The organism is Xenorhabdus ishibashii (assembly GCF_002632755.1).
In the GTDB taxonomy this organism is placed as follows: domain Bacteria; phylum Pseudomonadota; class Gammaproteobacteria; order Enterobacterales; family Enterobacteriaceae; genus Xenorhabdus; species Xenorhabdus ishibashii.
This window is the reverse complement of the sequence record NZ_NJAK01000002.1, coordinates 31200-88870: the sequence shown is the minus strand read 5'-3', so window position 1 is coordinate 88870 and position 57671 is coordinate 31200. Positions and strand designations below refer to the sequence as shown.

General features: G+C 44.3%; 57 protein-coding genes and 3 pseudogenes (1 of these 60 only partly in view). 20 read left to right on the top strand and 40 right to left on the bottom strand.

The window, feature by feature from the left end; genetic code table 11:
- On the bottom strand, window positions 1-361 hold the 5' portion of the coding sequence (locus Xish_RS16070; protein ID WP_099118842.1) for a helix-turn-helix transcriptional regulator. It extends 326 nt beyond the left edge of the window; the window shows 361 of its 687 coding nt (coding positions 1-361); the start codon lies at window positions 359-361; the stop codon falls past the left edge of the window.
- 240 nt (window positions 362-601) lie between these two features.
- Here Xish_RS16070 and Xish_RS16065 point away from each other — a divergent pair, with 240 nt between their 5' ends.
- The 6 genes from Xish_RS16065 to Xish_RS16040 all read left to right on the top strand — a co-directional run bounded on the left by Xish_RS16065 (window position 602) and on the right by Xish_RS16040 (window position 7682).
- Entirely contained in the window at window positions 602-1225 is a 624-nt protein-coding gene (locus tag Xish_RS16065) for a CDP-alcohol phosphatidyltransferase family protein (protein WP_099118841.1), read from the top strand.
- Between the two features lie 9 nt (window positions 1226-1234).
- A complete protein-coding gene (locus Xish_RS16060) occupies window positions 1235-3043 on the top strand; it encodes a bifunctional alpha/beta hydrolase/class I SAM-dependent methyltransferase (RefSeq protein ID WP_099118840.1) in 1809 nt (602 codons plus the stop codon).
- Window positions 3044-3047: 4 nt separating this feature from the next.
- On the top strand, window positions 3048-4391 hold the full coding sequence (locus Xish_RS16055) for a phosphatase PAP2/dual specificity phosphatase family protein (RefSeq protein WP_099118839.1): 1344 nt from the start codon (window positions 3048-3050) through the stop codon (window positions 4389-4391).
- Between the two features lies 1 nt (window position 4392).
- Window positions 4393-4791 carry a hypothetical protein gene (locus Xish_RS16050; protein ID WP_099118838.1) on the top strand — a complete coding sequence of 133 codons (399 nt, stop codon included), beginning with the start codon at window positions 4393-4395 and terminating at the stop codon, window positions 4789-4791.
- A gap of 158 nt (window positions 4792-4949) precedes the next feature.
- A complete protein-coding gene (dauA, locus tag Xish_RS16045) occupies window positions 4950-6638 on the top strand; it encodes a C4-dicarboxylic acid transporter DauA (RefSeq protein ID WP_099118837.1) in 1689 nt (562 codons plus the stop codon).
- Between the two features lie 132 nt (window positions 6639-6770).
- Window positions 6771-7682, top strand: a complete 912-nt coding sequence (locus Xish_RS16040; protein ID WP_244186176.1) for a pepsin/retropepsin-like aspartic protease family protein — start codon at window positions 6771-6773, stop codon at window positions 7680-7682.
- A 67-nt stretch (window positions 7683-7749) separates the two neighbouring features.
- On the opposite strand, the gene kdsA is transcribed toward Xish_RS16040, so the two are convergent.
- The 5 genes from kdsA to hemA form a co-directional block, all read right to left on the bottom strand.
- On the bottom strand, window positions 7750-8604 hold the full coding sequence (gene kdsA / locus Xish_RS16035; RefSeq protein ID WP_099118836.1) for a 3-deoxy-8-phosphooctulonate synthase: 855 nt from the start codon (window positions 8602-8604) through the stop codon (window positions 7750-7752).
- 89 nt (window positions 8605-8693) lie between these two features.
- On the bottom strand, window positions 8694-9503 hold the full coding sequence (sirB1, locus tag Xish_RS16030) for an invasion regulator SirB1 (protein ID WP_099118835.1): 810 nt from the start codon (window positions 9501-9503) through the stop codon (window positions 8694-8696).
- A complete protein-coding gene (prmC, locus tag Xish_RS16025; protein ID WP_099118834.1) occupies window positions 9487-10347 on the bottom strand; it encodes a peptide chain release factor N(5)-glutamine methyltransferase in 861 nt (286 codons plus the stop codon). Before prmC ends, sirB1 begins: the two co-directional genes overlap by 17 nt.
- Entirely contained in the window at window positions 10347-11429 is a 1083-nt protein-coding gene (prfA, locus tag Xish_RS16020) for a peptide chain release factor 1 (RefSeq protein WP_099118833.1), read from the bottom strand. The genes prmC and prfA overlap by 1 nt, the downstream gene beginning before the upstream one ends.
- 35 nt (window positions 11430-11464) lie before the next feature.
- Window positions 11465-12727 (bottom strand): glutamyl-tRNA reductase, encoded by a 1263-nt coding sequence (hemA, locus tag Xish_RS16015; RefSeq protein WP_099118832.1) that lies wholly within the window; start codon window positions 12725-12727, stop codon window positions 11465-11467.
- Window positions 12728-13040: 313 nt separating this feature from the next.
- Here hemA and lolB point away from each other — a divergent pair, with 313 nt between their 5' ends.
- The 5 genes from lolB (at window position 13041) to Xish_RS15990 (ending at window position 20634) form a co-directional block, all read left to right on the top strand.
- Window positions 13041-13658, top strand: a complete 618-nt coding sequence (gene lolB / locus Xish_RS16010) for a lipoprotein insertase outer membrane protein LolB (protein WP_099118831.1) — start codon at window positions 13041-13043, stop codon at window positions 13656-13658.
- Window positions 13658-14554 carry a 4-(cytidine 5'-diphospho)-2-C-methyl-D-erythritol kinase gene (ispE, locus tag Xish_RS16005; RefSeq protein WP_099118830.1) on the top strand — a complete coding sequence of 299 codons (897 nt, stop codon included), beginning with the start codon at window positions 13658-13660 and terminating at the stop codon, window positions 14552-14554. The genes lolB and ispE overlap by 1 nt, the downstream gene beginning before the upstream one ends.
- Window positions 14555-14621: 67 nt before the next feature.
- Window positions 14622-15569, top strand: a complete 948-nt coding sequence (prs, locus tag Xish_RS16000) for a ribose-phosphate diphosphokinase (RefSeq protein WP_141554003.1) — start codon at window positions 14622-14624, stop codon at window positions 15567-15569.
- A gap of 774 nt (window positions 15570-16343) precedes the next feature.
- On the top strand, window positions 16344-18395 hold the full coding sequence (locus Xish_RS15995) for an autotransporter outer membrane beta-barrel domain-containing protein (protein ID WP_099118828.1): 2052 nt from the start codon (window positions 16344-16346) through the stop codon (window positions 18393-18395).
- A 256-nt stretch (window positions 18396-18651) separates the two neighbouring features.
- Window positions 18652-20634, top strand: a complete 1983-nt coding sequence (locus Xish_RS15990) for an autotransporter outer membrane beta-barrel domain-containing protein (RefSeq protein WP_099118827.1) — start codon at window positions 18652-18654, stop codon at window positions 20632-20634.
- 85 nt (window positions 20635-20719) lie between these two features.
- On the opposite strand, the gene ychH is transcribed toward Xish_RS15990, so the two are convergent.
- Entirely contained in the window at window positions 20720-20995 is a 276-nt protein-coding gene (gene ychH / locus Xish_RS15985) for a stress-induced protein YchH (protein ID WP_099118826.1), read from the bottom strand.
- A 262-nt stretch (window positions 20996-21257) separates the two neighbouring features.
- Here ychH and pth point away from each other — a divergent pair, with 262 nt between their 5' ends.
- The 6 genes from pth (at window position 21258) to Xish_RS18715 (ending at window position 25824) form a co-directional block, all read left to right on the top strand.
- Complete coding sequence (gene pth / locus Xish_RS15980) at window positions 21258-21848, top strand: aminoacyl-tRNA hydrolase (RefSeq protein ID WP_099118825.1); 591 nt, start codon at window positions 21258-21260, stop codon at window positions 21846-21848.
- Window positions 21849-21959: 111 nt separating this feature from the next.
- Complete coding sequence (ychF, locus tag Xish_RS15975) at window positions 21960-23051, top strand: redox-regulated ATPase YchF (RefSeq protein WP_099118824.1); 1092 nt, start codon at window positions 21960-21962, stop codon at window positions 23049-23051.
- A gap of 80 nt (window positions 23052-23131) precedes the next feature.
- The gene (locus tag Xish_RS15970) at window positions 23132-23458 is read left to right on the top strand and encodes a hypothetical protein (RefSeq protein ID WP_099118823.1); all 327 of its coding nucleotides are present in this window, start codon (window positions 23132-23134) and stop codon (window positions 23456-23458) included.
- Window positions 23459-23628: 170 nt separating this feature from the next.
- Window positions 23629-24594 (top strand): AraC family transcriptional regulator, encoded by a 966-nt coding sequence (locus tag Xish_RS15965; RefSeq protein WP_099118822.1) that lies wholly within the window; start codon window positions 23629-23631, stop codon window positions 24592-24594.
- 80 nt (window positions 24595-24674) lie between these two features.
- Entirely contained in the window at window positions 24675-25253 is a 579-nt protein-coding gene (locus Xish_RS15960; RefSeq protein WP_099118821.1) for an NAD(P)H-dependent oxidoreductase, read from the top strand.
- 403 nt (window positions 25254-25656) lie between these two features.
- Window positions 25657-25824 carry a hypothetical protein gene (locus tag Xish_RS18715; RefSeq protein WP_167383292.1) on the top strand — a complete coding sequence of 56 codons (168 nt, stop codon included), beginning with the start codon at window positions 25657-25659 and terminating at the stop codon, window positions 25822-25824.
- A 237-nt stretch (window positions 25825-26061) separates the two neighbouring features.
- Here the strand turns inward: Xish_RS18715 and Xish_RS15955 are convergent, their stop codons facing one another.
- Window positions 26062-26892 carry an alpha/beta fold hydrolase gene (locus Xish_RS15955; RefSeq protein WP_099118820.1) on the bottom strand — a complete coding sequence of 277 codons (831 nt, stop codon included), beginning with the start codon at window positions 26890-26892 and terminating at the stop codon, window positions 26062-26064.
- 353 nt (window positions 26893-27245) lie between these two features.
- Between Xish_RS15955 and Xish_RS15950 the strand changes: the two genes are divergently transcribed.
- The 3 genes from Xish_RS15950 (at window position 27246) to Xish_RS15940 (ending at window position 30352) form a co-directional block, all read left to right on the top strand.
- A complete protein-coding gene (locus Xish_RS15950) occupies window positions 27246-28184 on the top strand; it encodes a TAXI family TRAP transporter solute-binding subunit (protein WP_099119121.1) in 939 nt (312 codons plus the stop codon).
- A gap of 781 nt (window positions 28185-28965) precedes the next feature.
- The gene (locus Xish_RS15945) at window positions 28966-29817 is read left to right on the top strand and encodes a hypothetical protein (protein ID WP_099118819.1); all 852 of its coding nucleotides are present in this window, start codon (window positions 28966-28968) and stop codon (window positions 29815-29817) included.
- Window positions 29818-29854: 37 nt separating this feature from the next.
- Window positions 29855-30352 (top strand): hypothetical protein, encoded by a 498-nt coding sequence (locus Xish_RS15940; protein ID WP_099116368.1) that lies wholly within the window; start codon window positions 29855-29857, stop codon window positions 30350-30352.
- 104 nt (window positions 30353-30456) lie between these two features.
- Here Xish_RS15940 and Xish_RS15935 read toward each other — a convergent pair whose 3' ends face one another.
- The 32 genes and pseudogenes from Xish_RS15935 to Xish_RS15780 form a co-directional block, all read right to left on the bottom strand.
- Window positions 30457-31839 (bottom strand): phage tail fiber protein, encoded by a 1383-nt coding sequence (locus tag Xish_RS15935; RefSeq protein ID WP_099118818.1) that lies wholly within the window; start codon window positions 31837-31839, stop codon window positions 30457-30459.
- Between the two features lie 35 nt (window positions 31840-31874).
- Window positions 31875-32483 (bottom strand): hypothetical protein, encoded by a 609-nt coding sequence (locus tag Xish_RS15930; protein ID WP_099118817.1) that lies wholly within the window; start codon window positions 32481-32483, stop codon window positions 31875-31877.
- A gap of 1 nt (window position 32484) precedes the next feature.
- On the bottom strand, window positions 32485-32847 hold the full coding sequence (locus tag Xish_RS15925; protein WP_244186173.1) for a hypothetical protein: 363 nt from the start codon (window positions 32845-32847) through the stop codon (window positions 32485-32487).
- On the bottom strand, window positions 32847-36116 hold the full coding sequence (locus Xish_RS15920) for a TipJ family phage tail tip protein (RefSeq protein WP_099118815.1): 3270 nt from the start codon (window positions 36114-36116) through the stop codon (window positions 32847-32849). Before Xish_RS15920 ends, Xish_RS15925 begins: the two co-directional genes overlap by 1 nt.
- 54 nt (window positions 36117-36170) lie before the next feature.
- Window positions 36171-36746, bottom strand: coding sequence for a tail assembly protein (locus tag Xish_RS15915; protein ID WP_099118814.1), 576 nt, complete (start codon window positions 36744-36746; stop codon window positions 36171-36173).
- Window positions 36743-37453 carry a C40 family peptidase gene (locus Xish_RS15910; RefSeq protein WP_099118813.1) on the bottom strand — a complete coding sequence of 237 codons (711 nt, stop codon included), beginning with the start codon at window positions 37451-37453 and terminating at the stop codon, window positions 36743-36745. Before Xish_RS15910 ends, Xish_RS15915 begins: the two co-directional genes overlap by 4 nt.
- 69 nt (window positions 37454-37522) lie before the next feature.
- On the bottom strand, window positions 37523-38065 hold the full coding sequence (locus Xish_RS15905; RefSeq protein ID WP_099118812.1) for an Ail/Lom family outer membrane beta-barrel protein: 543 nt from the start codon (window positions 38063-38065) through the stop codon (window positions 37523-37525).
- Between the two features lie 100 nt (window positions 38066-38165).
- Window positions 38166-38906, bottom strand: coding sequence for a phage minor tail protein L (locus tag Xish_RS15900; protein ID WP_099118811.1), 741 nt, complete (start codon window positions 38904-38906; stop codon window positions 38166-38168).
- A gap of 11 nt (window positions 38907-38917) precedes the next feature.
- Complete coding sequence (locus tag Xish_RS15895) at window positions 38918-39250, bottom strand: phage tail protein (RefSeq protein WP_099118810.1); 333 nt, start codon at window positions 39248-39250, stop codon at window positions 38918-38920.
- Window positions 39247-42582, bottom strand: a complete 3336-nt coding sequence (locus Xish_RS15890) for a phage tail tape measure protein (protein ID WP_099118809.1) — start codon at window positions 42580-42582, stop codon at window positions 39247-39249. Before Xish_RS15890 ends, Xish_RS15895 begins: the two co-directional genes overlap by 4 nt.
- A 227-nt stretch (window positions 42583-42809) precedes the next feature.
- Entirely contained in the window at window positions 42810-43157 is a 348-nt protein-coding gene (locus tag Xish_RS15880; RefSeq protein WP_099118807.1) for a phage tail protein, read from the bottom strand.
- Window positions 43154-43621 carry a phage tail protein gene (locus Xish_RS15875; RefSeq protein ID WP_099118806.1) on the bottom strand — a complete coding sequence of 156 codons (468 nt, stop codon included), beginning with the start codon at window positions 43619-43621 and terminating at the stop codon, window positions 43154-43156. The genes Xish_RS15880 and Xish_RS15875 overlap by 4 nt, the downstream gene beginning before the upstream one ends.
- Window positions 43622-43635: 14 nt before the next feature.
- Window positions 43636-44037, bottom strand: a complete 402-nt coding sequence (locus Xish_RS15870) for an HK97-gp10 family putative phage morphogenesis protein (RefSeq protein WP_099118805.1) — start codon at window positions 44035-44037, stop codon at window positions 43636-43638.
- Window positions 44030-44419, bottom strand: coding sequence for a hypothetical protein (locus Xish_RS15865; protein ID WP_099118804.1), 390 nt, complete (start codon window positions 44417-44419; stop codon window positions 44030-44032). The genes Xish_RS15870 and Xish_RS15865 overlap by 8 nt, the downstream gene beginning before the upstream one ends.
- The gene (locus Xish_RS15860) at window positions 44406-44732 is read right to left on the bottom strand and encodes a phage head closure protein (RefSeq protein WP_099118803.1); all 327 of its coding nucleotides are present in this window, start codon (window positions 44730-44732) and stop codon (window positions 44406-44408) included. The genes Xish_RS15865 and Xish_RS15860 overlap by 14 nt, the downstream gene beginning before the upstream one ends.
- Before the next feature lie 9 nt (window positions 44733-44741).
- On the bottom strand, window positions 44742-45038 hold the full coding sequence (locus tag Xish_RS15855) for a head-tail connector protein (protein WP_099118802.1): 297 nt from the start codon (window positions 45036-45038) through the stop codon (window positions 44742-44744).
- Window positions 45039-45084: 46 nt separating this feature from the next.
- The gene (locus Xish_RS15850; RefSeq protein WP_099118801.1) at window positions 45085-46293 is read right to left on the bottom strand and encodes a phage major capsid protein; all 1209 of its coding nucleotides are present in this window, start codon (window positions 46291-46293) and stop codon (window positions 45085-45087) included.
- A gap of 14 nt (window positions 46294-46307) precedes the next feature.
- Window positions 46308-46961, bottom strand: a complete 654-nt coding sequence (locus Xish_RS15845; RefSeq protein WP_141554002.1) for an HK97 family phage prohead protease — start codon at window positions 46959-46961, stop codon at window positions 46308-46310.
- Window positions 46939-48165 carry a phage portal protein gene (locus Xish_RS15840; RefSeq protein WP_099118799.1) on the bottom strand — a complete coding sequence of 409 codons (1227 nt, stop codon included), beginning with the start codon at window positions 48163-48165 and terminating at the stop codon, window positions 46939-46941. Before Xish_RS15840 ends, Xish_RS15845 begins: the two co-directional genes overlap by 23 nt.
- On the bottom strand, window positions 48165-48341 hold the full coding sequence (locus Xish_RS18710; RefSeq protein ID WP_167383291.1) for a hypothetical protein: 177 nt from the start codon (window positions 48339-48341) through the stop codon (window positions 48165-48167). Before Xish_RS18710 ends, Xish_RS15840 begins: the two co-directional genes overlap by 1 nt.
- 7 nt (window positions 48342-48348) lie before the next feature.
- Window positions 48349-49092 (bottom strand): annotated as a pseudogene (locus tag Xish_RS15835) (terminase TerL endonuclease subunit); the annotation flags it as partial.
- Between the two features lie 182 nt (window positions 49093-49274).
- Complete coding sequence (locus Xish_RS15830) at window positions 49275-49556, bottom strand: hypothetical protein (protein ID WP_099118795.1); 282 nt, start codon at window positions 49554-49556, stop codon at window positions 49275-49277.
- 835 nt (window positions 49557-50391) lie between these two features.
- Window positions 50392-52053, bottom strand: a complete 1662-nt coding sequence (locus Xish_RS15825) for a terminase large subunit (protein ID WP_099118797.1) — start codon at window positions 52051-52053, stop codon at window positions 50392-50394.
- Between the two features lie 11 nt (window positions 52054-52064).
- Window positions 52065-52423, bottom strand: a pseudogene (locus tag Xish_RS15820) (phage terminase small subunit P27 family).
- Window positions 52424-52551: 128 nt separating this feature from the next.
- A complete protein-coding gene (locus Xish_RS18705; protein WP_167383186.1) occupies window positions 52552-52719 on the bottom strand; it encodes a hypothetical protein in 168 nt (55 codons plus the stop codon).
- Window positions 52697-53143: an HNH endonuclease gene (locus Xish_RS15810; RefSeq protein ID WP_099116158.1), complete on the bottom strand. Its 447-nt coding sequence runs from the start codon at window positions 53141-53143 to the stop codon at window positions 52697-52699. The genes Xish_RS18705 and Xish_RS15810 overlap by 23 nt, the downstream gene beginning before the upstream one ends.
- Entirely contained in the window at window positions 53143-53445 is a 303-nt protein-coding gene (locus tag Xish_RS15805) for a head-tail connector protein (RefSeq protein WP_099116159.1), read from the bottom strand. The genes Xish_RS15810 and Xish_RS15805 overlap by 1 nt, the downstream gene beginning before the upstream one ends.
- Window positions 53438-54654, bottom strand: a pseudogene (locus Xish_RS15800) (phage portal protein). Before Xish_RS15800 ends, Xish_RS15805 begins: the two are co-directional and overlap by 8 nt.
- 2 nt (window positions 54655-54656) lie before the next feature.
- Complete coding sequence (locus Xish_RS15795; protein WP_099116160.1) at window positions 54657-55205, bottom strand: HK97 family phage prohead protease; 549 nt, start codon at window positions 55203-55205, stop codon at window positions 54657-54659.
- A gap of 42 nt (window positions 55206-55247) precedes the next feature.
- A complete protein-coding gene (locus tag Xish_RS15790; protein WP_099116161.1) occupies window positions 55248-56402 on the bottom strand; it encodes a phage major capsid protein in 1155 nt (384 codons plus the stop codon).
- A 229-nt stretch (window positions 56403-56631) separates the two neighbouring features.
- Window positions 56632-56892 (bottom strand): hypothetical protein, encoded by a 261-nt coding sequence (locus Xish_RS15785; RefSeq protein ID WP_099116162.1) that lies wholly within the window; start codon window positions 56890-56892, stop codon window positions 56632-56634.
- An 18-nt stretch (window positions 56893-56910) separates the two neighbouring features.
- Window positions 56911-57144 carry a hypothetical protein gene (locus Xish_RS15780; RefSeq protein WP_099116163.1) on the bottom strand — a complete coding sequence of 78 codons (234 nt, stop codon included), beginning with the start codon at window positions 57142-57144 and terminating at the stop codon, window positions 56911-56913.
- Window positions 57145-57671: the final 527 nt, after the last annotated feature.

Here is a 57671-nt window from a genome sequence, read left to right as displayed (position 1 = left end):
TCATCTCAAGATATTGTTTAAGTTCTGTTGGGATCACGGCTGCAATTTTATTGATTGCACTATTTGCAGATGCTTTTAATTGTGAATCAGCACGTTTTGCCACCCAACTGGCCCCTAACGCCAAGGCTTCTATCTCATTTTGCGTTAACATCAACGGTGGTAAAACAAATCCCGGCCGTAAAATATAACCTATACCCGCTTCTCCCTCGATACTTGCACCTTGAGCCTGTAAGGTCGCAATATCCCGATAGAGAGTCCTTAAGCTAATATTCAACTTCTGCGCCAATACCTTGCCCTGCACGGGAAAGTAATAACTGCGTAATATTTCCATCAAAGTTAACAAACGCTGTACCCTAGACAATTTATCACATCCTTAATGTTGACTAATTAATACATCCAAATTTGTAACATCCATGATCATTTCTCCATAATAATTTCTTTCACTGAATAATTAAAAACTATAATTGTAGATAAAAATCAACAATACTCCATCTAATCAGAAAATTATTAATCACCTAAACAAAATCTATTTTATTTGTTCACTCTTTTCTGTTATTTATTCTATTGATATCAGTTCGGCCTATAAAGGACTTAAGGTAAGATGACCATCTATAATCTAAAACCATTTTTCCAAAATCTATTACGTCCTCTCGTAGTTTCTCTACAAAAATATGGGGTCACTGCCAACCAAGTCACATTAAGTGCGATGTTCTTGTCAATCACTGTTGGCCTATTGTTGAGCCTGTTTCCTTCTACCAGTTTCTATTGGCTACTGCCTATTTTTCTTTTCATTCGTATGGCACTCAATGCCGTTGATGGTATGTTAGCCCGAGAATATCACCAGAAATCTCATTTAGGGGCTATTTATAATGAACTTGGAGACGTGATTTCCGATGTTGCTCTCTATCTCCCCTTCTGTTTTTTACCTAATATCAACAACGTCAGCCTATTGGTAATTTTATTTCTGGCTATTCTAACGGAGTTTATCGGTGTTTTGGCACTAATGATTGGTGCATCACGACGCTATGATGGTCCAATGGGAAAAAGTGACAGGGCTTTTATCTTCGGTGCTTATGGATTGATTATCGCATTTTTCCCTTCAACCTTAAGTTGGAGCCATTATTTATTCCTTATTGTGATTATTTTACTCTTGATAACTTGTTACCAACGCGTTGTCAAAGCCTTGCATGAAATCAAACCAACTGAGCAGCCACAATCAAAATAAGGCATTAACATGACACTCTCAGAAAAAACATCACCCTTAAAACTACAAGCATCAAATCAACGTACTGCCAAAGAATATTATTTCACCACATCAGATCAGGTTTCCCTATTTTATCGTTATTGGCCCCAAGAACAGAATGAGGCAAAAAAAGCCATCATTATTTTCCACCGAGGCCATGAACATTCGGGGCGAGTTCAGCATATTGTTGATGAACTCAATCTTCCTGATATTCCAATGTTTGCATGGGATGCCCGCGGACATGGAAAAACAGAAGGAGTACGTGGTTATAGCCCATCAATGGGTAGATCTATTCGTGATGTTGATGAATTTGTCAGGTTTATTGCTACTAATTACGGTATCGTAATGGAAAATATCGTGGTTATTGGCCAGAGTGTCGGGGCTGTATTAGTGTCTGCCTGGGTGCATGATTATGCGCCAAAAATCCGTGCTATGATCCTTGCAGCCCCTGCGTTCGATATCAAATTATACGTTCCCTTTGCAGTACCGGGGTTAAGATTGATGCAAAAAATACGTGGGATTTTCTTCATCAATTCTTATGTAAAAGCGAAATTTCTGACTCACGATGAAGATCGTATCGCATCTTATAATAATGATCCCCTGATTACCCGCGAAATCGCCGTCAATATTCTGCTAGAACTTTATCAAACTGCAACACGTGTTGTACAAGATGCCAGCGCCATTACATTGCCGACACAATTGTTTATTTCTGATAATGATTATGTAGTAAACCATAAACCCCAACACCAATTTTACCAACGATTGAATACACCTATTAAAGAAAAGTATGTTATGAATGGTTTTTACCACGATACGCTGGGTGAAAAAAATCGCCATTTGGTCTTCGACAAAATACGTACTTTTCTTGATCGTACTTTTGCTATTCCACGTTACCAACATGATTACAGCAATGAAGATATCTGGAGCCATACAGCCGATGAGTTTCGTACATTGGCTCATCCGTTACCCCGTTGGTGTCCTAAAAATCTTGGTTATAAATTAATGCGTAAGGCAATGAATACACGATGGGGTCGAGCTTCTGAAGGTATCCGTATCGGCTTTGAAACAGGTTTTGATTCCGGCTCCACGCTGGATTATGTCTATCGTAATCAACCACAAGGCCAAGGAATTTGGGGACAGCTAATGGATCAGCAATATCTCAGGGGCAATATTGGCTGGCGCGGTATACGTCACCGCAAAATCAATATGGAAACATTAATCCGTCAAGCTATTCATCATCTACATCAACAAAACCAACCGATTCATATTGTAGATATCGCTGCCGGACATGGACGTTATATTTTTGATGCGATCAACGATTTCAGCACAATTGACTCCATTTTGTTAAGAGATTACAGCGACATTAATGTCAATCAAGGCCAGTCTTATATTGAAGAGCGTAATCTTACCGATAAAATTCGTTTTGTAATCGGTGACGCTTTTGATGCTGAAAGCATTACATCCATTTCCCCCACACCAACTCTGGGCATTGTTTCCGGTCTTTATGAATTGTTTCCTGACAATACGTTAATTAAAAATTCCCTGCATGGTCTTGCTGATGCGATCGCCGAAAATGGGTATCTGATATATACCGGACAGCCCTGGCATCCACAACTTGAAATGATCGCCCGCGTTCTTTCCAGTCATCGTGAGAATCAACCGTGGGTCATGCGACGACGTACCCAAGGTGAAATAGACGCATTAGTAGAAGCGGCTGGTTTTGAAAAACAGTATCAATTAACGGATAACTGGGGGATTTTTACTGTATCGATTGCCAAACGCATTCATCGCCGGAAATAAATCTATGAAATCTCCAATGCAACTTCCCTTTGAAAGTCGCCAACGTTTATGGCTGACAGCCTGTGTATGGCTATTGTTTCTGGCACCCTTTTTCTTTATGACATACGGGCAAATTAATCAGCTCACCTCACTCAGAGACGACATAAAAGCCGTCGTTTTCAGTTGGGAACAGAATCTCCCTTTTTGGTCATGGACAATTATTCCTTACTGGAGCATTGATTTGTTTTACGGGATATCATTATTTATCTGTACCAGCCGCCGTGAGCAATGGCTTCATGGCTGGAGATTAGTGACAGCGTCACTGATTGCCTGTGCCGGATTTTTGTTATTCCCTTTGCAATTTTCGCTTTCCCGCCCTGCAACAGCAGGTGTTTTCGGATGGCTGTTCACCCAACTAGAACTGTTTGATTTGCCCTATAATCAAGCACCTTCCTTACATATTATTCTGTTATGGTTACTCTGGCTGCGTTACTCCATACACATTCAAGGCTATTGGCGTGGTTTGCTGCATGTCTGGTCTATCCTGATTGCCTTATCAGTCCTTACCACTTGGCAGCACCATTTTATTGACGTAATCACAGGTTTTGCCGTAGGTGTGGTCATTAGTTACTTATTACCGATTTCACATCATTGGCAATGGCAACCAAGTCAGGATAGCTATGCTCGAAAACTCTTTGGCTATTATATAATGGGAAGTTTCTTTTTTATGCTGATGGCATATGGATTAGGAGGAATTTTCTGGATACTGTTATGGCCTGCTATATCATTATTAATGATTGCCCTTGGTTATGCTGGATTAGGTAATTCAGTGTTCCAAAAACAATCCGATGGATGCATATCACTGTCCGCTCGCTGGCTACTGGCACCGTACCAATTGGGAGCCTGGCTTTCTTATCTTTGGTTCAGACGCCAAAGCTCTCCTTATAATCAGATCGTAGAAGGAATTATCCTCGGTTGCTTGCCGTGCCAATCCGATATTGAGCCAATCAATATAACCAGTGTATTTGATCTGACTGCTGAGTGGCACAGAAAACCTGATCACCATGAAAAACACTATATATGCCAACCTCAAATAGATTTATTACCGCTAACACCAGAAGCACTGCAATCCGCTGTTTGTACATTGGACAAATTACACCAAAAAGGAAGCGTATTCATTCATTGCACACTAGGATTGTCCCGCAGTGCCATGGTTGTAGCAGCATGGCTATTGAAACAACATCCTGAATATAATATCACAAAAGCAATAAATATCCTGCGTAAGGCCAGGCCACTAGTGACTTTCAGGCAGGAACATTGGGATGCTCTTGCACAATGGGAAAGCATCTATCGGTATAGGAAAGCATGATATGCAACCAGAAGACCTGACAAGTAAAATCGTTATTGTCACATTAAAAAGTTGGCGCTTTATTTCTGGCATATCTGCCTTAACAGTTCTTATAGCAACCGCTATATTTATAACAAACTCAAACAATCATATAATTTATTTTATATTGTTATTCGCTGCTTTACTCAATCAATATTATTGTTGGCGTACTTGGCTGGATTACCACTATTTTCATATTATTAGTTTATATCCCGAAAAACATGCAGATTTCGATCAAGCGTTATTACTTATTTTTAATAAATCACCTCGCTCACAAACAATGAATGAACGCTTCAAAGGCGCAATAAAGTTGTTAAAACAAGCAATTTTGTTTTTGATCTTACAATTAGGATTATTTGTGCTATTTATCTTAATAAAGTGAGCATCAAACTCAGAATTTACCTACGTTACTAAAAACAAGCACTAATCTATTAGTTAACTTTTTGACATATAACACTTTTCTGGGCTGATAAAAGCGATATGCTAGCATTACTTTTTTCAGCTCATCATCTGCTATCCTATTTTTTGGTTCTTAATTAAATGAATACTCGTAAAATTAAGGGAATACGCCCATTTAGTGCGCTTATTGACGCTTGTTGGAAAGAAACTTATTCTTTTCAACGTCTTATAAAAGACATAATTGCCGGGATCACCGTGGGAATCATTGCTATCCCACTGGCAATGGCTCTGGCAATCGGCAGTGGTGTGGCACCACAATACGGCCTGTATACTGCGGCCATTGCCGGTATTATTATTGCTGTGACCGGAGGATCACGTTATAGCGTTTCCGGTCCAACGGCGGCTTTTGTGGTGATACTCTACCCTGTATCACAGCAATTTGGCCTCAGTGGCCTGCTTATCGCCACGCTCATGTCTGGCATTATTTTGCTTATCATGGGATTAGCGAGATTTGGCCGATTGATTGAGTACATTCCACTGTCTGTCACGCTTGGATTCACTTCTGGTATTGCTATTACTATCGCGACCATGCAAGTGCAAAATTTTTTCGGCCTGAAACTAGACCATGTGCCGGAAAATTATATTAATAAGGTAATTGCCCTCTCCCAAGCGTTTCCTTCATCACAACTTAGCGATACCCTCATCGGTTTAACAACCCTGCTAGTATTGATTTTCTGGCCAAAACTAGGTTTGAAGTTACCGGGTCACTTACCGGCATTGATGGCAGGTACGGGTATCATGGGGATCATGCATCTGTTAGGCCATGATGTGGCAACGATTGGCTCATCATTTAGCTATACGCTGGAAGATGGTACACAAGGCCAAGGTATTCCCCCTATTCTTCCTCAATTTATCCTACCGTGGCAATTACCTGATACTCACTCGCTTGATATTAGCTGGAATACAGTATCAGCATTGCTCCCCGCCGCATTTTCTATGGCAATGTTAGGGGCAATTGAATCCCTGTTATGCGCCGTTATTTTGGATGGTATGACAGGAAAAAAACATCATTCCAATAGTGAATTAATCGGTCAGGGAATGGGTAATATTGTCGCTCCCTTCTTTGGTGGGATCACCGCAACTGCGGCTATCGCCCGTTCAGCCGCCAATGTGCGGGCAGGTGCAACCTCACCAATTTCCGCTATCGTTCATTCACTGCTGGTATTATTGGCGCTGCTGGTTCTTGCCCCAATGCTTTCTTATTTACCGCTTGCCGCTATGTCAGCCATTTTGTTGATTGTGGCCTGGAATATGAGTGAAGCCCATAAGGTTATAGACCTCATCCGCCGTGCCCCCAAAGACGATATCATTGTCATGCTGCTGTGTATGTCATTAACCGTTCTGTTTGATATGGTGGTGGCAATCACAATAGGCATTGTGCTGGCTTCATTGCTGTTTATGCGCAAAATTGCCAATATGACCCGAATCAGTATTTCTCCTGCAACAAATCATGATACAGGTTTGTTGGTTGTGCGAATTAATGGTCCTCTGTTTTTTGCGGCTGCGGATCGCATTTTTGCTGAACTGAAAGAACAAGGAACCGATTATCACACCATTATTATGCAATGGGATGCTGTTCCGGTGCTGGATGCAGGCGGGCTACATGCTTTTCAAGGATTCGTCAGGGAGATGGGAAAAGAGAAACATCTCGTTGTGTGCGATATTTCCTTCCAACCCTTGAAAACTCTGGCACGAGCCAAAGTCGAACCCATTAAAGGGCAATTGAGCTTTTATGCCACTTTATCCAAGGCACTGAAAGAAATAGATTAACCTAAATCTCCAGATAAGAATATTAGATGCTTTTTTGGTCTAATATTCTTATCGTTATTGCAAAATTCAAGATAAGCTTATTTTTCACCCTAAAATTTGACTTAAATATGAACGCAGATATGGAGAGTTTTTATGCTTTTTTCACTCAATAAGCACCTTATGGCAACAGTATTTATCGTTTTTTCTTCCGTTACGTCATTGCTTGTCACAGATTCCATGGCTGCGGAAGAAGTCATACATATAGATTTTCAATTTGATAAATTCTCTTTGCCGGTAGCAAATCTCGAAATTGATGGAAAAAAGCAAAAGTTAATGCTCGATACGGGTGCATCTCAAGCCCTCCATTTAACTAAAGAGTTTATGTCGGAAATCTCAGGCTTAGTGATAGGTCCTGAAAAAGTACGCTCTACTGACATTACAGGCAAAGTTTTTTTTAATGATAAATTTCACATACCACAACTTTCGATAAATGGGATGATATTTAAGGATATTACCGGAGTTTCGCTAACACCCTGGGGAGTGACCTTGTTAGGTCAAGAAAAAAAGCTTCCCACGTCGATGGTAATGGGCCTTAATTTATTCAAAGATAAAGTTGTTCTTATCGATTACAAAAACCAGCAATTGTCAGTTTCTGATCATTTGCCAGCGTTGGATGTCAATGTGGCTGATGGTTGGAGTGAATTACCGTTGAGACTCACTCGAGAAGGCATTGTTGTCAAAGTTTCACAAAACGCCAAGAGTTACAACATGATCCTGGATACTGGTGCATCAGCTTCCATTTTTTGGCAACAAAGGCTGCAATCACCTCCAATTATCCTTCCCTGCGGGGCTTTGAGAAAAGAGCTGAGCAAAGAAGAATGCGTTGTATCAACGTTTCAACTTGATGAGAAAGATGCTAAAAAAATAAAACTGAATTCACTACTGGTTGATGGAGATTTTAATCATTTAAATGCGGATGGATTAATTGGAAATAACTTCTTCAATCAATACGCAATATTAATTGACTTTCCTGGTAAGAGATTATTTATTAAAGATAATGCGTAAAAAAATTAGCGGTTACAGGGCAAAATGTCTGTAACCGCATTATCAAAAAACCAAACAGATCGCGTGATTATTTACTGGTATCCAGCTCCGTGAAATTTTTCACTACATCATCAATGGCTTTCATCTGCATCAGGAATGGCTCCAGTTTTGCCAACGGCAATGCTGATGGACCATCACATTTTGCATTTTCTGGATCAGGATGGGCTTCAAGGAACAAACCGGCAATTCCTACCGCCATACCAGCACGTGCCAACTCTGACACTTGCGCACGGCGACCGCCGGAAGCTGCACCAAATGGATCACGGCATTGTAATGAGTGAGTGACATCAAAAATCACTGGTGAGCCATTGGTTGCCTGTTTCATGACACCAAAGCCCAACATATCGACGACCAGATTGTCGTAACCAAAATTACTGCCACGGTCACACAGTATTACCTGATCGTTGCCACCTTCTTTAAATTTATCAACGATATTTCCCATCTGCCCTGGGCTAACAAACTGAGGTTTTTTGACATTGATAACTGCGCCAGTTTTTGCCATCGCTTCAACCAGATCAGTCTGACGGGCAAGAAAAGCGGGAAGCTGGATGACATCAACCACATCTGCAACAACCTGGGCTTGCGCGGGTTCATGTACATCAGTAATGATTTTCACGCCAAAAGTCTGCTTCAGCTCCTGAAAAATTTTCATTCCCTCTTCTAAACCAGGCCCACGATAGGAGTGGATCGAAGAGCGGTTAGCCTTATCAAAAGACGCCTTAAAAACATAAGGAATGCCCAGTTTTTGCGTTACAGTCACATAATGTTCACAAATACGCATGGCCAAATCCCGTGACTCAAGGACATTCATACCGCCAAACAGTACAAAAGGCAGATCATTCGCGACCTTGATGTCACCAATATTAACCACTTTCTGTTGCATGTTTATACCTTCTCTTGTTAAGGACAAATAAATTTGCTGTATCCGTAAAAAATAAATAAGAAGCAGAGAAATGCCGCTTTATAACGCCTTTAATGGAGGACGATTGCTCTCCGATCAATGGAATTAATCTGCATTTTTATCATTTCTGAGATCGGGTCCTCAGGGCAATGCTCCACGAAATAACTCAAATCTGAAACAGCAATGTGATTGCAATCGAGCTGCGCATAAATCAATCCTCGGTCGCGGATTTCATACGGATCATCAGGATCGAACATCAGCACAACTTCACTGGCTTTTAACGCCAGTTCCATTTTTTTCTCTTCCATCAAGGAAACTTTGATGACGTCGGTGACTTTTCGCACAATACTGATATTATCAGCTTCCTGTAAGTCTTTATTTTCCAAACTAACCATTGGGCCAATATTGCCTTTCAACCAGACATCAAGGATATGTTCGTTGAGAGTATCGCCATTCATCGGGTTAATAAACCACGTCGGCTCATCAGCCAGATCAACCCGTAAAATTAGCTGTGTCGGGAATATAACAGGCTGTACAGGTAATGCCAGCACCTGAGCAATATGTGCAAATACCGTCCCCAATGTTACGGGGGCGCCTTGGCGTGAACGTAATACACCATCCAACCACAGAGTATCAGACAAACAATACACCCCATTCGCTCCACCAAATTTCCATTCTCGATAAAAAAGCGTCAATAGCGCTTGTAATTTTGTTTTGGTGTCAGTAATAGAGGAAAGTTTTTGTCGAGCTTCTTCAACCAATGCCGTTAATTGTTCAGTCACCGTTGTTTGGGGAAAATCAGGACGAATGGCCTGTGTTACCAAAATAATACCATCTATCAGGGAAGCATTATTGAATTCATAATTAACTATGGTTTTCATTTTTATTCCATTGACCTACCGTGATACGTTCGTTACCGCCATAATCCTGAAAAGTAGCTACCTGCTGATAACCTTTTTCCAAAAATAGGTTTCTGACAACGATTCCCTGTTTCCAGCCATGTTCCAATAATAGCCATCCGTTTGGCAACAGGAAGTGGCGAGCCTGCTCTATAATTGTCTGCAAATCTGCTATACCATTTTGTGCAGCGATCAATGCAGTGGCTGGTTCAAACCTGACGTCTCCTTCGCGCAGATGAGGGTCAAGCTCATCAATATAGGGAGGATTACTGACAATCATATCAAATTGTCTTTCCCCAACCGCAGAAAACCACTCACTTTGCAGAAAATTCACATTGTGAACGGACAGTTTTTCCGCGTTTCTTGCAGCATTATGTTTTGCCAATGCGACTGCATCAGGATTGATATCCACCCCAGTTACACAGCAATCATGTCTCTCACTTGCCAATGCCAATGCAATTGCCCCAGTCCCTGTGCCGAGATCAAGGATCTGTGCCGGTGGATCAGGCAATAGTTCCAGAGCCTTTTCCACCAGACATTCTGTATCAGGACGCGGAATTAAGGTTGCTGGCGATACCGTCAAAGCCAGTGACCAAAATTCACGCTCCCCCACAATATAGGCTATTGGCTCTCCCTGCATACGACGAGCCAGAAAAGCATCGAGCCTATCTATTTCCGTCGGGGAAATAGATGTTTCATTAAATGCAATGAGATAAGTACGGGAACGCCCTGTTACATGTTGCAACAGGATTTCTGCATCACGCTTAGGGCTATCACTTTCAGTCAACTGCGCGGCCGCATGCCGGAGCCAATGTTGATAATTCATCAATCCTGCTCTGACAATGCGGATAATTGGTCTGCTTGATATTCAGTAATGATAGGTTGGATAAGCATATCCAGCTTGCCTTCCATGACTTCTTCAAGGCGGTATAACGTTAGGTTGATACGGTGATCGGTAACCCGTCCCTGTGGGAAGTTATAAGTACGGTTACGATCTGAACGGTCGCCGGAACCGAGCAAATTGCGGCGTTCAGAGGCTTCAGCTTCCTGACGCTTTTGCATCTCAGCAGCACGAATACGCGCAGCAAGCACAGACATCGCTTTTGCTTTGTTCTTGTGCTGAGAACGCTCGTCCTGACACTCCACAACAATGCCCGTTGGCAAGTGAGTAATGCGAATTGCAGAATCAGTGGTGTTGACGTGCTGCCCACCCGCGCCGGAAGAACGAAAAGTGTCAATTTTCAGGTCACTTGGGCTGATTTCCGGTAATTCCGCTTCTGGGATTTCCGGCAGAATGGCGACGGTGCAAGCAGAAGTGTGAATACGTCCCTGAGATTCAGTCTCCGGTACACGCTGAACACGATGACCACCCGACTCAAATTTCAGGTGACCATAAACTTGTTCACCAGAAATTTTGGCAATTACTTCTTTATATCCGCCATGTTCACCTTCATTGGCACTCATGATCTCAACTTTCCAGCGACGGGATTCTGCATAACGGCTATACATGCGGAATAAATCTCCGGCAAATATCGCAGCTTCATCCCCCCCCGTTCCGGCACGAACTTCAAGAAAACAGTTGCGCTCATCGTCCGGATCTTTTGGCAATAACAGCAATTGCAGTTGCTGTTCCAGCTCTTCATTACGAATTTTTGCGTTTTTGAGTTCTTCCTGCGCCATTTCCCGCATTTCAGGATCATCAAGCATCATCTCGGCTGTTTCGATATCATCCTGAACGCTTTTCCAGGCTTTAAAACAGTTAGTCACATCGGTCAGTTGAGCATATTCCTTTGATAACGCGCGAAAACGCTCTTGATCAGCGATGACGGTGGCATCACCGAGGTGAGCCAAAACTTCTTCATGGCGTTCTTGTAATGCTTCCAATTTAGCGACAATAGAAGGCTTCATTCGTAATATCAGACCTTATTTAGAATAGGGTTAGGTTAGTTATGATCCAGCCCAAGGCTGTCCCGTAATAGATTCAGGCGCTCCAAATCGCCATCGCTGGCAGCCTGTTGGAGAGATTTCGTCGGTGTATGGATCAGACGATTCGTCAACTGGTAAGTCAATTGGTTAATGATCTGTTCAGCATCAGCACCCTGTCTGATGGACATCAATGCTTTTGCCGTCATCTCAGCCCTGATTTTCTCTGCCTGTTCTCGATATTCGCGAATTGTATTAACAGCGCCCTGAGAACGCAACCAATCCATAAAATGGCTGCTTTCTTGTTGCACAATATCTTCCGCAACAACTGCCGCCGCTTTACGTTGGGCGAGATTTTGCTGAATGATAGCCTGTAAATCATCCACGCTGTACAGATAAACATCTCTCAATTTTTCCACATCCGGTTCAATATCGCGAGGAACGGCAATGTCAATCAGCAACATTGGCTGGTTGCGACGTAATTTTAACGCCCTTTCGACCATGCCTTTACCAATGATTGGCAATGGGCTGGCGGTGGAGCTAATAACAATATCAGCTTCAGCCAATCGGGTATCGATATCTGGCAGGGAAACAACTTCGGCATTGACTTCGCTGGCAAGCATCTGTGCCCGCTCTTTTGTCCGGTTGGCGATCATCATACGATTCACGCCATGCTCTTTTAAGTGACGGGCAACCAGTTCAATCGTTTCCCCTGCTCCCACCAGCAGGATATTCAGTTGGGAAAGGGATTCGAAAATTTGCCGCGCAAGTGTACAGGCAGCAAATGCTACAGAAACGGCATTTGCGCCAATTTCCGTTTCTGTTCTGATCCGTTTAGCCACCGAGAAAGATTTTTGGAATAAGCGTTCCAGTTCACTCGACAGAGATTGATAATTTTGCGACTCAGCGAAAGCCTTTTTCACCTGTCCTAAAATTTGCGGTTCTCCCAATACAAGGGAATCCAGGCCGCTCGCAACTCGCATCAAATGGCTGACCGCTTCATTATCTAAATACCAGTAGAGGCTGCCTGTCAAATCATCGGGATTAAGCTGATGATATCCGCATAGCCAACTAACCAACTGTTGTTGAAAATTACCTTGCTGTTCAACGCTGAGATAAAGCTCTGTACGGTTGCAGGTGGACAGCACGACGCCCCCCCGCACCAGTGGCTGCTGGAGCAAGTCATCAAGCGCGAATCCTATCGTGTCAGGAGAAAAGGCCACCCGCTCACGTAAAGAAACAGGCGCTGTTTTATGGTTGATACCGAGTGCTAATAAAGTCATCTTAACTGCGTTGAGTTATCACGGGCGGCAAGATCATGATGATATTGATAATTATTTTCATAAACTCACACCCTTCATAAGGACTCTCATTGGTCGAGCATTCTACTTGATGCATCAATCCAATAAAAGTCAATCAGGTGGTTCTGCGATAATTTTGTTGAGAATTCTCAACAAAATTTCGCTAAATTACTCCCTATGATTATAGACTTGAGTAGCACACTTTAAGTTGTTGGATAAATATTGCCATATTTATAACCGACAGAGTTTTATAATAGACAGAATACTAAGTTTTCTTATCACCAAGGGTTACCGTATGAAAATATCTGCTTTTTTTCGCCTGCTTCCCCTTTCCGGTGTTTTACTGACTGCCTGTACAGTCACGCAACCCCCTATAGGTACGGGATCAGCGGATACACCACAATGGCACGCCCGTGAACAACAACTGCAAAAATTAGGGCATTACCAAACCCGAGGTTCTTTCGCTTATCTAACAAATGAAAAAAAAGTGTACGCCCGATTTTTCTGGCAACAATATTCACCCGATAATTATAAGTTATTGCTGCTCAATCCACTGGGTACAACAGAATTGGAACTATTCGTTGAACCAAACATGATTCAACTCACTGACAATAATGGTAAAAAATATCTTAGTAATGAACCTGAATCTTTAATTTACCAACTCACTAATATGAATATTCCTCTGGATAATCTGCGAAACTGGATAATCGGTTTGCCTGGTAGTGCCAAAGATTTTCAATTGGATGCAAATTACCTGCTTAAATCCGTAAGTGACCAAAAAAATGGTGAAATTTGGCGAGTCAATTATCAAGGATACGATACTTCGATCACGCCAGCCTTACCCACTCGACTGGAGCTTATGCAAGGAAACAACCGCATTAAATTAAAGATGGATAACTGGACGATTCAATAATGACTTTAACCTGGCCTTCTCCGGCAAAATTGAATTTATTTTTGTATATCACAGGACAACGACCTGATGGCTACCACGAACTGCAAACACTATTTCAATTTTTAGATTATGGTGATGAGATCACCATCTCACCACGTCAAGATAATCAGATCCGTTTACTGACTCCGGTTGCAGGCGTAGCCCATGATGACAACTTGATTGTGCGGGCAGCCCGATTATTGCAAAACCATCTATTACAAAAACGCACATTACAGAATCACCATACGAACACTCAATCCGCTACCGAATATTTAGGAGCCGACATTCGCATTGATAAATGCCTGCCAATGGGCGGAGGTCTGGGTGGGGGTTCTTCCAATGCCGCAACAATATTGATTGCCCTCAATCACCATTGGCAAGCCAATCTGTCCGATGATGAACTGGCACAACTTGGCGTATGCCTTGGGGCAGATGTCCCTGTATTTATTAAAGGCCATGCCGCTTTTGCCGAAGGCATTGGAGAAAAACTCCAGCCTGCTTTACCGGAAGAAAAATGGTTTTTAGTTGCCCACCCGGGAATTGAGATATCAACGCCGACAATCTTCACCGATCCTGAATTAAGACGAAATTCTCCGATTCGCGCTCTGCCCGCATTATTACAGGCACCATTTGCAAATGATTGTGAACCAATCGCAAGAAAACGTTTTCGTGAGGTTGAACAGCTTCTTTTATGGCTGTTAGAATATGCACCGTCACGCCTGACCGGAACCGGTGCATGTGTTTTCGGCGAGTTCGAATCAGAAGCATCGGCCCGTAAGGTGTTAAATCAAGCCCCAGAGTGGATGCAGGGCTTTGTTGCGCGTGGCGTCAACATTTCTCCGTTGCATACATTCCGCTCTGGGATACCATGTTATTGAACCAATGAGCAATATTTGTTTGATTGGTCAACAATATCTCTCTGGACGCAAGCCTGAGGTTTTTCTCGTGCCCGATATGAAGCTTTTTGCTGGTAATGCCACACCTGAACTAGCACAACGTGTTGCCAACCGCCTGTACACTAACTTGGGAGACGCTGCTGTCGGTCGTTTCAGCGACGGTGAAGTCAGTGTTCAAATCAATGAAAATGTCCGCGGTGGTGATGTTTTCATCATCCAGTCCACCTGTGCACCAACCAACGACAACCTGATGGAATTAGTTGTGATGGTCGATGCGCTACGTCGTGCTTCTGCTGGTCGTATTACCGCTGTTATTCCTTACTTCGGTTATGCTCGTCAGGATCGCCGTGTCCGTTCGGCACGTGTACCTATCACTGCCAAAGTTGTCGCTGATTTTCTGTCCAGCGTTGGTGTAGACCGTGTCCTCACTGTTGACCTACACGCTGAGCAGATCCAGGGTTTCTTTGATGTTCCGGTTGATAATGTATTTGGTAGCCCTATTCTTCTGGAAGATATGCTCCAGAAGGAGCTGGAAAACCCAATTGTTGTCTCTCCAGATATTGGCGGTGTTGTTCGCGCCCGTGCGATTGCCAAGCTGCTGAACGATACAGATATGGCTATCATTGATAAACGTCGCCCACGTGCAAACGTTTCTCAAGTGATGCATATTATTGGTGATGTTGCTGGCCGTGATTGCGTTCTGGTAGATGACATGATCGATACAGGTGGCACACTGTGCAAAGCGGCTGAGGCATTGAAAGAGCGCGGAGCGAAGCGGGTGTTTGCTTATGCAACCCACCCTATCTTCTCTGGCAATGCAGTAGAAAACATCAAAAACTCAGTGATCGATGAATTTGTGGTCTGTGACACAATTCCTCTGTCTGATGAAGTTAAGGCATTGAACAAAGTTCGCACCTTGACACTGTCTGGCATGCTTGCTGAAGCTATTCGTCGTATCAGCAATGAAGAGTCAATCTCTGCGATGTTTGAGCATTAATGTTTAAGTTTTGTGTCAATATTATGCGTTAACTTATTCAAATGATTAAATAAATCGTTGCTTGAAAACCCCGTTGCTGTATCTACAGCAGCGGGGTTTTTTGTTTATTTGATACAGTTAGCTAATGTTTTCCCTTTGAATTAATAATAACATTAATAATTTTATATTGAAAATAATTAAATTTATCAAAAAGTTACAAATGAAATACAAATTTCAATCAATAAAATAAAACGATTAAATTAACATAGAACCTAATATTAATATCCCACAAGCATTTCAATTTATCTGGTACGTCCAGTTGCCGAATGTTCTGACAATACTGGTGTCATTACATAGTTGCTGCTAACCTGTCGCACGCTTAATGGCAGTAATTTTATTTCCTTACATCACACAACAGTATTGGAAAACAGATATTATTTCTTATCTAAAAAAATAAATTACCCTAATAGGTAATCTATCAACATCCAAAGGTGAAAAGGATAATTTTCGGCTGATTGTTTTATATACACGTTTAAAGACTAAACCTTTTAAGATCACATTATCTATAAAAAATGCAAAGTCACATGGAAGTTCAATAACAGGGAACCATACTTAATGCCAGACAGCCGTTATCAATAAGTTAGCTGTCCTATATAGGTTTATTTCAATATTAAACATATCGACTTCTCTAACTCGACCGAGGAAGAGTTGTAGGGTTCTTTTGTTTAAAAAACAATACCTTACAAAATTGAGAGGTTAATTAATAACAAAAACTACTTTTTAAGGAGAGTGCCAATGAAAAAGGCATTTTTATTTACACCTGCACTGTTAGCGCTTTCAATCAATGCTATTTCTAGTGCTCATGCTTATAGTCAAGTCTATGTCTTTGGGGATAGTTTGAGTGATGGTGGGAATAACGGACGTTTTACAACAGATGGAGCTACAAGCCAGTTATATAATGAGTATATTGCTCAATACATTACGGGGACTAACCTGACTAACTCTGATGCAGGGGGAACTAATTATGCTCAAGGTAGCGCTACGGCTCTTAAACAATACAGTAAATTTAGTACGCAAGAGCAGGTAAATAGATATCTTAATGCCCATAATGGCAAAGTTGATCCTAACGGCATCTATATTCATTGGATAGGTGGTAACGACCTTGCCAAGGCTTTGGAAGACGCCTCAAAAGAAAAAGATCCACTACAAGTTCAAAAAGTTGCCACTGGCATTGTCATCACCAGCGCTACTGCATATGCAAATCAAATCAATCAACTTATCGAAAAAGGGGCTGGATTAGTTATTGCTCCAACCGTTCCTGATGTAAGCACTACTCCTAGATTTTTAGAAACATTACTTCGTCAAGCTATAATTCGCCAAGCCTTAGAATCCAAAGGTATTAAAGATCCTGAAGTTTATGATAATCTACCTGCAGACCAAAAAAAAACCATCGAACAAAAAATCAATGACACGTTGAAATCTGTTCGTGATGGCATTAATGCATATCCTACTCCTAATAGCGATTACCGCCGTCAACTTATTGAAGGTACACTGAAAAAAATTATAGAAAAATCATCTTCAGATAAAGAAACAAAAGAAGAAATAGAAGCAAAATATGAAAAACTTCTCGCTGCCTACAATAAGGCAAGTGAAGATGCATCAAAACTCACTGATCTATACAATGAGCTAGTCGACAAACTAATTAGCGAAGGAAACGGCAATATCTTGCGTGCCGATATCAATGGCTTGCTGCATGAAGTGATCGCCAATCCTCTGATTTATGGCATTCAAAATACATTAGGTTATTCTTGCGAGCAAGGTAAAAGCGCTGATAAATGTTCCTCCAACGACTCAGGATTTACCAAAGACAAAGAATTTTTATTCTCTGATCATTTCCACCCAACCCCGTTGGGTCACAAGATAATGGGCCAATACATTATCTCTATTTATAATGCGCCATCACAGGTGATGACACTGACTCAAGTCAATCGTGCCTCCGTTAAAAGTTCCCTCTCTTCCCTTGATGGTCACCTGCAACAACTGCGTAACGGTGGTAATGAACAAGGAAAAGTAGGTATCTTTGGTGGATATACTGGCAACCAAGATAAAACCTTTACACTGGGTGGTGATTATCAACTGCTAGATAACCTGCTGTTGGGTGCAATGTACTCTAACTATAAAGAGGAACGCTCACCCATAGTTGACTTTTCTTATGAAGGCCGTGGTCATGTTCTGACAGCGTATACTTTGTGGAACTATTATAATAACGGCTGGTTAAGTGGCGATGTCCATTATTCGCGCACCAATTATGATAGCCTGACCCGTACTATCCAGCTTGGTGAAGCCACCCGCAGAGAGACTGGCTCAACCACAGGTAAACAGTGGGGAGCACGCATTACCGCAGGCTGGGATATTCCTGTTACTCACTATCTGACCACCAGCCCAATCATCCAATATGTCTGGGATAAAGGTGAAGTTGATGGTTATCGTGAAGCCGGCAACAATAGGACTTCCATGCATTTTGGTGATCAGGACTACACGTCTAAAGTGGGCACTCTGGGCTGGCGCGTAGATACTAAACTAGGCCGTTTCAATCCTTATGCCTCCGTTCAGTTTAATCACCAGTTCGGTGATACAAGTTACAAACTGAGCGGTGCCATTAACTCTACCAAAACGTCTTTTGTGCAGGAAAGTGGCAAGCAAAGCACGAATTGGCGTCAATATACTGTCGGCGTGAACGCAAACCTGATCAATAACCTGCGCGGCTTTGCTTCTGTAACCCGTAATGACGGCAATACCCAAGATCCTAGCTACAATTTCAGTTTAGGTATCAACGCTAGTTTCTAAAACACCCGTCTCTAAAGAGCATTTACTCAAGAACGCAAGGCAAAATGACTGCCTTGCGTTTTTATTTAACCATTATTTAACATTGATATGCGTGCGTTAACACTTTGTTTAATTTTCGTATATGTAGATGGAAGTAGTATCGAATTGAAACAATCAGAAAATCAGCCATTAACCGAAAGGAATGAGCGAATATTCTTTTAAGTCAAGGTGTTTTGGCTGGCATGAAAATAATGCGCTGTTTTTTCAGGAGAACTACATGAAAAAAGCACTCTTTTTAGTATCAGCCACGACTGTACTACTAGCTAACCTCATGACAAATTCTTATGCCTACAACAATGTATATGTTTTTGGGGATAGTTTGAGTGATGGTGGGAATATAGGCAGATTTACGACAGATGGCAAAGACGTTGAACTCTATGATGAATATATAGCCCGAAACCTCACTGGCAAAAAATTGACACACTCTAAAAAAGACGGAACCAATTATGCCTATGGAGGAGCAGAAGCTAACGATTATGGGGATATTGTCTGGGATTATCTTGTTCACTCAACACGAAAACAACTCGATGACTATTTGCAAGCACACTCTGGACGGGCGGATCCGAATGGTGTGTATATACATTGGGTAGGAGGCAATGATATAAAGAGTGCTTTGGAAGATTTAGGAAAAGGCGATGAAAAAGCAGCGCAAAATCGTATCAATGATAATTCTGCATCCGCGGCATCGCAGATCAATCAACTCATTAAGGCTGGCGCGGGGTTAATTATTGTACCTAATGTTCCTGATATTGGTACAACCCCAAAAATTATGGAAGCAGTACTTAAAGGCGCTTTAGAAAAAAGCAAAATATCCGATGACAAAATCGCCCAAATTCTGAAACAAGTTCACGACGCTATCAACAAATACCCCACACCCAATGCGGAAATCAGAAATAAAGTCATCCAGGAAGTTTTTAAAAAGATTGCTGAAGACGCTTCTCCCCAAGATCCAGAAGCAGCGAAAAAAATTTATCGCCAATTGCTTGATGCTTATGATAATACCAGCAAAATTGCTTCCCAATTTTCCGACAAATTTAACCAAAACGAAGAAAATCAACTCATTAATGGCAATATCCTACGTGCCGATGTCAATCATCTCTTAAGGGAAGTTATTGAGAATCCAACCATCTATGGTATTACTAATACCCTTGGTTATGCCTGCCCACAAGGTGAAAGAGCTGATCTGTGTTCTTCTTCCGAGTCTGACTTTGATAAAAGCCAATCCTACTTATTCTCCGATGACCTCCATCCAACGCCTTACGCACACAAAGTCATCGGCCAGTACATTATGTCTATCTACAACGCTCCTTTACAAGTGATGGCGTTGAACCACATCAACCGCACCCCAACTACAACCGCCCTAAGCTCACTTGACGGTCACCTGCAACAGCTTCGCAATGATCATCAGGTCAAAGGTAAAGTTGGTGTATTTGGTGGTTATACAGGCGATCACAATAATACCTTCACACTGGGTAGCGATTATCAACTGACAGATAATTTGCTATTGGGAGCAACAATTTCACGTTATCGAGATGAACAAAACGTAACGTCTAATTTTAATTATGCCGCTACAGGCCATGTCATAACCGCTTACACATTATGGAACTACTATGGTAACGGATGGCTGAACGGCGATGTCCATTATTCACGTACCAATTACGACAATCTGTCACGCGCCATTCAGCTCGGTCAAGCCACTCGCAGGGAATCAGGTTCAACAATGGGCAAACAATGGGGCTGGCGGATTACAGCAGGCTGGAATATTCCAATTACTCGTTACCTGACTACCAGCCCAATCATCCAATATGCCTGGGATAAAGGAGATGTTGATGGTTATCGTGAAACAGGTAACAACAGCACTTCCATGCATTTTGCAAATCAAAGCTATCATTCCAAAGTTGGTTCGGTGGGTTGGCGAATAGATACTAAACTGGGTCGTTTCAATCCTTACGCTTCTATTTTGTTCAATCATCAATTCGATAATGAACGCTATACTCTTCGCAGCGCAATCAATGCGACCAAAACAAGTTTCGTCCAACCGGGAGAGAAACAAAATAAAAATCATATCCAATATACAGTCGGTGTTAATGCCAATCTGACCAATGATTTTCGCGCATTTGCCGCCATATCACATGAAAAAAATGATAATGAGCCGAATCATGACTACTATTTTAACCTCGGTTTCAATATCAGCTTTTAATCTACTGAACATTTAACAAGTAAGGATAAGGCGGTAACCATTACCGCCTTATTTAACATTCACTGTAGGTTAATATTGAAAATAATCACGGATGTCGATGTTTCTTACGGCGACAACGTTCATCGTAATTCTTCAGCCACCAATATTTATCAGTAACCTGTTCTCGGCCGCCAATACTGGCACCTAGCAGCCAAATAAACGCGCCAACAAATAATCCCATTAATGAGAGACTTGTCAAAAACTCAGAAAGACCAAGATTAAAGATATGGCTAAGCAACACATAAGCCAGACTAATAAACATTGCCGCCATTCCTGCTCCCATAAGAATATTGCCGAAAATGAAAGCCTTTTTACGTCTCATAACCAACCTCCAATACTTTTTGTGAACGCTAATTTGCAAATACAACGAACGCAAAAGCACGAAAGCAGATATCTTCTTTAAAATTAATTATAGCCTTATTGTATAAAAGGTTATTGCGGCAGCGATCACAAGCTGTACAAATTTAAGACTAACTTTTTACATTCCATCACAATAATCTTTGTTAAATGAGTTTTGTACTCAAGCCTTGAGATAGGTAAACTAATCTCCTTTTTGTTTTATTGCCAATAAGCGAAATTAAACCGTGAGTAACATAAAATTAATCGTTGGCCTGGCAAACCCTGGGACTGAATATGCACAGACCAGACATAATGCCGGAGCATGGTTTGTCGATTTGTTAGCACAACGCTATAACCAATCCCTGAAAGAAGAGAGTAAATTTTTTGGCTATACCGCCCGTATTAACGTTAATGGACAAGATATCCGGTTACTGGTACCAACGACTTTCATGAACCTCAGCGGTAAATCAGTCCTTGCCCTTGCTGGGTTTTACCGTATTCAGCCAGATGAAATCTTGGTTGCACATGACGAACTTGATTTACCGCCCGGTGTAGCAAAAATGAAACTGGGTGGCAGCAATGGCGGTCATAATGGCCTAAAAGACATTCAGAGCAAATTCGGTAATAACCCTAACTTCCACCGTCTGCGTATCGGCATTGGTCATCCAGGAGATAAAAATAAAGTTGTCGGTTTTGTTCTTGGCAAGCCTCCTGCCAGCGAGCAAAAACTGATTGACGATGCCATAGATGAAGCGTTGCGCTGTACTGATATCCTTATTAAGGATGGCATGAACAAAGCAATTAATCGCCTGCATGCATTTAAAGCCAGCGCCTGACTGGGAGTGCATGGCGCATCGGGCTATTGCGTGTATAATAGCGCCAATTTTATAAACTCACCGACAAGCCTATTCCTTGTTGGTTTATAAGTGATTTAAGGTGATAAATATATGGGATTCAAATGCGGTATCGTTGGCCTGCCTAACGTTGGGAAATCTACATTATTCAATGCGCTGACCAAAGCAGGTATCGAAGCAGCAAACTTCCCGTTCTGCACTATCGAGCCAAACACAGGTATTGTGCCAATGCCAGATCCACGTCTCGACCAGTTGGCTGAGATTGTTAAACCCCAACGCATCCTGCCAACCACGATGGAATTTGTAGACATTGCGGGTCTGGTAAAAGGTGCATCAAAAGGCGAAGGTTTAGGTAACCAATTCCTGACCAACATCCGTGAAACCGAAGCGATTGGCCATGTCGTGCGCTGTTTTGAAAACGACAATATTATCCACGTTTCTGGTCAGGTTGATCCTACCTCTGATATTGAAGTTATCAATACAGAACTGGCTCTGTCGGATCTGGATACCTGCGAGCGCGCTATCCATCGTATACAGAAAAAAGCTAAAGGTGGTGATAAGGATGCTAAAGCAGAGCTGGAAGTCTTAGAAAAATGCCTGCCGCATCTTGAGCAAGCAGGTATGCTGCGCTCTTTAAATCTGAGTACGGAAGAAAAAGCAATCATTCGCTATCTCAGCTTTCTGACCTTAAAACCGACCATGTACATTGCCAACGTCAATGAAGATGGTTTCGAAAATAATCCACACCTTGATACCGTTCGCGCTATTGCTGAAAAAGAAGGTTCCGTTGTTGTTCCCGTTTGTGCAGCGATTGAAGCCGATATCGCAGAGTTGGAAGATGCTGACCGCGAAGAATTTATGGCAGAATTAGGTCTGGAAGAGCCGGGCTTGAACCGTGTCATTCGTGCTGGTTACCAGTTGTTGAACCTGCAAACCTACTTTACTGCGGGCGTGAAAGAAGTTCGGGCCTGGACGATCCCTGTGGGTGCAACCGCCCCGCAGGCAGCGGGTAAAATTCATACTGATTTTGAAAAGGGCTTTATCCGTGCTCAAACTATCTCGTTTGAAGACTTCATCACTTACAAAGGTGAACAAGGCGCGAAAGAAGCGGGCAAGATGCGCGCAGAAGGGAAAGATTATATCGTTAAAGATGGCGATGTGATGAATTTCTTGTTTAATGTCTAAATTCAAATAGCTTACAAGATCCACGCAATTGCGTGGATCTTTATATGCCGTTAATTTTCCATCATTTGAGGAATAATAATATGTTTAACTCTTACTTCTTACTCTTACATATAATAAAGACACTAACAAACAAGTTTCGTAACAGGAGAAAATATAAACTAAATGAATTATCAAGTTGGATTGTGGTTATGATTGGTAGCCTATCATTTATCATCGCTGGTCATTGTGGGCTAACTATATCAGCAGTTTTGCCTGACTTTATAAAAGGAATTAATGCATCCAAGAAAATACCCGTAGATGCTTTATTAATTGCATTCATTTTGACTTTATTATCTATTAAATTTTGGTTTTATGGTGTCATTGCAAAAAAATGTCATGAGGAATTATATAAGAGATTTGACATTTGAGTAGTTTATAAAACTCTTGTGAAAAAATGAGAACTTAAACATGCTTTATCATTCAACAGACTAAGATTTTAAAATATTATTTAGTATCGGATAGAACGTTATATCGCCTCCAAAATTCTTGCTTAATCCACGACTCATAATGATTTTTATATTCAGCAAGGAAATAGAAAATGAATGTATCAAATCAACAACCCGATACAACAGAAATTGAAATCCAGTTACAACAATTGGCTGGAAAAGTGGCCAAATTAACACGACCCAATACACACAACGTAAAAACAGCGATCCCTCACTTAACGCTCTGCCATTTGGAACAACCAACCGCTCCAATTGGTTGGTTGTATGATCCGAATATTATGGTGATTGCTCAGGGGACAAAACGGGTGACGATTGGTGATCGTTCATATTATTGCGATCCCCTGCAATTATTAGTGACTTCAACAAATATTCCCACCATTACCCAGATTTACACCGCATCTGAGGAAAAACCCTTTTTTTCCTTGATGTTAAAACTTGATATTCAGGAAGTATCAAAGTTAATGGTTGAAAATAAGGTCACGATAAAGCGTCAAACGCAAGATACATGTGGATTAGCCATAACTTCTGCTACAACAAATCTGCTAAACTGTTTTAATCGTCTATTGGATATATTAAACACACCAGAAGATATTCCCGTCCTCTCTCCCCTAATACATAAAGAAATCATCTATCGGCTACTGAAAAGTGAGTTGGGAGGACGTTTACAACAAATGGCTACCCAAGAAAGCCCAAGCTACCAAATCAGCCAGGCGATTCAATGGTTGAAAGAGCACTTTACTGAACCGGTTAAAATCGAACAACTCGCCAAAATTGCCAAAATGAGTCTCTCTTCTTTTCATCATCACTTTAAGGCAGTTACTTCGATGAGTCCATTACAATACCAAAAATGGCTGCGTTTACACGAAGCAAGGCACATATTACTGACCCAACACCAGAACATGACAACCACCGCATTTCAAGTTGGCTATGAAAGCACTTCCCAATTCAATCGTGAATATAGCCGTCTTTTTGGTGAACCTCCCTGCCGAGATATAAAACAGTTTCGGGTAATTCAGACGAAGAAAATAAGTATTACTGGAGAATTAGGCAACGATTGACAATAAATAGGCACGTATCCAACCCAAATCAGTCCTAAGATAATCCTCGATTTATCAATGGAATAAAACAGAGGATTATTATGTGCCATATTTTAGTTATCAATTCAGCAAAAAATTTTGACGAATCGAAAGGAGAATTAAATAACGCATTAACCGACGTTATTAAGGATCACCTGACAGAGATAGGCCATGAAATTCAGGTAACACATGTAGATAAAGGTTACGACATCGCCGCAGAGATTAATAAATTTCTTTGGGCAGATCGTGTTATTTACCAAATGCCGGGTTGGTGGATGGGGGCACCATGGATTTTAAAGAAATATGTCGATGAGATTTTCCAGACTGGCCGCGGTACCTTATTTAAAAATGATGGACGAACCCGTCATGATCCTGCCAAAAAATATGGTTCAGGTGGCTTGATACAAGGCAAAGCCTATATGTTTTCAGTGACCTGGAATGCACCACTGGAATCATTTGAAGATCCCAATCAATTTTTTGAAGGAAAAGGCATTGACAGTGTTTACTACCCTTTTCACAAGGCAAACCAGTTTTTAGGCATGTCTCCAATACCAACATTTGCTTGTTATGATGTAATAAAAAATCCACAAATTTCTCAAGATATTCAACGATTAAAAAAACATTTATCTGCATTTTTCTAAGAAAAAATAAAGATCGTATATATCCACTTGTATATCAGGTGGATTATTATTTTTTCTAAAATAGAACCAATATAAAACCATTCAAAAAAACATAAAAAATAACATCATTAATTATCACATAAGAAATAAAACATTTTATTAACACCCTCCGAAAAATTTAACTCACCCAAAATATATTTCACTTATTTCTTGTTATTATTTTCCCATAACACAATGAAAAATAAAGATCATAATTTTTATAAACAAAATTTCAATGCGATAAGAAAATCAATAGCCAAATACACATAACACTTGTAAAAATGAGTATGTTGATGTTAACACTAGTTCTAATGTTAACACTCATCACATAATGGCTCTTTATACTGTTATTCATGTTAATCTCTAACTCTATGAGGTACACATCATGAAAAGAAAATTAGCGGCTTGTATGCTGTCATTACTTATAGGAACAGTCGTCGCAGCTAACGCAAATGCATTAGCCTGTAAGTTATTTAACCAATCTATAGATCAACAATGCGAAGCGGCATGTAACAAAATACAAAATGACATACTTAGAGGAATTTGCTTGTAACTTAGTTATAATATTTCACTAATAAAAAGCCATGATATTCTTACCATTATTTAATTCTATTCTAGCCAAAATTCTATTTTTACGTTAGAAAATTGAAGTTAGAATCCATGAAAACAATAACGGTACGGATTTTTAAAATATAATGGCGGGAGCTCTTTGGAGTGATTGATTAAACCAGCATGTAATCAAGGTCTCCCGCTATTATTTATTATAATTAAGTGGTTATTGCATCTAATTTTATTGAAAATCCTTAAGGAACTTGACCAAGATTGGGTTAAATAATTCTGGAGCCTCCCAGAACGGTGCATGACCAAGACCAGCTAAATTAAATACCTTCTTTTTCCAAAGATTTCGGTAATTGAGGCCATCAATATAGTCAAAATTAATATATGGGTCATCTGCTCCATTAACAATCACTAACGGTGTTTCTCTGGTTTCAGCCAATAATTTTTGATCTGTTGCTTGAGGAGAAAGCAAAGCCTCAAACATATACTGCCGTGCCAATCCATCTGTTCTTATCACCGCCTCAACAATAAAAGACTCATGAGGCGCATTAGCGCCATAAGTATCAGATACAAAAATTTTGATATCTTCCTCAGTAAATTCCGCCTTACCGGCAAGCCCCAAACCCGGACGAAAACCAAGAGCCACGTTATCTGCACCGACTGATACCGGAGGAGTACCGCAAATCATTAAGCCAATCATCTTCGGGAACAACGCTAACATTTCCAACCCAATATGACCACCTAATGACCAACCAAATACTACCACTCTGTTAATGCCTATTTTTTCCAGTACTTCAATGACCGTACGTGCATAACTGGGCATTGAATATGCCTGACGTGGTTCACTGGCATTTGATGAAGAACCATGCCCTGGCAAATCTAACGTCAAAACCCGATATTTCCCTTTTAATAGATTAATTTGATGACGAAATACTTCTTTACAACTCGAATTGCCATGAATGAAAAGAACAGGTAATCCCCCTCCACCAGTATCTGTTACTGCGATACCCGCATAACGGGTCTGAATGTTATAGTAATTAATGCCATTCTGTGTAGTAGTCATTATTTTCCCTCCTCAAGTATAGGGATGAGTTTAAGGAAGCGATTAAATTAGCCTTATTACAAATCATCAGTATTGAATCATCATAAAACGATAGAGATTTTACTGAATTAAGTTCTCCTGAAAGTTATTATGATTTTTTTATCCTCTGCAAGATCATGCAGTGCGCTTCCACACTTAAAATCTATCAATAACTGTATACTTTTCGTTTATTTTTTAAGGTATACAAAACACCTATCACAAATTTTCAACATTAAACTCTGAACCAGATAAGTAATGTTGTATACAAGTGAATGCAAACATTTAACATTTATGACACAACATCATCTGGTAACCACATTATGACTATAAAGAATATGGCTTCCCCAAAAGTAAAGCTCCTATTGACAGCTATTATTGCCATTGCTCTGGTCATCATGGCCATTACAGGAAAAATAGAAAATGCCAATAAACGTTTTCTTTCCATTGCTACGGCTTCCACAGGAGGAACTTACTATCCAATGGGAGTTGGTCTGGCCAATGTCTGGAGTAACCATCTGAAACAGGAAAATATTCAGGTTACGGGACAATCTTCAGCCGGTTCGATTGAAAATATTGACCTACTCCAAAAAAATGAAGCTCAACTGGCTATCTTACAGAGTTTACTCGCCGTCGAAGCCTATCAAGGTGTCCGAAATTTCAAAAACCACCCTTATCAGGATCTACGTTCTATCTCCGTTCTTTGGCCAAATGTTGAACACTTTGTTTTATTAGACGATAAAGTCAAAGATGGCACACTAAATGATATTGCCGGAACGCGTTTCTCTGTCGGGCCGCAAGCCAGCGGTACTGAACAATCTACTGTGATCATTTTGCAAGGTGTCAATCTCAACAAGCAAAATATTCATCCAGAATATCTTGGTTATGGCGATACAGTTTCAGCCATGCGGGACGGTCGTCTTGATGGTGGCGCCTTACCTGCGGGTGTACCCGCTTCAGCAGTCACAGATATGTATGCCAGTGGTGTTCCTGCACGTATTCTAAATGTGACAGATGAACAACTGAAAAAGATTAACGCTATTGCCAACTCATGGTTTCGTTTTGTTATTCAAGCGGAGACTTATCCACGGCAAAAACAGCCTATCCAAACTATTGCGCAACCCAATATTCTGATGACAACCCGCAAAATAGATGAAAAAACTATCTATGAATTAACAAAAGTGATGTTTGAAAATCAAAAAGAAGTCCATCAGATCCATAGCTCCGCAAAATACATTCTGCCTGAAAATATGCCTAATAATATAAAAAATAAATAAAACAAATATTTATATCAAATAAGTACCCACAAAAACCACAAATGTACACACTCATGTACAAACAAGGTGTGTACATAATGCAGTACATAAAAATGGATTTTTCGCACGTTAGATAGGTAAAGTTTAGAGTCATAAGTAAGGTAAAAAGGAAGCTACTATCACTATAGGACAGCAATCTGCCCTTTAACATAAATGGGCTTTTAAATCCCAATTAACAATGTTGATTAGGACTCTCGGCTCACAGACGACCTTTTTTGGAATTTTCCAAATAAGTCTCGTAGTCATTATGTTCAGTAAAAGAAGGAACCTCCGAAACTGGTGGCTCCTTAAACTAAAGAGATCCCTGTGGTTAATTTCCCCAGAATAAAGTTAAACAAGTGCACTGCTGCGATTTCAAATGACGGCTGTGAGCGGTATTTAATCGCTCCGTTTGAAACGGAAGAAGCCCAAAAGACGGGAAATCCCACCCTTAGCTAACATGTTGATTTTACTCATTTCCCGCTCAGAGCAAGAATTCTGGTTCTCTGACAGAAATAAGAGATATCAAGGGGTTGGAAGAAATTACCCAAGTAGGGAAATAACACATCAATAATATAACTCACAAATACAGTTTTAAATTGAAATATATTTTTTATCACATTTCGATAAATTAGCTTTCTTTTCACTTCACAGATTAGGAAAATTCCGATCATATATTAGGGGAAGTGATTTAGTATGAAAACAACACACTTTAGAGTCAGTGACATAAACATAGAAATTTTTTTAAATAAATGGAATGGATATGAATTTTTCAGAGTCTAAAACCAAAGAGTTCAAAAAAACAGCGACAGCTTATGTATTTGATTATGAATACAATAATGAAAAAAGTCTATTGCAGGCATTGGGTGAGCATGAAGAATTCGTTGAAGGCTCTGATTTTAAGATAAGTCAATCACATAAAATGCGGATAAAAAAACTTGAAATGGAACCAGAGAGAATTTTTGTACATATCACATTTTATGAACCGCACGCGCTGGTTCCAATTACACCAGCAATAGTATCTGAAAGTAAAAATAGTTCAAATGATGATAAAGAAAAAGACTTACACTCTATTGAAAATTATGATAATAGTCATGTTTTTATGATAATAGACGGTAAGCATATCTATACAATAAATCAAATTATTTATACCCATCAAAGAACAAGACTTGATAGAATATTTAAGACATTGGGTGTAGGTGTAAAAATAAAAGACAAGGTTAATAAAAGCACAGTAGATAAAATACAACGTGAAAAAATAAAGCATCTAGTGATAGGTGTCTCGACAACAATGAAAGTTATAGATGATATAAAAATAAAAAATAAATTATCTATTTTCGAAAAGGAAAATAATAGCGACGCTCCTTTTTACGGAATGTTATTCCTTGATCATAAAAGTAATTTTGGTCTTATTGAGTCTATCAGTGATGATATAGAATCTGTTGTCAATGAATTATCAGAAGATTTTTACATTGTAACTCGCAAGGATAACAAAATTAAAAGCTCAGAAATAAAAACAAAAAAAGACTATTACACGATACCTTACGGAACGAAAACAATAAAAGATAAATATGCAAAAGAAATTCTTATTCATTTCATAGGCACTGTAGTATAATAAAAGAATGGCATAAAATGCGGATCAGGAGGAGAACATGAATTCACAAAAAAAAGATTTTGGATACATAGCTACATTCATAGCTATACCTGTATTCGCTGTAATTATAACTTATTTTTTTCATGACAAAATAAGATATAATAAAGATCTACTTAACTTTGTAGCAAACATGTTTTCTATCTTAACAGGCTTTCTCCTATTGGTTATATCAACCTCAGGAGAAGTGGCTACTGCTACAACAAATACGTCAGAAGAAAACAGATATAATAATGAAAGAAAATTCAAAATCAGGTTTCAAAGATATTTGTTTTTATTTTTTATATATTTGGTTGTGTTATGTTTAATTTTTATTTATTACCTCACCTTACCTCAAGGTGATATAACCAAACTAATTAACACTAAACCTGAAAAAATAACTATTATTTTGGAACCATTAATATGTTTTTTCAGTATTGTAGCCTTTTCTTGTTCCTTTTTTATTCCATTTAAAATTAAAAAACTATTTGAAGAAAAAATAAAGCGACAACAAAATTAACACTAACCTCAAGCCCTCCCCGCGAGGGCTTTTTCCCATCACGCCCCCCCCTGCCTCACATTCCACACCGAATCTGCTGGCATAAGGGGCATAGTGCCCCTGTATTATTTTGACTCAGATAATCTTTGTTGCTGATTCCAGATAGAATTCTCTGGCATCTGGACACGGACAGATATAGACCGACCGATGGGGATATCAATCGGGTCACCGTCAACGTAACCCTCTTGTATATTTCTGGCGAATGTGGGTGCGCCGATGTGCTCACGATGGTAAGTCATTAATTTGATGGCGCCATCGGGCAGAACTTTGTAATCCACCCAAATCAACGGCAATTTATTTTTGCACAGCGGTATCTCAACCCCACCATCAACACCGCCCCATGCCGCATCAGCATTAAACCCCAGCACGTTTTTGATGAGATAGACGCCCTCGGACAGACGTTCAACCGTCGCGCCTTCGGATTCGTCGTTAGTGGTGAATTTACCGGTCGGGTGGATTTGGATAATAGGGGAACCTTTTTTGAGGTAACCGCTACCATCAACGGTGGTATTGCCTGTTGTCCAGACAGTATGATCTGACCAGGTATCGCCACTAATATACCTGACAATCCGCATCGCATCCGCACCAAAGTTAGGGAATATCAGATACTGCTGGTTTCCTTCATTCCAGCGCAGTTTGATGAATGAACCCCATTGTTCATCCTGATGTGACTTAGGCGTGTAACTGTAAAATCCCGTGGGTTGATCCCCGGCAATATTCCAAAGATAACCTGCATCATTGTTACCAAATAAATCATGGGAACCCACACCAAAATCACCCTGCTTGATAATCTGAGTACCGCCATACTTCAACTGCCCATCATCCTTGAGTTCCAGATACTTATTGGATTTGGAGTTCCCGACATAAATATCATTATCGCTTTTTCCCAACCAACCCTGCTTACTCTCATCCCCCACCATTATCCAGTTCCCGGACGAATGGATAACTTTTTTCACTAAATCCTGCGTGTCCGTCAAGCCAAGGTTGCCCACAAACGCCGATTTATTTGGAATATCCGCTCCGTTCTTGTTCTTATCCAGCATCGCCGCCTGCAATGCCCGTATCGACTGCAACGATACTGTTTGGCCATTCGGCAAGGTCACGTTGATTGTCCCATTCTGTGACATCCATTTGTCCATGTTCTGGAGGAACAGGGTAATGTAGCTGGTATTGGCTAAAATATGCCTGACCCCATCCGAAATGGAATTCGGAACGGTGGTCTGAATCTGGTATTTTACGTTATTCAGGGTAACGGGAATGGTATCGACCAATACCAGCTCGGTATCGGAGTTCACCGCCTGAATCATGTGGATTAAATTGTTGTTGCCTGACCGGATTAATATAATCTGTCCAGAGGCGACACCGTTGATATTCGATTTAAATTGCGTGCCCGTGCCGCGGACAATAGCCGAGCCGGACACGGTGCTAATAGTGCCTGCATAGTACATGGTGTGGTTCCTGAAGGTTGGTTTATTAAAAATGGCTAGCCTTCAATGGCGGTCAGGTCAACGATAAAACCCTCCATCAAAGGCGGTGGGCCACTCCATGTTCCCGGATCTGTTATTCCGCCGCCCCTGTAGGCAAATTCAAGCGAATATATGATTTCAATTCTGCCGTAACTGTATCTGGCTTTGAATGATTCTGCATACACATCATAGATCCATTCATCATCGTAATACGGTGGACCACCCTGAAGAAATTGCTTGTTTCTGTAGTAATGCCTGGATTGAGATTTGATTATCATGTACCCATAGCGACGCTCTGCCCCGCCAGTATGTACAAAGGGGGTGTTTTTATTACTGGATACATCAACATAAAACGGTTTCACAAATGACAATAGTTTCATAGCGGAAGAAAACATTAGTTCTCCCTTCTCGCTATATACCTCCAACCCGCTGTTACCATAAATACCCAGTTCCGATATTGGTGCAAAGAAATATTTCCCACCCGCCCCGTAAACCTCGGCAAAATTATAATATTTCGGCTGGGTGTTGCTCTCATTCGTTCCGGCTTTTCTCAAAAATCCCATTGCAGGGGATTTGTCCGATATCTGGACAAAGCCATTATCGGTATAAAATTCAATGCCAAACATACTATATCGCCCAAATTGTCACACGGTTTATCATCTCATCCCAACCGGCACCGCTCTGTCCGCCGCCATGTCCTTTGTTCTCCCAACGGTACACATCGTAATCCACGTGATAATTAAACGTACTGCCGGAGACACTGAATCGGGTGAACTCATTACTGATTCTGGTTGTACTAACCCCTTGTTTATTAGCCATATATAAAAAGAAGCGGGCAGTCACATTGCCGCCCTCGCTTAAGGCGGACAGATATAAGCTCCCCGCTTTTTGGAGGGGAATAACATGTGTCCCTAGGAAACGCGGAATAATGTTATTAGTGGTGATAATTAATCGCCCCCGCTCATCGTAAATTTCTAACCCCATCCCCATTACCAAAACCCCATTCTGATCCGCAATCTGCCATTATTATCAAATAGCTGTTTTAGGTTGTTGGTTTCCATCCAATAGCCTGAACTTCCACGTCCGTAACGAACCTCCTCGCCTGTTCTCATATCGATTCTGAACCCTGTTTTATTATTGGGATCAAAATTTGACGATTTAATTTCAACACCCACTAATAACTTTTGAATATTTGCCATATCAATAAACCCGTCCCTGATAAATACCTGACCGTTCTTGATTACAAAGACCGGCTCCAGTTTTCCATTATTGGGATTCACTATGGTAAACTGGTTCGCCCTGACACCGAAGTGGGTTTCAACGCGACCGTTTTTCACCTCAGCACCAACGACCATCCCCGCGCCATAATATTGTCCCCTGTAGTTCACGCCCGCCCCGATATCCTTGATAGCATAACCGTTGCCGTCGATATCAAAGACGGCTGTCGCTTTCTCGCGGATAATGGCAGACTGCTCCTTGAATTGAGCCTGCGTGCGTTTTTCACTGTCAGCCAGTGCGGAATCAACTTTCGCAATCGCTTGTTCATTGCGCTGGACGCTGGTTTTGATATCTCCCGCCAGCTCCGCTTTCACCTCAGTAATTTGTTGTGCCCACGCAGTTTGTGAGTCAGCAAATACCCGATCCAGACGTTTGATTTCGGCTTTGTTCTCCCCATCCTTCACCATAATTTGATAGGCATTCTCTTGATTGGCCACCCCGTTAATCAGGGCAGCTTCGGCCTGATAGTCCAGTTGATCTTGCAAGCGCTTACCCGCCTCGGCGGTGAGGAATTGATTGCCCGCTGCTTTCACTATCCAATCTGCATCAGAAGACGACTCCCCTCGCACAAACTCCGTCCACGGGGACTGATTACCCGACTTATCCACCAGCCGCGCACGGAACCAAAATGCTACCCCTGCCGCCAATCCCTGCATAGTGTGCGTGTGTTGCGGATAGGGAATATCAGCCAATAGCATCAATCCCTCACCGTCATTCGTCCGGCTGTATTGGATTTCGGTTTTCAGTGTGTCAGCAGTCTGGGCAGCAAAACCCCAATCTAGCTGGATACCGAAGATAATCGCTGTAGTTCTGAAAGCTAACGGTGTGGGTGGGTTGCCCTCTTTCCCTTTCAAGTGAGTTTCCGGTGCATTCGCCCAGATACTGGATATTTCAGCCGCATTAATCGCCCTCACCCGTGCCTGATAGCGTCCAGAATAGACATTTGGCACTTCAAATCCCTGCGTAGAGGTTCGGGGTGCTGATATCCAGTTCCCGTTATCACGCCGCCACTCAGCTTCATACGCAATCGCATTCTCCGCCGCATCCCATGTCACGCGCAACGTGGTGACGGCAATACCCTGATTGACGACTGAGTAGCTGTTAATGGTGACATTTTTTGGTGGCGGCTGAACACCGGGCGGGATAACAGAAACAGGCCGATCTTCGATGCGTGCCCCTGTGTCAATGCGGGCGTATTTGTCGGGGTTGTGCTCAACAGCGGTAATTTCATAAGATACACCGTCCTCACCCTCCTTAATGCCCGTCACCCTGAATTGCTGGATAGCTAAATCCGTTGCATCAATTGCCCAGACACATTCGGCGATTGGGGTTTCTGAGTAGGTCGTAGTCACCGTGACAATCTGCCCGTTCACGGCCTGAATGGTGCGTCCCTCGGCTTTGCCAGACGGCAAGTTCAGGATTAACCGCTCCCCAACTTTTGCCGAAGATACCCTGTCCAGCGTGATATTGCGTCCATTCACCGAACTCACGCGCCCACCCAATACACGGCCGGAAAACATTTCATCGGCTACCCCGATGATGTAACCAGGCAACGGGATTTTGCCATCCAGTCCCACCGTAAACGTGACCATCCGGTCATATTCGTTGGTGAGCAACACCCATTTACCACGCCGTTGTGCCTCACTTTGGCGGGTACACCCAATCGCCGTCACATCCGCCTGTTTTACGTTATAACGGCGTATTAACCGGTTATCAAAAACAGGCTCGATTGCATCCTGATAACCGTTCTGGGGATCTGACCAGCTCACCATAGCCGTACTGTAATGGGTTTTCTCGCTGGAACTGGCATAAACAAATTTACCATCACGCACATTGGCACGTGTGTAGATAAAATCCACATCACGCGGCATATCGGCCAGCACGTTCATGTTATTGTTCGCCCAATAGGTCATCCCTCGGAAAATTCCGGCGATATCCCGTAGTACCGTCCACGCATCCTCTTGTGACTGGATATAGACATTGCAGGTGTGGCGCGGCTCTTGTCCTCCTTTACCATCAGGCACGAGCTGATCACAGTATTGCGCAACGCGGTACAAATCCCATTTTGCCAGACTCAGGTTTTCAGCCTTAACCCGTGTACCGATGCTGAACCGATCATTGATCATCAGGTCGTACAATACCCACGCAGGGTTATCTGTCCACGCCCATTTAAATTGCCCCGACCATACACCGGAGTAACTGCGACTTTCAGGGTCATAGTTATCAGGTACGCGGATAACGCGCATTTTCGGTTCACAAGAGACCTGCGGAATATTACGGAACTGTTTCGCGTCAAACTGGACAAAGAGCAAGGCGGTTTCGGGGTAACTCAATTTGGCGTCGATCACTTCTGTGATGGCTTCCACGACCATTGCATCGGCAATCCGGTTACTGGTCTGTTTCGGAGTTAAGCGGCGCACCCGCACCTGCCAGCCAGAATGGGCTTTCGGTAAATCAATGCGGTGTGAGCGTTCATATTTGGTGGTCGTCTTACCATCAACCGCAGTTTTTAGCGCTTCCTTATATGCGCCACCATCCGTTGCCACCTCAACCACATAATCAATGCGATATCCCACTGTATCGCCGTTTTCTTCCTGTTTTTGCAACTGAGGCCACGATAACCGGATACGAACCGCCGACAGTTGGGTATTGGTGACCGATCTCACCCATGATTCCATTAACTCCGTACCGACCGTCAGTTCATTCTCAACCGCAGGCATGCCCGGTATATAATCCTGATGCGGCGTACCGGGGCGAAATTCCCACTTGACGCCCTCAAAGTTAGCCTGACCATCAGGACCAATAATCGGCGTGTTATCCAGAAAGATATTGGTGCCATCCAGCCCACCCGCGAACTCACCTTCCCCCAATGCCAGTAAGATTTTGGCATACGATGTTGACTGCAATGAATCCGGTGATTCTACGGGGGTACGCGGACTGCCACCCCCGCCCTTGCTGCCCTGAATCAGATGATTTCCCATATTTCACCCATAAAAAAAAGTCGCCTAAGCGACCTGACTAAAAACAATGTAGCGTTATTGCTGATCTTCGGCGTAGATGCCCGCTGAGATAATGGCACCCCCGATGCGCCGCTTTCCGTGGCCCACCGGAACGGGGTTCCCCTGAGCAATGGAATTCACGGGACCCCCAAAGGCATAGCTGGGTTTGTTGTCGGGATCTTCCCGTCGTGCCAGTCCACCCGGCATCGGTGATAACATCTGCACCACGCCCCCCAGCATCATAGATACACCGGACATGACCATCGGCGCACCCCACGGAGTCGCCCACATAAACGCGCCGGCAACGACCATCACCGCCCCGAGTATGGTCTGGAAAACACCCGCTTTCTTACTGCCAATGATCATCGGGGCAATGCGGATATCGTCTGCACCGGAAAAGGCTAATTCCTCCTGACTGATATTGCGTTTGCCGCTAAACACGGCAAAAGTTAACCCGCGCTCTCTGGCTGACAATAGGAACTTTTCAAAGCCGTCAATCAGGACAGACAATGCTCGGACAGCTTCTTGGGGTGATGAGACTGCCAGTCGGTGCTCTCGTCCGAACAGTGCGCCGAGTATGCCGTATAACCGTATTATGCGTACTGTATTCATATAGCTGACTCCTGATATCTGACTATTTTCACAGTTCTTTCCTGCCAATACCCACTGTAAGACACGCGGTTACTGAGTTGACCGTACATGTGGTGTAACATTAATCCATCGCCGATATACACCCCAGCATGATTGGGTTCTTTGGCCTGTACCTGCATAATGATCACATCACCCACCTGCAATTCACTACTGCCTTCAACAAAGCCAGCCACCGCATAGTTCGTTATATACAGGTTTTCGCCACGCTCCCACCAGCCATCTGAGCGCTCAAAATCAGGAATATCAATGTTACGCTCCAGTCGATACCAGTCACGCACGATGGAGTAGCAATCCCAAATGCCATGTACAAACGGGCGACCGATAAGTGGTTTTATTCCCTCAGTTGGCATGATGGTACGAATATCTCCCTCCGGCCATGAAACAATTACCCACGGGGTTTGTGACAGGTCACATTGGGCAATGTCTAATTGGCTGGGTTGTGTTGTCGCATCGGGGTGACTATGGACAATAGCAACAATAGTCCCCGCATCCTCAGCATTAGCGTAATCTTCGGGGTGAATGCTGAATTGTTCGGTGGGTGACAGCGCGATATTACGGCAAGGGATATATTGCTGTTTACGGCTGTTTTGAACCACCAAACCACAACATTCATTGGGGTATGCTGTTTGTGCGTGATTCATAATGGATTGGGTAATATGTGGACGCATATAGATTCCTCTATATAACAAAAAACCTGCCGAAGCAGGTTAAGTTATATTTAAATTTTAATTAATTTCTTAGAATCGATAACCAACACCGATCACCCATGTACCTACTTTAACCTCACCGAGTTTTGAATATTCATATGATGCATCAATGGCCATATTAGGAATTGGGTTAATCTGTAAGCCTGCGGCATAAGCAAGTTCAGTTTTGCTTTCACTATGTGAATATCCATTCACCCTATTTTTGGCTTCCATTTTGCCATGAGCCGAACCAATTAAACCATATGCACTTACATATTCATTGATGCGGTACGCAGGACCAGCAGTCAATGAGTAATAATCTAAATCAATAGTAGCCGTTTTGTATCCACCATAATAATATTCATACCCTTGGTGAGTGTATGCGAACGAACCGATCACACTCCAATCATTATCTAATTCATAACGATATTTGACGTTGAAACCTTTTGGATTTTCGTCTAACTTATCGCCCGCAATCTTGACATGACTCTGCGCATAGCCTACCGAAATAGTGCTTTCGCCAGCGGCATGTGCACTCATAGATAGGACTGATATTCCTGCTACAGCCAATGTTGCTAAAACTATTTTTTTCATAAAAAACCTTTAATAATTAAAAAAAGCACGAGCAGTATACAAAAATTATTTCTTTTATCCTTCTGTGTTTTCTAAAGCTTGATCTGAATCACTATGTATTTCAGCGCCTTAATAAGGCTGAACCCGGAAAACCACCGAAAGGCAATTGGCTATCCTCGCCATATCTGGCCTTGCAATCACTCATTAGTCCACCACACGCATCTTTTGACGGATCATTAGTTGGGTTGCCATCTTCATCAAAATACCGAGTCCCCGTGTAGTTGCAGGGTGATTTTCGGTATAACCCACGCATACACCATGTACAAAGACTGTGAATCTGTCGGGTCGGGATCTGAATGCCCTGTAAGTCAGCAGGGGAAGATAAGGCAAAATGAATTTCTGTATTGTCCTCATGCGTCTTACTGTCAATATAGTAGACGTCAATCTTTTCCTGTGTAGGATCGGCTTCTGGGTTGCCTTCGGGGAAATTACGGGCATCCAAATAATGTGCAAATGTCATACGGATAGTGACACGCGCCTGAGTCATATTTTGATACGCCAGACACATCGCGCTAATGGTGCCATCCAGATTGGCAATACTGAGCGTGGGTGACACTGTTCTACCATCACTGTTAACTTCCAGTCCTTCAATTCTTACAGGCCACGGCTTATACTCCACACCCTGCCACCAGATAGACTTTATCGGTAAATTACCTATATCACCTTCCAGTTCCTTTTCTGTATAAGAAATAGGGTGATTATGGAAATATAATTCTGGTCCACCAAATACTGAACCATCGACAGAAAACAAAAGAATTTTATTCCCCGACTCAAGACGTTGGAGGGTAGCATTGATTGTCATGGTAAAATCTCTTAAGAATGATAGGTGCGAGTGAACGTCACAGAGAGAGTAAGATGAGACCCGTTGGCCTGTATGTTGAATCTTCCGGCCTGATACAACCCCAGTTCAGACAGCGGATTACGCCATTTAAATGAGCGCCAACCTTGGTGCTCACGCAAAAAAACAATAATAGGTTCGATTTCAGACAACGTACCCACAAAGGACAACGGCCAGCTTTCTCGTTGTGAATTAATCCCGTCACCGGTGGTTTGCTTATACCCGTCCCCGAACTGAACAGAACGCACTACGGGTTCAAATTCACCAACAGCGCCGACCCTTGCGGGGAAATCAAATGTACTTATCACCTTCTGCCTCCTTTAATGGCTGTGCTTAATTCACCACCTTGCCCCAAGCTCTTATGCAGTAATAATTTGAATCGCTGGTCGATGAAATTCGCGATATCTTGCCCTGCCGATTCAAAGCCACTGGTTGTTTTCACTTCGTGGTTTCCATCAGAATTAATCACAATACTCACATGATTGGTAGTCTGATTGCTTGTCCCGCCGCTGGCCTCCACACCCAGCCTACCATCAGATCCCCGCTTTAACGGTAAAATAGCTTCGGGACCCGCCTCACCCATCAAGCCAGCACCTTTCGCAAAAGCAAATAGCGTCGGGCTACTGACTATCTGCCCGCTGTAACTGCTCAGGCTGGGTGAGTTGTAGACGCCGCCTTTGGCGTTAGGGGTAAAACTTTGCCAACTGGTAGACATTCCCATTGCGCCCACGCTGGCAGATGATGCCCCACTACCCGCCGACGCTAACGAACTGATCCCCGCAGATGCTCCACCGAATCCGCCGAAGAATCCAGACACTGCTTTAGTAATCATGGCTTGCATGGCTATACGAACCAGATCCTGAATAATGGATTGTGCCAATGACGCGGACAGCTCTTTCATGGATTCAGAAAATGATTTAGTACCCATTAACATACCGGTAAGGGCATTCCCTGTTCGTTGTTCTACGACATCAAGCAGCCCCATTTGCATTTTTTGAAAATCACCCTGTGAAGCATATAAATCTTTTGCGGCGGCAAATTGTGCATCCTTGGAGCGGTTGGTTGCGGCAGTCATTAATTGCTCATGGCGCTCTTTACTGATCAGTCCGTTTCGGTAATAGGTGTCGTAAAGTGCGGTTTGCTCAGCAAGCTGATTGTGCAGTTGTACAACCGGATCTACCTCGCCTGCCATATCTAGACGTGGTGCAGCAATCTGTTTGGCCTGCTCTGCTAATTTGTCCTTGACCGAAGTTTGATACAGGGTTCTGCTAGCTGATAAATATTCCTGCTCTGTCAATAGTCGCTCAGAGTACAGCGCTTTCAGTTCCCGATTAGCTTCTTCTTCCTGTCGGATCAGGGCTTTTACAGGAGCGTAGCGTTCTGCCAATTCAAGGCGCTGCTTCTGGTGGTTTTCAGCATTAAGGGCTTTCAGGCGCTGAATTTCATTCTGGGACACTAATCCTGACTTGCTGACTTCATTCAGTTTTTTTTCAGTTTCCCGCTCACTGAGTATGATACGCCCTAAACTCGTCGAATGCGCCCTTTCAATGTCAAAGCGCAACTGGTGATACTGGTTCAGGATTTGGGTGCTGCCTTTTTTCTTTTTGCTCCCTTTACCCTCGTCGTCGTCACTGCCTGTCCACGATTTGTTATTACTCTCTTCGGACTGAGATTTAGATGAAATGGGTTTTTCGCCCGCCTCAAGTGCTTTTAAGGCAGCCTGAGATTCTTCAAGTTGCTTCTTATGAAATTCCGTTTTTTTGCGCGCTTTTTCGTATTCCGCCTCTGCGTGCACAACACCTTCTTGTGCTTTCTTTTTATCTGCCCATAAGCCGCCCAGCCCAACGCCAGAGACAAGGTTTTTCTTACCTTGCAAATCAAGCCATATCTTGTCAGTTTCTTCCTTTTGTTTATCCAGCGCATCCCTGTAGTTCAGAATTTTAGAGGACAATTCAACCTTTGAGAGTTGCATCAGGGCATTTTTTGTTTCGAGTACCGCACTCGTTAGATTGGTGGCACTTTCTCGGGCTTCCTGCGCTCTTTGGTGAAAATAATAGATAGCTGAACCTGCGAGCATTGCCACGCCGAATGGGCCACCTAATAACGAAAAAGCACCCCGTGCACCAGCCGTCGCCCCTGACAGAAGACGGGTGGAATACGACAATTTTCGGTTAGCCTCAGCCAAAAGATTCTTCGCGGACGTTTCGGTGGCAATGGATTCTTTGATTTTACGAAAGTTAGCCGTATATTCTTTCTGATAACTAATATCAATACTGTGCTGCTTATTGATCATTTTCTGGGTAGTCAACCACCGATTTTGCTCTCCGGCTTGTTCACGTATGGCTCTGGCTGACTCTATTGTTCTTTGCGCTGTTACCGCCTGCTGTTTAGCTGCATCACGGGTGGCTTTCTCGGTGGCTTTCCACGCACTAATATTCTCACGTAATCCCGCCGTCAGTTTAGTCGCTACAACCGGGATAAGCGTATGCAAAGCAACCGCAGCCGCCAGATTGAAATTTTCCGCCAGGGTATTAATGGCACTGGTTGCCCCCTGAACACCGGTACGCAAGGGACCATCTGCACTCTGCCCGACTTTAATCGCCAACCCTTCAAAGGCACTGCTCAATACATCCAGATCGGAGCTCAGATTGTTCGCCCTGGCTGATGCCTGTTCATAGGCGACCTGTGTCCCAGTCAGAGACTTCTTGAGTTCGTCCAGTTCACGCCGTCCGGTGACTAATTGCGATGCTGCACTCAGGTTAGCCCGACCGAACAATTTCGCGGCCTGTGCGGTAGATAACTGTTTATTTTTCAGGTACTCCAGCGCGGCACTCAAGCCCACCACGGACGGTTTCAGGTTTTTATCGGTGGATTTTTCCAGCGCTAACACCACGTTGCGGATAGCCACACCGGCTTCCGCCCCTTTGATCCCACCTTTGGCTAGCACCTGAATCGCGGCATTGAGTTCTTCAAACGACATGCCCGCCTGCGAGGCCATGGTGCCACCGTTCTTGATGGCCTGCGCCGTTTCGTTGATTTCAGAGGAACCGTACTTTGCCCCAGCCGCCAGTACGTTGATGTAGCGTTCGGCTTGAGCCGCTGACGCACCGAATTGATTGAGGGACAGGGCTAACGCTTTGGTCGCTTCCGGCAACTCAATGCCCGACGCTTGTGCCAGTATCACCGCTTTTTCAGTCGCCTGCGTTAGTGCCTGTGTGTTCTTCAGTAACTCCGGTTTTGCCGAGGCCATCAGCTTGAGCGCCTGAGCAATACCCGTTGCCCCAAATTCCGTGGTGCGTCCCAGCCGCTGGGCTTCTTCATCCAGTTTCTTTAACTGTGCGCCTGTGGCTCCAGTAATGGCGGACAGATCAGACAACGCTTGTCCGTATTTACGGGTATGCGAAATGATAGTGCCCAGTGAGAACCCGGTCCCGGCCAGCAGCATTAACTGACCGGACACAGATTGGATTTGATTTGCCAGCGAACTGTAGGTTTTCTTTACCTTTTTGGCATCCGATGCTGCTTTATCGGTAAAACGCTCCGATTCCCGTCCGGCGTGGCGGTAGGCATCCATGATCTGGGACTTAAACGAGGTGGCATTGACCAGCAAGCCGACCGTCAATGTAGATAAATTAGCCATAACTTAACCTAATAATTTCATGACAGCATCACACTGTGTCTGGATCGTGTCGCGGGGGGCAGGTACGGACGCAGCGGATGGACTGTCTGGCTGTTGGCGGTTTTTCAGTCGGTAATAGGCCTGCCACTCATTGAGCGTAGACGCAGGCAAAGACAGGATGCGATAGGGATCTATTTCGCCGAGCTGCTCCGCGAGGGCAAAGGCAAAGTGCAGCGTCGGCGAGTGGGTTAGTTTTTTTCGGCGTCCTCCAGAGTACCGATGGAGTGCCGTTTCACGGTCTGGATAGCCTCAATCATTGTGGCGTTGTCGTGAATCGACATGAGTTCATCTGTCGTGGGCAAATCGGCTGTCGGGATGGGCTGACCCTTATCATCCACCAGACAATCCAGCAACATCTGGATATTCAGGCGGGAAGCCTCGCGTCCGTCACCGGCTTCACTCAGCTTTTCGGCTTGCTCTTCCAGCGTCAGCAGTTCGGCGGCGGTCATGCGACGCAGATTCACGGGTACGCCAAATAACTCCACCGCTTTGATGTGCGGACGCGGGGTCAATAAGGCAGCTTTCAGGTTTTTCATGGTTGGGTGACTCCGGTTTGTTTCGTGCTGGCGATACCCCAGACGAGGTTATTTTGTTTACCCTTGACGGTGATTTGGATCACTTCACTGGCAGGCGCGTTGATATCGTTCATTTCCCAGCCGGACAGCGCCAATATCATAGTTGCCGTGCGTTTATTCGGCAGGGCAATGTAAAACTGGACGGTTTCGCGTTGCTCTGCCGCATTCAGGAATACTGTAAAATCGGCGTTTTCAGGGTCATCAATAAAGCCTAATGACTTTTCGGGACCTTCCGGCATATCGGAAATAAACTGTTTGTTGGTATCCATCAGGGTGGTGCAGTCAATAAAACTGCCCGTTAACCCCGTGGCACCCAGTGCCTTACAGTTAATCAATGGGCGCATTTTTTCCACGGTATCGCCGGGTTTGCCAAACTTCACGACCGTACCGGCAGGCAATACGGCATATTCAGGTGATGTTGCCATCGTGTGTTCTCCTATTAACTATAAATGGATAGGGCATCGCGGATCTCCTGCGCCAGCACCTTGACTACGGCGGTTTTGTTGTAATCCAGTGCTGGACGGATAAACGGCTTCGGCACCTGCTTGAGGGTACCCATTTCCTGCGCTAACGCTTTCATCCGATGGGGTTGAGTGGGGCCAACAGTGATCATCACCCCACCCTTGTATTTTTTGGATTTTGTTGAACGGATTTTGATATTGTCCCGCATATGGGGACCGTCACTTTTCTTGTCGTATCCGGCGTGGGTTTCCATATCTTCTTTGACGATTTCCATCGCGGTTTTCCCTGCCTTGCGCAAGATTTGCGTCTGGAGTTCAATATTCAATGCCTGCAACTGACGCCCCAGTTCTTCCAGACCGGATATTTTGGCGCTAATCATCAGGCATCTCCGCAAAGGTGATGATAAAATCACGGGTGACGCGGTAGCGCTTACGGTTGCTGGTTTCCTCGATCATGTCCTGAATCAATGCCCCGCGTACAATGGTTTGCACTGGCGTACGCCCGATGGCACCATGCTGTATCACCTCCCACACCGAGCGTAGTCGGGCTTCCAGTTGCAGAGCCTTAGTATAATTCAAGGTAATAATGCCGATTTGAAAGCGCCCCTCAACCAGTCGCGCAGGGGCAAGCCCGGTGTTGAACTTCGGGTCACTGATACGCTGGTAGGTCACCCCCTCCAGCTCCGAGGACGGTAATATCAGCGGATAGACCGGCAACTGTGTAATGCGCGCCAAATCGGCGTGAATATCAAGCTCGATCATGACGTACCTCGGCTTCGGCGCTGATAATCGAGCGGTCAGGCTGGTTATTGTCCACGGCGCGCACGGTAAACCGCCGCCCCTGATGTTCAATCAACCAGTTGATATCAATATCCTTGCGCGACCTGACAGTAAATTGCTGAACTTCAATCACTTGTTGCTGGTCGGCCGTGCGGATTTTACGGTTAGACATCGCTTCCGCCTTCGCCCAGACCGTGGTGACGTATTCCGGCGTGACGGTTTCAGCACCGAGTACGTCACGGGTAATAACGGGGCGAAACAGTTTGATACGCTTATTCATTTCATTTGCCAGCATCCTGACCTCCTAGACGGGTTTTATCCGGTAATCGTCCAGCAAGTCCCTGAAGCCCTGTGGCAACCGTTTCGGATCGCGGGTTTCATACCAAAACCCCACCGCCAGCATTAAAGCCAGCTTAATCAAGGGGGTGAGTAGTATCCCCTCGGGATCGGTATCAGGCACCACTTCTTCGTAGACATTGCGATTCAGGTAATTGATAGCCTTTTCTCTGGCAGACTCAAGATAAGCTTGTAACAATGGATCTTCTTCGTCAGAGTCAATCCGACACTGCAACCGCAGCTCTTCAATCGTGGGTAATGGCATGTTTCCCCCTATAACAGGGCGGCATGAAGCCGCCCGAAGATGAGACTTACTTACCACCCGCGGCTTTCAGCAGCTTCACCGCGTTACTGTCCACTAACATTGAACCCACGCGCTTGGTGGTGTAGAAATGCACGAATGGTTTGTGTGTGTACGGGTCACGCAACATGCGAACACCAATGCGGTCGAGAATGGTGTAACAACGCTTGAAGTTACCAAATGCAATTGGGGTTGATTCAGCAACGACATCGGAAAATTGTTCATTTTCAGCAATGCCATAGCCTAACAACGCGGAAGGCTGGCCTAATTGCAAGCCCGGTTGCCATAAGTAGTTGCCCTGAGCATCTTTCAGCGTACGAACCTGAAACAAGGTATTGTTGTTCATCATGAACTTAGAGCCTGAGCGATACACCTTACGCATGGTGTAAATCAGTTTCATAATTTCATCTGCTGTGACTTCTGTCGGCTTTTTCAGTAACAAGTGCTGCAATTTACCCCAGTCACGATCTTTGTCTGCTTTGTCATCACTGCCATACGCTAATAGGCCTTTTGGCTTTTTAACGCCATTGCCGTTAGTGAACGCAGCTTCTTCTTGCTCAGCAAACTCAATAGTCAGTTCACCCGTGATAAATTGCTCAACATTAAAGAAAGCATCATCAAGCATGGTTTGTGTTGCTGCTGGGTTGCCGTAAATTTCACCCCAGGTTGGCTCAATAGAGGCTAATTTTGAGGTGCTGGTTTCAGGGCGTTCATCCACTTCACCAACCCAGCCACTGTTGGTTCCGCCTTGATTAACCAAACGTTTAAAGTTAGGTGAACCCACGGTGACGACATTACACTCCTGACGCATAACCACTTCATCACGCAGCGCCGTAATGATATTGCGATCCAGCTCTTCCGGCACAGCATAGCCGCCATCGGGATCGGTCGTGGTCTGCATCGCCTTTTGTTCCAGTTCGGCTAGCCCGTCTTCCTTGCCTTTGCGGATAAACTGACCAAAGGCGGCTTTGTGTTCATTCACCGCTTTGCTGTTGGTTTCGCCTGCCGGTCGTTTCAGTCCGGCCAGCTCTTCTTCCAGCGCGGTTTTCAGGGTATCCAGCTCAGACAGCTTGCCGTTCAGGGTATCGACCTGACCGGCCAGTTTGCCTTTTTCAGCCTCAATCGCCTCAAAGCGTTTATCGTTCTTCTCTTTGAACTCGTCAAAGCGCCCTTTGATTTCCTGCGCGACCTGTTCAACATCTTTCAATTCAACTGCCATAATGGACTCCGTGATTATTCAAAAGTAATAGTTTTCAATGCATTCAAAATGGACACGTCCGTTTCAGCGTCACGCAGAGACAACGCGCCGTACCCCTCAGCCATAAATGCCTTGGCCTGAGTTCGCGAAAGTCCAACGTCGCGCAGGACTCGCTCAATACTCTTTTGTGAGGGTAATTCGCCGCGGGCAAACGCCGATTTCACGTTGCTTACCCTTGCTTCGTCGTTAGCGGGAAAGGTCACCAGACTCACTTCCCATAAATCCAGCTCTTTTAGTAAAAATGCCTCTTTGCTCCGGTCATATTCCCAGTCTTTCAGGATATAACCGATGGACAGGCCGGAAAGCGAGCCGACTTTCATGTGGGCATGAGCACGTTTTGCCAATGGATCATCATCAATCAGCAGTCGCCCTTTGAGATATAAGCCGGTTTCGTCTTCTTTCATCTCGGTATAGATACCGATCGGCTCATCCATCCGGTGCTGCCAGAGCAGCGCGGGCAAGCTGCCTTTGTCACCCCATTGTTTCAGGGTGCTGGCAAACGCCCCCGGTAACACAATATCGTCGTAGCTGTCTTTCACCCCGAAAACCGACCCGTAGCCCTCGAACTCACCGGAGTCGCTGACGGATTTGATTTTTAGGGGAACATCAAGCCGTTGTTTCGTCATTATCGGCATGCGGTTTATCCTCCGTTTGGTCTTCCGGTTTGGTTGTCATATTCATCGGGGTAAGGTAAATGTCACCCCCCTCACGTGGGTTGAGTTCTTCCAGCTCCCGGCACTCGTTCGGCGAGTAGATCCCCCAGTTAATCCCGGTCGCGTAGGCTTCAAAGCGGGATTTCATATCACCCCGCAAGAGTGCACCCGTGTTGAACTTGGCGTAGAGCTGCCCTTGCTTGCTGTTTTTCACCAGCCCTGCATTGATCCGCTGCTCAATGCGCGTGAGATAGGGGACGAGTGAGTAATTGATAAACCCAATCCCTAAATTCTCAATGTTGTTAAAGGTGGCACGGTCAGTGTTCTGCACCATATGCAGGGGAACCCTGAAAATGCGACAAATTTCCTCCAACTGAAACTTGCGGGTTTCCAGAAACTGCGCATCTTCGGCGGATAAACTGATTTGCTGCCATTTCAGCCCAGCCTCCAGAATGAGAGGTTTATGGGCATTAACCAGCCCCTGATGGCGGGACTCAAAATCGGCTTTCAGGCGGTTAAAGGCGTCATCTTTCAGTGGCTGATCTGTTTGCAGTACCCCGCTGGTGACCGCCCCGTTACCGAACAATCGCGACCCATGCTCTTCGGTCGCCAGCCCCAGCCCAATCGCTTGTCGCGCATAGGCAATCGGGCTTAATCCCATCAGGCCATTCAGCGTAAAGATGCGCACGTGCCAGATTTCATTCTGGCTCAGGGTGGCGGTGTCACCGTTCGGAAAGGTCACTTGATATTCCGGCAGCCAGTCATTATTCAGTTTTGGGATCACGCTGCCCGGATCTAGGGGCAGCAATTCCACTACTTCCCCCAGTGCCTTCACCTTGTAGGCGTAAAAGTTGCCGCGCAGGCACAGGCAGGCAATCAGTAACTCCCAAAACTCCTGCGGAGTCATGTAGTTATTGGGCTTGACCGACAGCAGTTTATGCAGCCGTTCTTTGACGGCACGCCGGTTACCCCGCCCCAGTTGCTCATACAGTGAACAGGGCAACATACCGACCGATTCCGCCAGTACCCGCACACAACTAAAGACGGCGGTCAGTTGCATCGCTAACTGCGGGCTGACCCGCCGTCCGGTGTAAGTGTCATAGGACAAGCCGATCAGTTCGCTCAACTCCCGTGAGGTCATCGGTTCGGCGGATTTTCGAAACAGTCCGGGAAAGAACATCAGGCCTCCCTATCCGGTGTGTGGCCCAGCATCCGTGAGACCAGATACGACCAGCCCAGACACAGCCCGCCCGCCACCATGAACCCCGCGGCGGGCAACAGCAGCCATGCGCCATAAGACAACAGGGCACCGCCTGCCAGTCCGACCAGCGGGGCAACATAAATTAACAGTTTCATAAAAACCTCAGAGGGAACGTAAACCTCGGTTGATCAGGATGTCAGAGAGACTTTCCGGCTGTTCACCCCCATTCACCAGCAACCGGCTCAGGGCAGTAAACAACGCAACGGGACCATCGATTTTGGCTTCCGGCGTGGATTTGTTAGGGAAGATGTTGTCATTTTTATCCGGCTTGATGGTGACGTTGCTCATCATCCAGTTCATTACCGGGTGGGCGTTATGGTGGAATTTGCCGCTGTACACCGCCGCTTCCAGTGATTTCATGGACTCGGACAGGTTACGCACGGTTTGTGCCACTTCCACCAGAGGTACGCCGTCTTCCTCCAGCGCCAGACTGAATTGAAGCGCACTCCACGGATCGAAGCCAAGCTCTTTTAAGTTGTCGCCAGCCACCCAGTGCAGCAGCTCTTCTTTTATCTGGGCATGATCGACTACCTCACCATCGGTCAGTATCAGGGCACCCATCTCCCCCCACTTGCGGTAAAGCTCCGCCATTTGACGGGAACAGCGTTCCAGCCGGCCTTCCGGTAACCAGAACTTAAAGTCAGCATGGACATGCCCGTTATTACCCTGCCACACCTTGACGGCGGCACAGATATCAATCTTGTTCGCCAAATCCACGCCGACCCACATCGGGTAGGTTTTCAGTTCATGCGGGGGTGCCAGCGGTTCGCAGTCATCCCACTTAAGCATGTCCATCCACGCCGACTCGGCACTCACCCACAGGTTCATGTGCTTGGTGAAGAAATTGCAAATTCTTATTATTTAATTGATTTATAACGATTTTAATTGTTTTTATTGGTATTTTATTTGCTGTCTGCAATGCACATTGCAATACACAGTAATTTTATGAAGGGATAGAGTGAAATGAGGTCAGTACGCTAAACGCACCAACCTTGTGAAGAGGTTGCGCCGAATTTCGTCGGAACCTATTAAGTGATTGAGGAAGCAGTTAACTGATACCCCTGCCAGTAAGAAGCCTTTCCCGTCACTGTGATCACCTGGCCTTTCTGTAACAACATCACCGATAGTGCCATCTCATCAAAGCCCACGACACGCAGCGGGTAATCACTGCGTTTCTCGCTCTGTGCTTGCATAGTAGCGACTGCCATCACCTTACCCGTCTGGCACTTGATACGCTTGGGGGGAACGGTAATCTTGCCTGTGATCGTAGCGACTATCGAGGGTGCATTCTTCTTCTGTCTTCGTGCCATGTTCCACCGCCTATAGATGGTTGGGATTTAAATCATGATAATAATCAATAACTTAAATAACTGCGAACATAATACGTACTGGGTTACATTAAGTAACCTTGTGCTGGACGGCTTAAACTCAAACCCACCTGAGTTATTTATAACTCATTGATATTCTCGTTCATCCTCACTTTGAGGAGAAGTAGCAACCGTGGTGATCTTCACCATAGTTAGGTAACTCCTTGATTCTTCCGAGGGGGTCACTTTGACCACCCTATCATGATTTCCGTAATGGTTAATTTATGTGCTGGACAACCGCAGTAAATTCACTGTATTTCAATGAATTACTTGGACATAACGTACTGGACAAAACAACTTAACCATCTGTTTTCGTATAACTCTTTTGTGCGCACCTCTTAATGAGTTGTACAAATTCTGTGAGTCAGCCAGACTGACGCTCAAATTGTGAGTAACTATCGGTTACGCTCAAGACCATTTGCGACTGACTAACTGTCAGTGACACCCAAAGTCCGATTATCGGATATTGGATTTTGCATCGACGAATTTCGTCGGGACAAACTGAACCTCTTAAAGAGGGGCAGTTCAATCTATTGAGTGATCTATAACTAACACTCTTAAAGAGATGTAGTTCTTGTTTCTTGCCACGAGACAGGTAACCCAAAATAATTGGGTCAGTTACACTATGACCAGACGCCAAATATGGCGTCTGATTAGATATCAATGGGTTACGCTAATTGGGATTTTCAAGCCCATTTAACCCTTTGATTTCACTTAATTCTGTCACAAAACCAGAATTCCCGCATCGTGCGGGAAATAAGCAAAATCAACAAGTTATCTAAATACCGTCAAAGTCAGCCAGCCGCTGCTTCTGCTCCTCATTGAGACTAAAAGCAAACTCTTCATGCTCTGCCTGCCATGTACCAAAACTCATCAGAAACGCAATTGCAGGGTCTATTTTATTCGCGGACTTCTTCTTGTTCGGCTTGATATTGGCGTTCGCGTCTGTCTCCATTACGACATTAGACATCGCCCATGCGAGAACCGGATCGCCATTGTGACGAATGATTTTGCGGTTAACAAAGACTTCGGCGGATTTAGCTACGGGACTATACCGCATGTAGGTTTGCGGGAACGGCTCAACATCCAGCCCTGCACCCTGTAGTTGTGTGCGTAAGTGTGTGGCGTTCCATGTGTCAAAGCCCACCAGTTTGATATCAAAGTGCTGGCTATCCTTGAGAATGTCATCACGGATACGGTCATAATCAATACAATCGCCGGTCGTGGTACGTATCCAGCCCATTTGTGCCCATTGGCGATACACTGCCCGATTCTTATTAGCAGGGTTCTGTAGCTGGGCTTCCGGCAAGTAATGGCGGGTCAGTAATAACAGTTCGTTATCCACGGGGAACGTGTAACAGATACTGGTGATATCCCCCGTTGAAGATAAATCTAATCCAGCGTAGCATTCCAAGCCTTTGAGGTCGTTTTCGTCATAGTCTGACTGGCAGTCTTTCCATGCGCCTTCACCCATCCACGGCGTTTCACCCTGACACCAGATATTAAAGCGTTTGGTGAGCATCTCAGTCCATTGCGAGGGAATGCCTCGTGCTTTCTGGATTGTGTCGTGCAAAGCATCACTGTCTACGGAAACATTCAGGTTAGGATTAGCCTTTATCCAGAGGGCTTCATCATCAATCTCGTTCTCGTCGTCCAGTTCGTAGATCAGGGCAAACAGGGATTCATTTTGTTCTTCACCCTCCAATATCTGACAGCAATAATCATAGTGCTGTTTACAGGCGGATATCACGTTACTGCCTGCCGTAGTAATGGCAAACAGAATGCCTTCGGGACGGGCGCCCATCCCCAATTCAAGGGCAGAGTAAACCGCGTTATCGGGGTGCAAATGATACTCATCGACAATAGCAAGGCTGGGGTTAGTACCCTCAATCGTGGCGGCTTTGGCTGCCAACGGTTTTAACAGGCTGTTGCTCTTGGTATAAGTCACTTTGTGTTGCTGGATAGATACCCGCTTCTTGAGTGGTTTTGAAAGCAGGCACATCTGGCGGGCATCATCAAACACAATACGCGCCTGATCCCGACTCACGGCGGCGGTGTAAATATCCTGCTGCCCGTTCTCCATCACCAGAAACCAGTTAGCCAGTATCGCGGCTACCGTGGATTTGGCATTTTTGCGCGGCACCTGAATATAAGCACTGCGGTATTTCCGGCGACCGGTGGCCTTAACCTTGAAGCCGAACAGATTCGCAAAGGCGAACTGTTGCCACGGTTCAAGCATAATCGGCTTACCGCGCAAGTGGCCTTTGACGTGCGGGCAGAGACGGGAAAAGCCCACAAAACGTTCTACAACTTCGGTATCGAACATATAAAGCGGGTTATTCAGGTCGTTAAAGTAGCGTTTCACGGCCTGTTTTACCCGTTTACAGGCCGGAATATTGCCGTTTTTGATATCAAAAGCGTACTGTTCCCATGCGTTCATCGGGGTATCACTCAGGCCATCAGCACATCTAAATCGTCGGGTTCATCGCTTTCTACCGGATTTCGGCGGCGGGAAACCGGATCAAAGCCCAGCAATGACGACATTTTTATCATGATTTTTTCCGCATCGGCTTTCGCTTTCAGTGAGGGGTTACTGGTCGCTGCACCGCGTGAACCTTCCACTGCGAACCCGCGCACTTCAATGTCTTCAACGGCTTTACGGTAAATCGCATAGTTAACGCAATAGAGTTCTAAGTTGTTCCAGTCTGCTGGGCTGAGATCTTCCCGTTCGTTGAGGATTTTGGCTTTTGATTTCCATTGCTCGGCGGCAATCTCATTTAAATAAACGGGGGTTTGGGTGCTCTTGCCATAATCTATTGTTTCCTATGAAGTTACTGCTATTGAAAAAAGTGCCGTGCATAAAAATTCGAGGGGCGGGTGGTGCCATGAGGCAGGGCGTTTGTCATTTTTGACACCCCACCCCCTTCTGAGTGCTTCTCTAGCGATTTCGGAAGCATTCCATTAGCTCCCTATCACGCTGTGTCTTGCGCCTCGCTGTGGGTTTCTCAGGCGCAATCTGATTTTGTTGTCGGTAAGGTTCACTGTGCTTGAGTAACCCTTTAAGGAGTTGATCCACTTCATCTTCACGCATCTTGGTTATACTCATGAATCCAGTTATTGCGCTGGGCTGCCTTTGCTTCCAGTTCCCGATATTCCCCATTCTTACGCCGCTGTTTCGTTGTTGGGTCAGTGGTCACGGTCTTTCGACTGTGGCAGCTATTACATAGCGGCTGGTGATTGAAGTCAGGCCAAAACAGCACATCACTACCACCGTCAATGGGTATGATATGATCCACAATCGTCGCTGGGGCATACACACCTACCTTGAAACAATGCACACACAGCGGATTGGACTTAAGGAATTGCAGACGGTATTTATCCCATGCAGGGGTATAACCTCGCTCACGCCTTGAGCCTCGTTTACTGTCCTGTTGTCGTCTAGCTTCCCGTTTGTGCTGCTCACAGCGACCAGACTTGACCCGCTCACGGCAATTGGGATAGCTACAGCGCTTTAACGGTTGCCACGGCATCAGTAGACTCCTACATCACGATAGACAGACCATAATGATTTGATGGTGAACGGGATTTCTTTCAGTTCCTTATCTGCCACCATCGAACGAGTTTCATACAGTAAACCGATATAAAGTAAACAGCCAACTTTGATCGCCGGACTGAATACCAAGCCATCATCAAAGCGCTTGCCGATATGTTGCTGGCAGACTTCTAAGGCAGCATTGGCATAACCTTGAAGTAAGGTATCTTCTAACGTATCACTTTCATCTATCCGGCAATGTTGTTTGATTTCGTCCAATGTTATGAGAGGGTTACTCATCTTTCACCTCTGTTTTTTTAATACTGACCTCTTGCTTCCATGCCTGGCTAAACTCATCGCCACCATCACGGGGGATAATCCCTCGCGTTCACGGGCTTCATTCGGGCACATCACACCGGATTTAATCGCCGTCTCGTAGCTCTGAAAGCGTTCTTTCGGATTGGCTCGCAGTAGATCGGCTGTGTCAAATTCAACTTGGTAGCGAATGCCTCGTTTTGGTGAGTTCATCAGCAAGGCGGACTTGATTTGCTGCTCAAAGTTAGCCAGCCACGGGCGCATGGTGATCGTCAGAAAAGCGCGTGATGCTTCGCTAAAATTACTGTAGGTACTGTTCGAATACTCTTGCAGGAAGATCGGGCTGACATTGAACATACGGGCAATATCTTCAATCGTGAAGCGACGAGAGGCCAGCCATTCCGCATCTTGGTTGCTCATGCCTAACTGTTGGTATTCCATCCCCCCCTCAAGAATGGGCGTTTTCCCTGCATTGCGAGCGCCCTTATAACGTTCGAGGGCTTCCAGTGCCTTATTGCCCTTGATGCCATCCAGCCAGTCAGCGGCTTTAATCACGCCCGCTGCCATCATGCCCTCTTTCATTATGCTGGCACCGTGGCGCTGTTGTGCCAGCCCCAAACCCAGTGTTTCACGGCAGATGGTGACTGGCGAACGCCCCAAAAAGCCATCTTCGGTGGCATAACGCAAATGCAATACTTCTTCTTGTAGGTAGGTTTTGACCTTGCCGCTATAAGGTTCGGTAATGGTGTAAGCAAAGCGGTGATCCGATAATCGTTGCGGCACAACCGCTGACGGTGGGTAAGGGTGCAACGATTGTGGCTGTCCGTCTTTTCCCCAGACTATGACTGCATACGCATTACCATTGAGTAAGCAATGACGCATCAGGGTTCGCTTAAACTGAAAAGGCGTCTGGCAGTCATTCGGGTATTCATTGAGCAAATAATCCACGGGGTGATCACTGAGCCATTCGCGGGACTCCTTGCCGTTCTGGTGCTGAACCCGATAGAGATAGCAAGGCATGGTCGCCACGGCTTCACTAATCACCGTGACAGCATTCATCACGGCGGGTAAGCCTTCGGCTGTAGACGGTGAAACATGCTCGCCTGATTTGGTGTTAGATATACCTGCCAGAGAAAGAAACTCATCAATACTGACACTGCGAGTCTCAGCGGCTTTACGCTTAAAAGGCCACATAGTTACACCTCGGACAGTTGCAGCCAGTAATGACGCAAATCAACATTGTTAGGCTTAACCCTATTCAGCGAACGCTTGGCAATCTCAACACCGCTTTCAGGGTAGGCGGGTAAACTGGTGACAGTGATTTCCCGTAGTTCCGCTTCTAAAACGGTTCTCAGATAAGGCTCCTGACCCACATCCCACTGATCTTTGATAGCTCGAAAGCCAAAAGACATACCGGAAATATCACCCCGTTCAACTAGTGCCAGTACATCACGCCCTAATTGGGTATCAGGCGGGGTTAACTCAAAGCGTAATCCGGTGGCATCTTCGGCAAGCTGCAATGTACCAGACGTAGTACGGCCTAACAGGTTCATGTGATCATGTTCATAAAGCGCCCTGACATCTGTACCCGCCGTTAAGCTGGTGCTAAACGCATTCGGGGCGAACTGCTCGACAAACTCATCCCACAAAACTTGTGATCGGCTGTTCCACTTAATGACATAACCGGTCAGTTTCTTATCACTGGCAGACAGGGAAGCGGTGCGGATTTCAAAATCATTTTTCATTGGTAGACTCCAGACTACAAAGGGGCGCAGTGCCCCTTATCGTTAACCCGCTTTCGTGCCTTTGATTTCGAGCACTTTGATTGCGTTGGAATCCACCAGACCACCACCCAAATATTTATCCGTGTGTACCTTGTAGTACCCCGGTTCGGTGATATTGTCAGGACGGGTGCGTGTGCCGGTATCATGGTCAACGATGAAGTAACCGCGTTTGAAGTCACCCAGACCGATAGCATCATCCGGCATAAATTCGAGATAATGGACAGGCAAGCCCAGTAACATATCAGGATCACCTGCTTGCAGACGTTCGCGCCAGATGTAATCACCGTTGCCGTTTTTCAGCTTCTGCACTTTGGCAGCCGTCGTGGAGTTCATCACCCACACCGCATTTTTACGGTATTTGTTCCTGAGCAGGAATTTCAGGTCAATCAGGCTATCGGCTTCCAGTTTGGCAACTTCCAGCTTTTGCAACGTACCGAACGCACGGGCTTTATCGGCTTGGGTATCACGAGGATAAGACAGGAAGCCTTTCGCTTTCTTGCTGCCGTCACCACTCACAAGATCGGTTTCTTCGGTATCAACAAACGTATCTGCAATTTCTGAGGTTAACCAGCCTAAAATATCGACATCGCTAAAATCGATGATTTCTTGGGTAGTCTTAGGGTAGGCATAAATCGGAAACAGCTTGATGCTGACTTCTTCCATCGTCGGTGTGGCTGTCTCACTGCGTGCCTTGCCTTCTTCCCCGTGGGCGACGGCTGCACCCCCGACCGAAACAAGCTGTTTATACTCATTACTACGCGTGGTCTTAATCGTACAAATCCGGCGCATAACCGACTCATCAGCCAGTTGCTGCATGATCTGTTTATTCAGCTCAGGGATAACGGTATAGCCACCTTCGGAGGGTACGCTCGTAGACAAGGTGCGGGTTTCTCCGGTCACGATATAGTGACGCAGTTCATCATTGCTGAGTGTTTTACTGGCGGGCTGGTTCTTGGCCTGATTTCGCTCTTCATCCGATAAAGCCTCATAACGGGCGATTTCTGCATTCAGGGCACCGGACTGACTGCGCAGCTCGTCAAACTGTTTAGCTTCATCGGCATTAAGAGAGCGCTTTTCGTCTTCGGCTTTGGTGAGAAGAGAACGCATCTGCTGGGTTAAATCGGCTTTTTGCTGGCGTAATTCGAGTAATTTCTTCATGGTGCCTCTGCATGTAGGTTAAGGGTTCGCTGTCATGCAGGTTTGAGGAAGCGGTAGCGGGTTAGCACTACCGCCTTTGAGGACTTGCTACAGAGCAATTGAAGTCAGGACGTGCCTACATGGTTCAGCAATCACTATTTAACACCATGAAAAATAATAAAAAAGACCTCGTGATAGGAGGTCTAAACAAGGGGAAACATGAGGACGGGATATTTACAAATCTTTACTTTTATTTTTCACTCATCCAATCCGGCGCGTCGTTCATGATTTCTCTGAACGCCTGTAATTGTTCTATCAATACATCTAACTGCTCTTTATTGGTTGCCAGTATTTCCTCAGAAAATGTGTGGCGCAGACTACCACCTGAATCCTGAAAGAAAAAAGCATGACCATTGACCAACTGGCGGTACTCGCTTGTATGTAAATCGTCTAACTGCGTAATACCGTAATAATCGTAGTGTTCTCTGATATCTTCTTGCGTAATCGGCATAATATTCCCCTTATATAATTATTCTACTTCTCTGAATAGGGTTACTTGGAAAGTTTCTAAGGCTTCAGCTATCCCACGAATGTTCATCGCTAATTCATCCCGTGCCGCTGTCTTCATGAATGCGGCTATAAGCTCTGGGTGCTGTTTGGCATACCCCTCACCGAACAAAGCATCTATTTCTTTGACTGCTCTTTCCATCCAGTACGCGGCTGAATTAGCTGCCTGTCTTTCAATCGTTGTTGCATCTAACATATGTTCTCCATTTTTGTATATATATAGTGAAAAGTTACCGACAACACCGACAAACCGACAATGAGGTAAAATACAATTTAATATCAATTAGATACACTGTTAAATCGTTGTCGGTTAATTGTCGCTCAATTTTTTGATATCGCTAGAATTACAATATTATTGTTATCTTTCATGTAGATAAACATCACTTCCTGTTGTCGAAAACCGACAACGCTACTTATAAACTCTTTCATATTTATCCGAATCCTTTTGCCTACCAAAAAAAGAAAGTTTTTCTTCTGGCAGGTGCTTTGTTTTAAGTCCGCCAATGAAAACGACAAATCGACAACGTACCGACAAACATTTAACATTTTAGTATATTGATTTATAAGATATTTATATTACTGTTGTCGGTTTGTCGGTGTTGTCGGTCAGTTTTACGCGTATAGAGAATTTATTCTTCTATTTCATCAGTGGAATACATCAGCACATAATACTTACGGGGTGAGCCGTTGTGCTTCATGCCTTGCACCTTAAAGCCACCATTT

Bases quoted from the DNA above. Each gene is read 5' to 3' on its own strand.
- Xish_RS15860 (WP_099118803.1), bottom strand. From the start codon at position 44,732: ATGCTGGCAAATGAAATGAATAAGCGTATCAAACTGTTTCGCCCCGTT.
- Xish_RS15875 (WP_099118806.1), bottom strand. From the start codon at position 43,621: ATGGCAACATCACCTGAATATGCCGTATTGCCTGCCGGTACGGTCGTG.
- Xish_RS15840 (WP_099118799.1), bottom strand. From the start codon at position 48,165: ATGTTCTTTCCCGGACTGTTTCGAAAATCCGCCGAACCGATGACCTCA.
- Xish_RS15805 (WP_099116159.1), bottom strand. From the start codon at position 53,445: ATGAGTAACCCTCTCATAACATTGGACGAAATCAAACAACATTGCCGG.
- Xish_RS16050 (WP_099118838.1), top strand. From the start codon at position 4,393: ATGCAACCAGAAGACCTGACAAGTAAAATCGTTATTGTCACATTAAAA.
- Xish_RS15930 (WP_099118817.1), bottom strand. From the start codon at position 32,483: ATGTTTGGCATTGAATTTTATACCGATAATGGCTTTGTCCAGATATCG.
- dauA (WP_099118837.1), top strand. From the start codon at position 4,950: ATGAATACTCGTAAAATTAAGGGAATACGCCCATTTAGTGCGCTTATT.
- ychF (WP_099118824.1), top strand. From the start codon at position 21,960: ATGGGATTCAAATGCGGTATCGTTGGCCTGCCTAACGTTGGGAAATCT.
- kdsA (WP_099118836.1), bottom strand. From the start codon at position 8,604: ATGCAACAGAAAGTGGTTAATATTGGTGACATCAAGGTCGCGAATGAT.
- ychH (WP_099118826.1), bottom strand. From the start codon at position 20,995: ATGAGACGTAAAAAGGCTTTCATTTTCGGCAATATTCTTATGGGAGCA.
- Xish_RS15955 (WP_099118820.1), bottom strand. From the start codon at position 26,892: ATGACTACTACACAGAATGGCATTAATTACTATAACATTCAGACCCGT.
- Xish_RS18705 (WP_167383186.1), bottom strand. From the start codon at position 52,719: ATGAGTATAACCAAGATGCGTGAAGATGAAGTGGATCAACTCCTTAAA.
- Xish_RS15870 (WP_099118805.1), bottom strand. From the start codon at position 44,037: ATGATTAGCGCCAAAATATCCGGTCTGGAAGAACTGGGGCGTCAGTTG.
- Xish_RS15890 (WP_099118809.1), bottom strand. From the start codon at position 42,582: ATGGCTAATTTATCTACATTGACGGTCGGCTTGCTGGTCAATGCCACC.
- Xish_RS15780 (WP_099116163.1), bottom strand. From the start codon at position 57,144: ATGTTAGATGCAACAACGATTGAAAGACAGGCAGCTAATTCAGCCGCG.
- Xish_RS15970 (WP_099118823.1), top strand. From the start codon at position 23,132: ATGTTTAACTCTTACTTCTTACTCTTACATATAATAAAGACACTAACA.
- Xish_RS18715 (WP_167383292.1), top strand. From the start codon at position 25,657: ATGAAAAGAAAATTAGCGGCTTGTATGCTGTCATTACTTATAGGAACA.
- Xish_RS16065 (WP_099118841.1), top strand. From the start codon at position 602: ATGACCATCTATAATCTAAAACCATTTTTCCAAAATCTATTACGTCCT.
- Xish_RS15790 (WP_099116161.1), bottom strand. From the start codon at position 56,402: ATGAAGAAATTACTCGAATTACGCCAGCAAAAAGCCGATTTAACCCAG.
- Xish_RS15795 (WP_099116160.1), bottom strand. From the start codon at position 55,205: ATGAAAAATGATTTTGAAATCCGCACCGCTTCCCTGTCTGCCAGTGAT.
- Xish_RS15920 (WP_099118815.1), bottom strand. From the start codon at position 36,116: ATGGGAAATCATCTGATTCAGGGCAGCAAGGGCGGGGGTGGCAGTCCG.
- Xish_RS15945 (WP_099118819.1), top strand. From the start codon at position 28,966: ATGAATTTTTCAGAGTCTAAAACCAAAGAGTTCAAAAAAACAGCGACA.
- Xish_RS15830 (WP_099118795.1), bottom strand. From the start codon at position 49,556: ATGGCACGAAGACAGAAGAAGAATGCACCCTCGATAGTCGCTACGATC.
- Xish_RS16040 (WP_244186176.1), top strand. From the start codon at position 6,771: ATGCTTTTTTCACTCAATAAGCACCTTATGGCAACAGTATTTATCGTT.
- Xish_RS15915 (WP_099118814.1), bottom strand. From the start codon at position 36,746: ATGAATACAGTACGCATAATACGGTTATACGGCATACTCGGCGCACTG.
- Xish_RS15965 (WP_099118822.1), top strand. From the start codon at position 23,629: ATGAATGTATCAAATCAACAACCCGATACAACAGAAATTGAAATCCAG.
- prmC (WP_099118834.1), bottom strand. From the start codon at position 10,347: ATGAATTATCAACATTGGCTCCGGCATGCGGCCGCGCAGTTGACTGAA.
- Xish_RS16060 (WP_099118840.1), top strand. From the start codon at position 1,235: ATGACACTCTCAGAAAAAACATCACCCTTAAAACTACAAGCATCAAAT.
- Xish_RS15880 (WP_099118807.1), bottom strand. From the start codon at position 43,157: ATGAAAAACCTGAAAGCTGCCTTATTGACCCCGCGTCCGCACATCAAA.
- Xish_RS15960 (WP_099118821.1), top strand. From the start codon at position 24,675: ATGTGCCATATTTTAGTTATCAATTCAGCAAAAAATTTTGACGAATCG.
- Xish_RS18710 (WP_167383291.1), bottom strand. From the start codon at position 48,341: ATGAAACTGTTAATTTATGTTGCCCCGCTGGTCGGACTGGCAGGCGGT.
- Xish_RS15855 (WP_099118802.1), bottom strand. From the start codon at position 45,038: ATGCCATTACCCACGATTGAAGAGCTGCGGTTGCAGTGTCGGATTGAC.
- Xish_RS15935 (WP_099118818.1), bottom strand. From the start codon at position 31,839: ATGTACTATGCAGGCACTATTAGCACCGTGTCCGGCTCGGCTATTGTC.
- hemA (WP_099118832.1), bottom strand. From the start codon at position 12,727: ATGACTTTATTAGCACTCGGTATCAACCATAAAACAGCGCCTGTTTCT.
- Xish_RS15910 (WP_099118813.1), bottom strand. From the start codon at position 37,453: ATGCGTCCACATATTACCCAATCCATTATGAATCACGCACAAACAGCA.
- Xish_RS15850 (WP_099118801.1), bottom strand. From the start codon at position 46,293: ATGGCAGTTGAATTGAAAGATGTTGAACAGGTCGCGCAGGAAATCAAA.
- Xish_RS16055 (WP_099118839.1), top strand. From the start codon at position 3,048: ATGAAATCTCCAATGCAACTTCCCTTTGAAAGTCGCCAACGTTTATGG.
- Xish_RS15865 (WP_099118804.1), bottom strand. From the start codon at position 44,419: ATGATCGAGCTTGATATTCACGCCGATTTGGCGCGCATTACACAGTTG.
- sirB1 (WP_099118835.1), bottom strand. From the start codon at position 9,503: ATGAAAACCATAGTTAATTATGAATTCAATAATGCTTCCCTGATAGAT.
- Xish_RS15825 (WP_099118797.1), bottom strand. From the start codon at position 52,053: ATGAACGCATGGGAACAGTACGCTTTTGATATCAAAAACGGCAATATT.
- Xish_RS15905 (WP_099118812.1), bottom strand. From the start codon at position 38,065: ATGAAAAAAATAGTTTTAGCAACATTGGCTGTAGCAGGAATATCAGTC.
- ispE (WP_099118830.1), top strand. From the start codon at position 13,658: ATGACTTTAACCTGGCCTTCTCCGGCAAAATTGAATTTATTTTTGTAT.
- Xish_RS15785 (WP_099116162.1), bottom strand. From the start codon at position 56,892: ATGCCGATTACGCAAGAAGATATCAGAGAACACTACGATTATTACGGT.
- Xish_RS15900 (WP_099118811.1), bottom strand. From the start codon at position 38,906: ATGACAATCAATGCTACCCTCCAACGTCTTGAGTCGGGGAATAAAATT.
- prfA (WP_099118833.1), bottom strand. From the start codon at position 11,429: ATGAAGCCTTCTATTGTCGCTAAATTGGAAGCATTACAAGAACGCCAT.
- Xish_RS15995 (WP_099118828.1), top strand. From the start codon at position 16,344: ATGAAAAAGGCATTTTTATTTACACCTGCACTGTTAGCGCTTTCAATC.
- Xish_RS15925 (WP_244186173.1), bottom strand. From the start codon at position 32,847: ATGGGGATGGGGTTAGAAATTTACGATGAGCGGGGGCGATTAATTATC.
- Xish_RS15810 (WP_099116158.1), bottom strand. From the start codon at position 53,143: ATGCCGTGGCAACCGTTAAAGCGCTGTAGCTATCCCAATTGCCGTGAG.
- Xish_RS15940 (WP_099116368.1), top strand. From the start codon at position 29,855: ATGAATTCACAAAAAAAAGATTTTGGATACATAGCTACATTCATAGCT.
- Xish_RS15990 (WP_099118827.1), top strand. From the start codon at position 18,652: ATGAAAAAAGCACTCTTTTTAGTATCAGCCACGACTGTACTACTAGCT.
- lolB (WP_099118831.1), top strand. From the start codon at position 13,041: ATGAAAATATCTGCTTTTTTTCGCCTGCTTCCCCTTTCCGGTGTTTTA.
- Xish_RS15950 (WP_099119121.1), top strand. From the start codon at position 27,246: ATGGCTTCCCCAAAAGTAAAGCTCCTATTGACAGCTATTATTGCCATT.